We start from the raw sequence: 57,671 nt of genomic DNA on the forward strand, positions 1-57,671 counted from the left end.
CAGAGAAGTCTAATTCTAGTTCAATGAGGGATGCAAAGTTTAAAAGCTCTTGACGCAGCTGTGCTATTTCATTAGAGAAGCCTCCTCGCATTTGTTGCATGGCAATTTGATGAGAAGCTTCGTTATCACTTGCAATTAGATCTGCAACAGCTTCTGCTTGACTCAAGTCCATTTTACCATTAATAAATGAACGTAGCGTAAATTCTCCTGCCTGCGCAGCACGACAGCCTGACCTTATTAGTAACTGTATGATTTCTTGCTGAATATAATTAGATCCGTGGCAAGAAATTTCGACGGTAGGCTCGCCAGTGTATGAGTTTGTGCCTTTAAATAATGAGACTAGAACTTCATCTATAGTGCGCTCACCATCCATAATATGTCCTAAGTGAATGGTATGTGTTTTTTGCTCTGATAACACTTTACTACTTACAGATTTAAAAATAGGGGAGGTTATTTCTAGGGCTTGAGCTCCAGAAACGCGTATTACAGCAATTGCGCCAGCGCCTGCTGGACTTGCTAAAGCTACTATAGTATCTTGTACATTCATCTTTACAAAATTACGTAAACGTGTAACATTTTCGCGTAAGCATATACATATATAGTATCAATCAATAATCAATCATATGGAAATCGTACAACAAACCACTTTTGCGCGTGAAGATAGAACGCTGCTAGCACTTACTCATCTATCCCAACTTCTAGACTATATAACTGGTTTTGGAGGTTTTATAGTACCACTTATACTGTGGCTTTCTAATAAAGACCGAGTAAATAACATGGATGAGCATGGGAAGTCTATTGCAAATTTTCAGATAAGTCTGTTCATTTATTGCATACTGAGCATCCCTGCAATACTAGTATTTGGGTTAGGTCTCGTTACTTTATTAATACTTGCGGTGTTAGGCTTTATTTTGCCTATAATTAATGCAATACGAGCTAGTAATGGGGAAGAGCCTAACTATTATATCAGTATAAAATTCTTTAAGTAGACTGGAGATATTTTTTATCCATCCAAAAAGTACCAAATGGAATAATAGAGCATAAAAGGACGATTCCTACTGTTTTATTGTTCCATTTCATATATGATTTCATCATAATTGCCATTACTACATAGGCAAGAAATAGAAATCCATGAGCCATACCAATAACTTTATTAGGTGCTCCATTATCAAATATATACTTTAATGGCATGGTGATAAAAAGGATTAATAAGAATGATATTCCTTCTAATACACTGAGAATTCTAAAGGTCTTAAGCATCGTATATTTTTCAACAAAAATAAGGGCAAACTAGTAATAAGCCTACTCATCAAAGAGTAACTTTCACTTAATTTCAAATAGGATTATCTGACTAAGTTGTTTTCCAAAGGAGTTAAAATTATTATCAGAGATAACGACTAGTGATCTATTTCCATTTTCAAAATTAGGACCAAAAGTCATTCCTTCAATATTATCTACAATGCCATCTGTGAGTTTACTACGCACAGTACTCAAATCTAATAACAGCTTCTTATTCGCAGGGATGTAAGAGGAATTAGAAAGACTGTTTAAGTCATTTATATCTGTTGCATTTTTTAAAGAAACTTGGTAAATCTTAACGTCATTTCCACCGTCATCATGACCCGAAGCATAAGATCGCTCAAGAACTAGAAAAGAGTGTTCGTCATATGACAAAATTTCAGTCACACCGTTTACTTCAAGCTTACCATTTCTAGCCACTTTATCTAGCATGTAAGCATACTCTCTAGTAAAAGTGTTGCGCTCATGATCTATGTATGCAATACGCACAGGAGAGTTTGCTTCACTAGCAGTTGGCACTATGCCATCTTGTTTAAGTGGTAATTCTGTAGTAACCCAGAAACCATTGTTATCGTAATTTCTAGTAAGCGCTTCAAAAACTCCATTATTATGCGGCCCACTAGCGACGTCGTTATGAACAAGGTATCTAGAAGGAATCACAATAGCACTTTTAAACGCTCCGTCTATACTTGATATTCTTATAAACGGATTAATACCCTTGCTTATATTTCCTTCACTTGACCATATAATGTCTTTAGATGGAGTAACCCGGAGGGATTCTGGATCAGCCAGACCACTCTTAAAAGCAATACCTAAGGTTTCCTTGAGGTTCACCATAGATGTGAAAACTGGTGATTGTAACTTGCCATTTTCAATCTTGATATCTGCAATATAAAATCGCGGATTTTTTCTGTCGTCACTTATAATATACCACTTGCCATCCACGTAATCAATACTAGATAAACCACCCACAGCTACTCCGTCATACATAGCGTCGGCAGGAATAATCACTTCATTTACAAAGTTAAGCTGCTGTATTTCTTGCGTGTTCTCTGGAAGTAGGCTAGTAGATTTACAGGATAGTAAAATGGTTATAACAAGAAGCGAATAGATATATTTAATAGACATTTGAGAACAGATTAAGTTGTTTGCAAAGGTGTCACTTTTTTAGATTTAGTTTAAGAAAATTTCTTGTTAGCTTTCGCGAAAGCGTGATTATCTTTATAAAAAACACGTAATCATGGAATCATTAAAAGATAAAGTCGCATTAATAACTGGTGGAACTAAAGGTATAGGACGCGGTATAGCCGAAGCCTTGTTGCATCAAGGGATGAAGGTTGCAATCACGGGAAGAGATGAGAAAGGTGCTCAAGAAGCAGCTCATGAACTAACTGAAAATGATAATTACATTCTCGGTATTGCTGCAGATGTAAGGAACTATGAAAGCCAGCAAAATGCGGTAAAAGCAGTACTAGATAAATTTGGAAAAATTGATGTACTCATTGCAAATGCAGGTTTAGGGCATTTTGAGAGTATTGCAGATATGTCTATAAAACAATGGGATGAGACCATAGATACCAATCTTACAGGAGTTTTCTACTCAGTAAAAGCGTCACTTGAAGCACTTAAAAAAACAGAAGGATATATTTTTACAATTTCTAGTCTTGCGGGAACAAATTTCTTTGAAAAAGGAACAGCTTATAACGCGAGCAAATTTGGCTTAACAGGATTCTCACAAGCGCTTATGTTAGACTTAAGACAAGATAATGTAAAAGTGACTACCATTATGCCAGGTTCTGTAAGTAGCCATTTTGGAGGTAGATCACCAGAGGAAGGTACTGACTGGCGCATACAACCAGAGGATCTTGGTCAGATTACCGTTGATCTTCTCAAAATGCATCCAAGGACATTACCTAGTAAAATAGAAGTGCGTCCATCTAAACCACCTACTAAATAACCGTAAATTATTTTCAACGAAGCCTTCAATTAGTTATAATTGAAGGCTTCGTTGGTTTATGATCCATTTACAAAAAATGCGCAATTTATTATTGCGATATTAATAACCGTAATTACTTACGAGTATGAAATATTATTTCAGTAAGAGTCTCTTTATTAGTTAGTTATTAATTGCGTGTTATGATTTTTCATAATTAGCTAGGGTGTATTATAGAAGTAAGTGAGCTGTATTTGAAAAATTCACAATTATCTATATATTTTTTACGAAATTGCAGTAAAACTTCCCCTTATGTCAACAATACATTATATCAGTAATGATATTCTCAATTTACAGACTATTTCAGAAATAATATCTGAGCACAAAATCCTTGAGCTTAGTGAAGAAAGTATTCATAACATTAGTGCTTCTAGAAGTTATCTAGATAAAAAGATAGCGTCTAGTAAAGTGCCTGTATACGGTGTAAATACAGGCTTTGGAAGTCTTTGTAATGTCGCAATAAGCGATGAAAACTTAACGCACCTCCAAGAAAATCTTGTGCGATCTCACGCTTGCGGTACTGGAGATTACGTGCCTAAGGATATCGTAAAATTAATGATCTTACTTAAGATTCAATCTCTAAGTTATGGTCATAGTGGTGTACATATTAATACAGTGTTACGATTATTAGATTTCTATAATAATGATATCCTACCAGTAATATATGAGCAAGGTTCGCTAGGTGCTAGTGGTGATCTAGCGCCACTTGCGCATCTTGCATTACCGTTAATAGGCGAGGGGCTTGTTTGGAACGGCGAGCATGTAGAATCGTCTAGTATAATAATGTCTAAATATGGTTTTGAACCTATAACGCTTCACTCAAAAGAAGGACTTGCTCTTTTAAACGGAACACAGTTTATGGGTGCATACGGAGTATACGCTCTTTTAAAATGTCATAAGCTTTCTTACATGGCAGATCTCATAGGAGCAATATCTATTGATGCATTTAATTGTAATCTATCACCTTTTGATCCATTAGTGCACTTTGTAAGACCGCATAGAGGACAGATTAAAACAGCAGAGCGGATCCTCGAATTACTAGATGGAAGCACCATTGCTGAGACGGAAAAGAATAACGTACAAGACCCGTATTCTTTTAGATGTATTCCGCAAGTGCACGGTGCATCTAAGGATGCTATTCAATTTGCAACTAAAACATTAAAAACTGAAATCAATAGCGTTACAGATAACCCAAATATCTTTCCCGAAGATGATAAAATTATAAGTGGAGGAAATTTTCACGGTCAACCACTAGCGCTAGCTTTAGATTTTTTGTGCATTGCAATGGCAGAGTTAGGGAGTATTAGTGAACGCCGCGTATTTCAATTAATAGGTGGACTCAGAGGGTTACCTCCATTTCTCGTAGATAGTCCAGGACTTCATAGTGGTATGATGATCACCCAATATTCTGCGGCGAGTATCGTGAGCCAGAATAAGCAATTATGTACACCTGCAAGTGTAGACTCAATTGTTTCTTCAAATGGTCAAGAAGATCATGTAAGCATGGGAGCAAATGCTGCGACAAAACTATTACGTGTTGTTGATAATATAGAAACCTTATTATCTATCGAGCTCCTTAATGCTGTACAAGCATTACACTATAGAGCACCCTTAAAAACCTCTGATTTTCTAGAGGCTTTTGTAAAGAGTTATCGAGAAGTTGTTCCTTTTGCTGCAAAAGATCGCATCTTCTCTGAAGATATTTTTAAAGGGAAGGAGTTTTTAAACAGTCTTAATATAGACCCTCATGATCTTTACTAGTGACTATGTAACTAGCAGCTGAGATAACCAATTCTTTGCGTCATCTACAGTATTGAAAGACTCAAAGGGTTGGTTAAAAAATTGCTTTTCTAATAATACATTGGATTTAATAAGCGGATTATCAAAAACCACAGCGATGGCTTTAAGACCACGATGATTACCTGCATCCATATATACCGTAGGGTCTACTGAATATGAATTGAGTCTATACGAAATGTAACCAAATGGTCTATCATTAAAATAATCATTGCAAAATGATAGTAGTAATTGGTTAGACTCTCGATCTACATGAGAGCCTTCTTTCATAATACCAATAACAAAATTGTCTTCAATTTGGATTTTTCCAAATTCAAATTCTTTAATATTTTTCAAGAGTTGTAGGGGGAATTAATTTGTGCGCAAAACTCTTTCTTTTTTAAATAAGATAAAAGTATTTACCACAAAAAAATCATTGTTTACCAGAGAGCAATTCTTCCTTATAGACTAAGGCCTCATCTAGCGTTTGATAAACAGCAAAAGGCTTTTCAAAAAATAATTTTTCAATTCTAAAAGATTCAATAAGACTCTTGTTTGGGCAAACGGCTATAAAACCTTTTAAGTTTTTAATTTTTGAAGTTTCTATGTAAACAATAGGGTCAATGGAGTAGGAGTTAATTCTGTGAGTTATATAGACAAATTCTCTATCGCTATAATAGATTTCGGCTACAGCAAGGAGAATATCGTTCAGATTTGGTGATACTGTTATGCCTTCGTTCATAACAGTGTAAACATAATCGTTATAGACAGTTATCTCTCCGAATGATAAACTTAAGTGGTGTTCTATTGGTTGTGTCATAGGTACATGGGGGACTTAGACATTTAAGATAATAATAATACCTAATATAATAATCTATTTATCAATACATTAACTATGTGCGCATAGTACTTTTAATAAAAAAATCCCCAAAAAGTCAATTAGACCTTTCGGGGATTTTTATAAATATGTGGCTTTAACTACGACTCTGTCGGTGCTGCCTTTTTTATATCAATTACTAGTTCTTCTTTCTTCTCATCAAAATCCATGAAGATACTGTCACCTTCTTTTAGTTGAGAATTTATAATCTCCTCAGCTAGTGCATCTTCAATATATTTTTGAATAGCTCTCTTAAGCGGTCTTGCTCCATACTCTTTATCAAATCCTTTATCACTTATGTAATCTTTAGCTTTTTCGCTAAGAGATAAGTCATATCCTAAGTCTTTGATTCTAGTAAATAGTTTTGCAAGTTCAATATCAATGATTTTATGAATATCCTCACGCTCTAGTGCATTAAATACTACAACATCATCCACACGATTTAAAAACTCAGGTGCAAAGGCCTTTTTAAGTGCATTCTGGATAATACTTCTAGCATTATCGTCTACTTGAGTTTTACGAGTAGCGGTACCAAAACCAACTCCCTGACCAAAGTCTTTGAGTTTTCTTGCACCTATATTAGATGTCATAATGATGATTGTATTTCTAAAATCGATTTTACGACCTAAAGAATCTGTTAAGAAACCATCGTCTAGTACTTGCAATAGCATATTAAACACATCTGGATGCGCTTTTTCTATTTCATCAAGAAGTACTACTGCATAAGGCTTACGACGCACTTTTTCTGTAAGTTGTCCACCTTCTTCATAACCTACGTATCCAGGAGGCGCTCCTACTAATCTAGATATTGAGAATTTCTCCATGTACTCACTCATATCAATACGTATGAGTGCATCTTGATTATCAAATAGTTCCTTTGCAAGGACTTTTGCTAGTTGCGTTTTACCTACACCAGTTTGTCCTAAGAAAATAAATGAACCTATAGGCTTATTAGGATCTTTTAATCCTGCTCTGTTACGTTGTATAGCCTTAGCTACTTTAGCAACTGCTTCGTCCTGACCTATTACATTTTTCTTAATGATAGCAGGTAGTTCGGCAAGTTTGTTACTTTCTGTTTGTGCAATACGATTAACAGGGATTCCCGTCATCATACTCACTACATCTGCAACATTATCTTCAGATACCTCTTCTTTATGAAGCTTCGCATCTTCCTCCCAGCGCTCTTGAGCGATTGCAAGTTCCTTTTCTAAGGTTTTCTCGTCATCTCTTAACTTCGCAGCCTCTTCATACTTCTGCTTTTTAACAACAGATGTTTTGAGTTCTCTTACCTCTTCAAGTTTATTTTCTAGTTCTAGAATTTTCTTTGGGACATCTATATTAGTAATATGCACACGAGATCCAGCCTCATCCAGCGCATCAATAGCCTTGTCTGGTAGAAATCTGTCTGTCATATACCTATTAGTGAGCTTTACACAAGCTTCAATAGCCTCATCCGTATATGTTACGTTATGATGCTCTTCGTATTTTCCTTTAATGTTTTGTAGGATTTCAATAGTTTCTTCAACTGTTGTAGGCTCTACGATTACTTTTTGGAAACGACGCTCTAGGGCTCCATCTTTTTCTATATGCTGACGGAATTCATCTAACGTAGTAGCTCCAACACATTGTATTTCGCCTCGAGCTAAAGCTGGTTTAAACATATTTGATGCATCAAGAGATCCTGTTGCTCCACCTGCACCTACAATCGTGTGAATTTCATCAATAAAAAGAATAATATCATCATTCTTCTCAAGCTCATTCATCACAGCTTTCATGCGTTCTTCAAACTGTCCTCTATACTTTGTTCCAGCCACAAGGCTAGCAAGATCAAGAGTAACTACACGCTTGTCAAAAAGTATACGAGATACCTTGCGTTGTACAATGCGTAAAGCAAGTCCTTCTGCAATAGCAGATTTACCTACTCCAGGTTCTCCTATTAAAAGAGGGTTATTCTTTTTACGTCTGCTCAAAATCTGAGAGACACGTTCTATTTCTTTCTCGCGTCCTACTACTGGATCAAGTTTACCCTCGTCTGCCATTGCAGTAAGGTCTCTACCAAAGTTATCTAGAACAGGTGTTTTACTTTTCTTTCCTCCTTTAGGCGTAGTAGGGCTGTTAAAAGGATTTTCTTTTGATCCTTCATCACTATTATCGGCATCATCACTAAAAGATTCTGACTTAATAGGCTCTATATATTCATCGCTTTCGTTTGCCATCATTAGTTTAAATTGGTCTTTTACACTGTCATAATCTACTTTAAGTCGATTGAGCAGTTTTGTGGTAGGATCATTTTCATTACGCAATACACATAATAATAAGTGAGCCGTATTTATTGATGAACTTTGAAAAAGCTTTGCTTCTAAGAATGTGGTCTTAAGTGCACGCTCTGCCTGGCGAGTAAGGTGTAAGTTTTTCTTATCGTTACTCTGTAAGTTCAAGTTGGGGTTTGCCGGACTTAGTATCTCAACCTTACGCCTTAAGTGCTCTAAGTCTATATTTAAAGCTCCTAAAATATCGATTGCTTTACCGCTTCCGTCTCTTAATAAGCCAAGTAGTAAGTGCTCCGTACCTATAAAGTCATGACCTAATCTCAAGGCCTCTTCCTTACTATAAGCAATCACATCTTTTACTCTTGGTGAAAAATTATCGTCCATATCTATCTTCTCTTTCTAAGGTAAATTTAAGCAAACTGGTTCAAAAATCATTCCGCTTAAAGTCATTAGTCCAAATTACCAAAAATACCTGACAATTTGCCTTCAAGGGCTTTAGGTAGTTATTAAAAGACTTTGTTAAAATTTGTTGATAAATAGTACGCTTTCGCGAAAGCGTGAACCCTTAAAAAACCTTCAAAATGCTTAAATTGCTAGCTAGTAAAATTTTGACATAAAATCTAATCAATTTATATATGGCTGCAGGAGAAAAGCTGATCTCGATTAATATTGAAGATGAAATGAAATCTGCTTACATCGATTACTCGATGTCGGTTATCGTGTCACGTGCATTACCCGATGTACGCGATGGTCTTAAACCAGTACACCGTCGTGTTCTTTTTGGGATGCACGAGTTAGGAATACGAGCAAGCGGTGCTCATAAAAAAAGTGCTAGAATAGTAGGAGAAGTATTAGGTAAGTATCACCCACACGGAGATACCTCTGTATATGACGCTATGGTGCGTATGGCTCAAGAATGGAGCTTACGTTACATGCTCGTAGATGGTCAAGGTAACTTTGGGTCTGTGGATGGTGATAGCCCAGCAGCAATGCGTTATACGGAGGCTAGAATGCAAAAGATATCTGAAGATATGCTTGCAGATATTGATAAGGACACTGTAGATCATCAACTTAACTTTGATGATACTCTTAAGGAGCCTACGGTGCTTCCTACAAGAGTGCCAGGCTTACTTATTAATGGTGCTTCTGGTATTGCAGTGGGTATGGCTACAAATATGCCTCCACACAACCTTTCTGAGGTTGTAGACGGTATACATGCTTACATAGATAATAATGACGTTACTATAGATCAATTAATGGAGCATGTAAAAGCTCCAGATTTTCCTACTGGTGGTACCATTTATGGTTATGACGGAGTAAGAGAAGCTTTTAAAACTGGTCGTGGGCGTGTTGTAATGCGTGCAAAGGCAGAGTTTGAAGAAGTTAAAGGTCGTGAGTGTATCATCGTTACGGAGATACCATATCAAGTCAATAAGGCAGATATGATCAAGAAAACGGCAGATATGATTAACGATAAGAAGATCGAAGGGATCTCTGCTATTCGTGATGAATCTGACCGTAATGGAATGCGTATCGTTTATGTAATTAAACGTGATGGTATTCCTAATATCGTTCTTAATAAATTATATAAATATACTGCACTACAATCTTCTTTTAGTGTTAATAATATTGCCTTAGTTAATGGACGTCCTGAGATGCTTAATCTTAAGGACATGATTCATCATTTTGTAGAGCACCGTCACGTAGTGGTAGTACGACGAACAGAATACTTGCTTAAAAAAGCTGAAGATCGTGCTCACATTCTTGAGGGACTTATCATAGCATCTGATAATATAGACGAAGTAATTGCAATTATACGTGCAAGTGCAAACGGTGATGAAGCTCGTAACAACTTAATTGAACGCTTTAAGCTTTCTGAAATTCAAGCAAAGGCGATTGTAGAGATGCGTTTACGTCAACTTACAGGTCTGGAACAAGACAAGTTGCGTACAGAGTATGACGAAATCATGAAAACTATTGATGATTTAAAAGATATTCTTGCTCATAAAGAACGTCGTATGACGATCATTAGAGAAGAGCTTCAAGAAATCAAAGATAAATATGGTGATGAGCGTCGTTCTGTTATTGAGTATGCTGGAGGAGATGTGAGTATCACAGATCTTATTCCAGATGAGAAAGTGGTAATTACCATATCAAATGCTGGATATATTAAGAGAACTTCACTTACAGAATATAAAACACAAAATAGAGGAGGAGTAGGTACAAAAGCATCTACTACTCGTAATGAGGATTTCCTAGAGCACTTATTTGTGGGTACAAACCACCAGTACATGTTATTCTTCACTCAAAAAGGAAAATGTTTCTGGATGCGTGTATTTGAAATTCCAGAAGGTAGTAAAACTTCAAAAGGTCGTGCGATTCAAAATCTTATCAATATAGAACAAGATGATGAAGTAAAAGCATTTGTATGTACTGGTGATTTAAAAGATGAGGAATACATCAATAATCACTTTATCATTATGGCTACTAAAAAAGGACAAGTAAAGAAGACGGCTTTAGAGCAATATTCTCGTCCTCGTACTAATGGTATTAATGCAATTACTATTAAGGATGATGATGAATTACTATCTGCAAAACTTACTACAGGAGAAAGTCAAGTAATGCTTGCACTCAAGTCTGGTAAGGCGATACGCTTTGAAGAAAGCAAGACAAGACCTATGGGAAGAAACGCTTCTGGCGTTCGTGGCATAACTCTTGCAAATGATCAAGACGAGGTCATAGGTATGGTTTCTGTAAATGACGTAGAAAGCAATATTCTAGTTGTTTCAGAAAAAGGATATGGTAAGCGTAGTAGTCTTGAAGATTACAGAATTACTAACCGTGGAGGAAAAGGTGTAAAAACTATTTCTGTAACAGAGAAAACCGGTGAACTTGTAGCTATTAAAAATGTAACAGATGAGGATGATCTTATGATTATCAATAAATCTGGTATTGCCATAAGAATGGAAGTAGCTTCTCTTAGAGTTATGGGTAGAGCAACACAAGGTGTTAGACTTATAAATCTTAAAGGAAATGATTCTATTGCAGCTGTTGCCAAAGTAAAAAGCGACGATGATGCAATAGATGAAGAAGATCTAGAAGGAGTGGTAGGTGAAACTACTGAGAACCCTACTGGAGAGTCAACTGCCCAAGAACAAAACTCATCTGATGAAGAGGAGTAGCGATAATCAAGGGTTGATAAAAAAGTAGTAATTTTGAAACCCTTATATTAATTAAACCATTACAATGAAAAGTAAACTAATTTTAGCAATAGCACTTGCCGCAACATCAATGGCATTTGCACAGAAAAAGGAAGTAAAAGCTATAGAGAAGGCTATTAAGTCTGGAAGCTATACTGAAGCAAAAACGCTACTAGGAGCTGCCGAAGCTCTTACAGCTAATATGGATGAGAAAACAAAAGAGAAGTTCATGCTTCTTAAAGCTCAGGCATATTTAGGAGTAGATAATCAAAATCCAGCCGATCTTGAAAAAGCTGCGACTGCCTTTGCAGATCTTAAAGACACAAAATATGCTAGTGAAGCAGAAGCAGGTCTTGCAAATGTTACAAATGCTTACATCAACGGTGCAGTAGCAGATCAAAATGGTCAAGATTATGCAAGTGCAGCAACAAAACTTGAAAAAGCATATAACTTAAGTAAGAAGGATACTGTATACTTATACTTTGCAGCATCAAACGCAATCAATGGAAAAGATTACGATACTGCATTAGGTTATTATGAGCAGCTTAAAGACTTAGGTTTTAAAGGAAGAGAAGTTTCTTACGTAGCAACTAATGTTGAGACAAGCGAAGTTGAAAATTTCGCAAGTAAACAAGAAAGAGATCTTCAAGTACTTGCTAAAACTCACGTAAAACCAGAAGAGCAGTTAGGAGATTCTAAAAGTGCGGAGATTGCAAAAAACATCGCTCTTATTTACATCTCTAAGGATGAAAATGAAAAGGCGCTTGCTGCAATGGCAGATGCTCGTAAAGAGAATCCAGATGATATCTTATTATTACGTTCTGAGGCAGATATCTACCTTAAGATGAAGAAAATGGATAAGTACCAGGAAGTAATTGCAAAAGTTCTTGAGAAAGACCCTAACAATCCAGAGTTATTATATAACCTAGGTGTAAGTTCTGATCAGCAAGGAAACAAGGAAAAGGCAAAGGAATATTACATGAAGGCTGTTGAGCTTGATCCTACGTATGCTGCAGCTTATAATAACATTGCTGTTCTTATCTTATCTGATGAGCGTGCAATTGTAGATGAGATGAACAGTTTAGGGACTTCAAAAGCAGACTATGACAAGTATGATGCTTTAAAAGTTAAACGTCAGGATGTTTACAAGAATGCTGTTCCTTACTTAGAAAAAGCGCTAGCAGCAAAGCCTGATTACCTTGATGTAGCAAGATCTCTTTACGGAATCTATGAGCAACTAGGTGAAACATCTAAGGCAGATGCAATGAAAGCAAACATTGAAAAACTAGAAGGAGGAAACTAATCTTCTATCTTCTATAAATTAAAATAGCCACTCATTTGAGTGGCTATTTTTTTGTGAGATATTTTAAATCTAAACTATATAATTTTCTTAATCACTCTTAATTTATGAGTGTGTACACCCTTATGTACATTATAAATACCAGAATGATCTAAGCGATCAATTCTCACTTCGCCATGAGCGTGTATGATATAATTATCTTCCATAATAATACCTACGTGTGTAATTAATCCCTCTGTATTGTCAAAAAATGCTAGATCACCAGGTTCACTTTCCTCTATAAAACTTAATGCTTCACCTTGTGTTGCTTGTTGTGAAGCATCCCTTTTAAGTTCAAAGCCATTAAGTCGATACACCATTTGAGTAAAACCACTACAATCTATACCAAAGGTTGTCCTTCCGCCCCATAAATATGGAGTTTTCAGATAGAGTAGTGCTGTTTCCACAAGCTGCGTTCTGGATGTTTTTCCAGTGTGACTATTGCCATCGTAAGAATCTTTAAGAAGCGCAATATTTTCAACAGAAGAACCTAGCACTACCGTAAGTAGTTGGTTATGTTCTGTTGTGATAAATTGTACAGGATCTGTGGTGAGTGTGGTTTGTTGCGCTTTCGCGAAAGCGTACTCCTCCTCACTAATCTCTACGTATTGCTTATTATCAATCCATCCCTCATATTTATCATGAGAAAGTTTAATACGGCTCCATTGCTTGCGTTGCTCCACAACCTTAAAATGTTCACCATATAGAACTTGATTTACAAGTTCGCTAGGATCCGAAGGTTCGGCGCGCATAGGGACTATACTAAGCTGGCAAATACCGTATCGCATAGGGTATAACTATTCTTATTTGTGATTTTCTATTACCATGGCAGAAGCACCTCCACCACCATTACAAATCGCGGCAGCACCTAGTGTTGCATCATTTTGCTTCAATACATTCATGAGTGTAATAAGAATACGCACTCCACTACATCCTAATGGATGTCCTAAAGAAACAGCTCCTCCATTTACATTTACGTTTTCGTCTGTTAAGCCTAATATTTTCATATTTGCTAGACCTACTACAGAGAATGCTTCATTAAACTCAAAAAACTCAATATCGCTTTGAGCTACACCTGCCTTTGCAAGAGCCTTAGGTAATGCTTTTGAAGGTGCAGTAGTAAACCACTCTGGCTCATGTGCAGCATCTGCATAACTTTTTATAGTACAAAGTGGAGTAAGGTTAAGCTCTTTTGCTCTTTCTTCACTCATTACGATTACAGCACCAGCGCCATCGTTAATTGTAGATGCATTTGCAGCAGTTACTGTTCCGTCTTTTGAGAATGCAGGACGTAAAGCAGGAATTTTTTCCATTTTTACATTTGTAAATTCTTCATCGCGAGATACGATAACATCATCTCCACGTCTTTGTGGTACCGGAACTGGTACTACTTCATTATCAAACTTTCCAGCTTCCCAAGCAGCAGCACTACGCTTATAAGATTGGATAGCATAAGCATCTTGATCTTCACGTGAGAATTTATATTCAGTTGCACATGCATCTGCACATACACCCATCGCGTTACCATCATAAGCATCTACAAGACCGTCTTTTTGCATACCGTCTACCATAGTCTGCGGTCCAAATTTATGTCCATTACGTAACTGAACATAATGAGGAATAAGACTCATGTTTTCCATTCCACCAGCAACAATAATATCTGCATCTCCTAGAGCAATAGCTTGTGTAGCCATCATCACAGCTTTCATTCCTGAAGCACATACTTTATTTACAGTAGTACAAGGCACAGTATCTGGAATTCCAGCTCCTAGTGCAGCTTGTCTAGCAGGTGCTTGGCCTACACCAGCTTGTACCACGTTACCCATATATACTTCACTTACAAGTGAGGGGTCAAGGTTAATTTTATCTAAAGCGCCTTTTATAGCGATTGATCCAAGTTTACTAGCAGTAACAGAGGATAAAGCTCCCATGAAACTCCCTATCGGTGTGCGTGCAGCCGCAACTATAACAACGTTCTTACTCATATATTTGTGTGTTTGAAGTACTAAATTTTTCTCTTGCGAATGTAAGGAAAATTTGAAGATTTTAGAATCTATAGCGACGCTCTAAGTGGTATATCAAGCGATAATAATTTAGTACTTTAGCTTCATACTAGACAACCCTATGAGCAGCACTGCACAAAAGTTTTATAAACATCAAGATCTCATCTACAAGCTCTTGCTTGTCTTTATTTGTGCAGGATTTATTGTTTATTTTTTTCCGAAAAGCGGAAAATTTCAATATGAGATTCAAAAGGGATTTCCATGGCAGTATGAAAATCTTTATGCAGATGAGGATTTTGCTATTTTAAAGAGTACTACAGAACTTGAAGAAGAACGTAGTCAGGTAAAGTCTCAATCTGCAGTGTACTTTAATTATAATCAAGGCATTGTAGATAACATCATAGCATCTTATGATGAGAATTTTGATAAGGTATTTCCAGATAGTATTGATTATCAATTTCCAAAACCAGAATTGAGAAGGTATGGAAGTAATTTGCTAAAAGGAGTTTACAAAACTGGTGTTATAAAAAACAAACCTGTCTATGATTCTGGCCGACTAATCTTCATAAAAAAAGGAAATGAAGTATATGAAATGAGGTTAAACCAAATTTCAGTGCTTAATAATGTAACAGATGATCTTACATCTGTCATTGAGAATGGTGCTTATGCAGCATATTCTAATAAATATCTTCAGCTTTATTTTGATGGACTAGAAGCAAATGTTTCGTTAGATGAAGTTCTTACAAAGGAGACACTTGATATAGAGCTTGGTCAGATTTCAGAAACACGCAATATAGTGCCTAAGGGAAGTATTGTGATAGCAAGAGGAGAGCTCGTAGAAGGTGATAATCTGCAAAAATTACTATCTCTAAAAGCCAAATACGAGTCGCAAAACATAAGTGATTCGCGTTATAATTGGGTGCTCTTTGGATACATCTTATTAGTGCTGTTAGCACTAGTAATGTTGCTTCTTTTTATACGTACATATAGGCTATCCGTATTTTTAAATAATACTAAAGTAACCTTTATATTTTTTAATGTTCTAGTGATGGTGCTTCTTACAACGATAGTTGTAAAGTGGAGTCCTCAGTATGTATATGCTGTACCTATGTGTATACTACCACTCATTATCAAAGCATTTTTTGATGCTCGATTGGGACTTTTTACACATGTAATTGCAATACTATTATTAGGATTTATAGTGCCAGATAGTTTTGAATATTTTTTCTTACAAGTCATTGCGGGTATCGTAACTATTTTAACAATACCAGAATTATATAAAAGAGCAAATCTCTTTATCTCCATAGGTCAAATTACACTAATTTATATTCTAGCATATTTTGCATTTAATATTATAAGTGAAGGTGGAATGGAGGGGCTGCAGTGGGAAGACTTCGGTATGTTTTTACTCGCTGGTCTAGCAACACTATTTGTACAGCCGCTCATCTATATTTATGAAAAGGTTTTTGGTTTGGTGAGTGATGTTTCACTATTAGAATTATCAGATACTAACTCAAAGCTTCTCAAGCGCCTCGCAGATGAAGCTCCTGGTACTTTTCACCACAGTCTCAATGTGGCAAACTTATCTGAAGCAGCAGCAAATGAAATAGGTGCAAACGCCATGCTTGTTAGGGTAGGAGCTCTTTATCATGATATTGGTAAAATAGAAAACCCCACAGATTTTACAGAAAACCAAGCTACAGGTATTAATAGTCACGATGATTTATCGCCAAAAGAAAGTGCGCGTATAATAATAGATCACGTGATTAATGGAATTGAACTCGCACGCAAATACAATTTACCAGATCGTGTAATCGATTTTATACGCACGCATCACGGTACCAGTACTGTTCAATATTTTTATTTTAAGGAAAAGGAAATTAATGAAGACACACTAATCACAGATTTTCAATATCCAGGACCGTTACCTTTTAGTAAAGAAACTGCGATACTAATGATGGCAGATAGTGTAGAGGCTGCTTCCAAGAGTCTTAAAAATCCAACTTCAACACTTATAGATGCTTTTGTAGAAAAGATAATCAAGAAGCAAATGGATGAAGGGCAGTTTCTAAATGCAAATATTACGTTCAAAGAAATTCAGCAGATTAAGAAAGTACTTAAAAAGAAGCTTAATAACATTTATCACCTTAGGATTGAATATCCAGAATAGGAGCTAGATTAAAAGTATATTCTAACGGAGTAATATTAGTTAGTAACGCTTTCGCGAAAGCGCAGGAAAAAGTCAACTATGTCAGAAGTCTATTATTTCTTAATTCTTATTATAGGTAGCTTAGTCTTATTTTTTGTGATAATTCAAGTCACTAAATTTTATGACAAACCAATAGTAAAAGATTTAGATACATATAAATATCCAGAGCAAATATCTGGTTTAAAAGAAAACTTTCTAAAGTCCATTGAAAAGAAGCAGGATGGAAGTTTTGTGATTTTGGATTTCGAAAACTACTACCTACAGTATCTTCTACTTACAAACTCTGGTGAAATATGGTGTGAGGCTGTATCTAATGAATTTTTAAAAGTAAAAGATACACTATCGAACATACAAATTGAGCGACTTCTAAATGAAGGATTTATAAAGCCTTACGAAAATGATAAGCACGGCAATCAAATGGCTAATTATAGAAAACTCTATAAAGCGACTTCCACAAATGATTTCATAATGATTATTGATGAGGGTATTCGGATAATTGAAGAAATTTATGAGTTACCGAGGCAAAAGGATATAGTATTACACTACGAGAGTAATCAAGTATAAACGATGTTCTCTTATGGTTTGAACTCATTACGCTTTCGCGAAAGCGTAAAAAAAAACGAGATACAAATTAATGTATCTCGTTTTATATTTAGACTAAGTTTCTTATCTCAAAGTAGGAAAACTAGAAGGATTAACTTCGTTCATCATACTGTATATTTTCTCAAATATATCATCTGCCGAAGGTTTAGAGAAGTAATCTCCATCTGTACCATACGCTGGTCTATGTGCTTTAGCGGTCATCGTTTCTGGCTTGCTATCTAGATATTTGTAAGCATCTTGCTCATTTAATACCGCATTAAGTAAGTAAGCACTAGCTCCACCTGGCATATCTTCATCTATAACGATAAAACGATTTGTCTTTTTTATACTCTCAACAACATCGTGATTAAGGTCAAATGGTAATAAAGATTGTGCATCAATTACTTCGATGTTGATACCTACAGTTAGAAGTTCTTTTGCAACTTCCATAACGATACGCAGTGTACTTCCGTAAGAAAGGACTGTGATATCTGTCCCTTCTTTTACAGTTTCGACAACACCTATTGGAGTTTTAAATTCTCCTATGTTAGTTGGCAAGTTTTCTTTTAATCGGTAACCGTTTAAGCATTCTACAACTAGTGCAGGCTCATCACTTTCTAATAGTGTGTTATAAAAACCAGCAGCTTTCACCATGTTACGAGGAGTAAGAATGTACATACCTCTAAGAAGATGTACGATGGCTCCCATTTGTGATCCACTGTGCCATATTCCCTCTAGTCTGTGACCTCGAGTTCTTACGATAAGTGGTGCTTTTTGTTTACCATGAGTTCTATAGCGCAATGTCGCTAGATCATCACTCATAATCTGGATTGCATATAGAATATAATCAAGGTATTGAATTTCGGCAATAGGGCGTAAGCCTCTCATCGCCATTCCTATTCCTTGACCAAGTATCGTTGCTTCACGTATTCCTACATCGGCAACTCTATGCTCTCCGTATTTCTCTTGCATTCCTTCTAGCCCTTGGTTTACATCACCAATGGCTCCAGCATCTTCTCCAAAAACTAGTGTATTAGGATATTTGCTAAAGATAGCATCAAAGTTATCTCTTAAGATAACGCGACCATCTACAAGGTTTTCTTCTCCATAAGTAGGGGCAACAGCCTCTATTGAAGTCGCACCATTACCATTTTCATTGTATAAGTGTGCGCTGTACTGTGGTTGAATTGTTGCAATATAGTTATCAATCCATGCTGCGAGTTCTTTGTGAGTATCAGATTCCTCACCTATAGTAAGACGTAAAGCCTTACGCGCTGTACTAAGTAAATCACATTTAAGAGATTCCTTATTTTCTACAAGTTTTTCAAAAAGTGGCTTTATAAAACTTCCGTTACTTGAGCTCTTGATAAGTGCTTCAAGGATTGTTGTGATTTTTTCTTTTTCGGTTTTAATAGGTCTTAAAAATGCTTCCCAAGCAGCTTTCTTGCCATCTCGCACTTTCTTTTTAAGATCTTTATCTATAACAGTAAGTTCCTCGTCTGTAGCTAGACCTTGATCAATAAGCCAGCTTCTGAACTGTACATTACAGTCATTCTCACGTTCCCATTGTAATCTATCTTGATCTTTATAGCGTTCATGAGATCCAGAAGTAGAGTGCCCTTGAGGCTGTGTAAGCTCAACAACATGGACTAAAACTGGTACATGCTCCTCACGAGCTATTTTTCCAGCACGTTCATATGCATCTACTAGTGCAGGATAATCCCATCCGTTTACTTTGATAATCTCGTATCCGTTATCCTCTTCGTCTCTCTGGAAACCAGCAAGAATTTTAGAGATACTCTCTTTTGTAGTTTGGTGTCTAGCGTGAACAGAAATTCCGTATTCATCATCCCAAACACTTATTACCATAGGTACTTGAAGTACACCTGCAGCATTTATAGTTTCAAAGAATAAACCTTCACTTGTACTAGCATTACCTATCGTTCCCCAAGCAACTTCATCACCATTATGTGAGAAGTTTTCTTTCTGAGTTTCGGCAACGTTTCTGTATACTTTTGAAGCTTGCGCAAGTCCTAAAAGTCTAGGCATTTGTCCAGCAGTAGGAGAGATGTCTGAGCTTGAATTCTTTTGAGCTAGTAAGTTTTTCCAGTTACCGTCATTATCAAGACTGTGTGTTGCAAAGTGACCACCCATTTGCTTTCCAGCACTCATAGGGTCAAATGCTATATCTGTATGTGCATATAAACCAGCAAAAAATTCTTCTATAGATAAATGGTCTATGGCCATCATGAACGTTTGATCTCTATAATATCCAGATCTAAAGTCACCATTTTTAAAAGCGCGTGCCCATGCTAACTGTGGAAGCTCTTTTCCATCACCAAAAATTCCAAATTTTGCCTTTCCTGTAAGGACTTCTCTACGTCCTAAAAGACTACATTCTCTACTAGTAACAGCGATTCGATAATCTTCAAGAACAGATTCTTTAAAGTCATCATAAGATAATGCTGCTTTGGTATTAGAAGTAATTGCCATAAGTTTAAAAGATTTGATTGTAAAAATAGCCAAAACATATCCACAATGCAATATGTAGCTGCGTTAAATACTTATAATTTTCGCATTAGAAGTGCTTTTTACGCAGTCCATTTTCAACAAAAATCAAGATTTTTTGATTTTATTAAGAATATGACAACTTAAACGGTCCTTTTTGAGAATCTTTAGTACCACTTTCGTGAAAAAAGTCTTATCACCGTATCAAAACTTATTTGTAGTTGGAACCTAATCTTCTGGTCATAGTTAGGTTGGCCTATTTCCCAGCCTAAATTAGAGTACAAAGGAAAATATAGTTCGAAGTAGTCATCAAGTAGACTTACTTGAATCCCAGAGTCATACACAAGTCTTCCGTTTGCTTTCTTATTTTTAACTACCCCAACATCGCCATAAGCATAAAAATACTTCCAGAGGGTGGTACTTGCATTTGCTGTAAACATCCAGTCATTTGCAAATACAGGGGCTACATCATCAAGCTGTGATTTAAAACCACCCTCGGCAATGATAATTTGTTGAGAGAATAAACCGCTATCTTCAGATCGCCCGTAGTAGTTGTAATCAAATAAATAATCTGTTGGTCGATCTAGCGCAAAGCTAAAAAAGTTGCCATCTGCCTGTGTATTGTTGTAGGTAAATACACCGCCAAATAAGCGCACATTTAATTGTCTATTATTAAGGAAGAGTCTTCTATAAAATATATTACCAGATACTTTCCCGAAGTTTTTTGCAAACTGTAAATCTCCTGTAACGTTTAGTGTATGAATAATTCCCGGATTTGATCTTGTGTATCTTAAGTTAAGTACATCATAATTAGGAGTAGGTAATGCGACTAGGGGGTCTTCTTGTCGTTGTACACTTACAAATCGTGCAGATGCACTCTGGCGCTTATTTGACCTAAGGTTTGAAGTTCTAAAAGACATATTTACAAACGGTGTAACTCTTGTAAATAATAAATCTGGTGCATAAGAAAAACGATTTCCAGAAATCCCATATCTCAATGCGTACAGTCCTTGATTTTGATAGTCATGTCTATACGATATAGAAGCGCTACCTATAAGCTTTTTAGACTTTAAACCTATTTGAGGTTCTATTTTGTAATTAAGAGCTTTTGTTAAAAGTGTTTTATTGTAGAGCTTCACGCCAGGAATAAAACCATCATATATATTAAACTGAGCAACGGGCATTACAAACAACTGATTCTTTGCAGGGTTTTCAAAATCTTGCAAGAATTTCAGTTGTATGGGTTTATCCACGCTCAAAAAAGCATTGGGTTTCTCGTAGTTGTTTCTCAGGTTATTTTCAGGAATGATATTCTCATAATTTAAAACAAACCTATCTGCTTCTTCTTTTGAGTATGCAAGTGTTTCTATTTTCTGAGTGCCAGAAACCCAGCGCTTACTTGTAAGGCTATCATTCTTAAAGCTATATATAGAAATAGGAGAGGAGCGTCGCTCTTTCTTTTTTACATCAACATAAATAGAATCGCCTTTAACCTTAGAATTTTTTAAAGCGTAATCTATTCGTTTATTAGAAGTTATGTAATCTTTAAAAAACCAATCTACATCCTTGTTAATTTGAGCATTGACTTCTTTTTCAAACTGTGATGATGTGAGTGGTTGAGACTTATATTTTTGATAAAAATTCTTAATAATCTCATCAAGTTTATTATCTCCTATGTAATCATTGAGGTAATTAAGTCCTACGCCACTTTTGTACGACGTGCCTATATTCTTGTTGTATTTAATTAGCTCGTCGTAGGGTGTATCTAGCGGTTGGTCAAGATTTAATCTAGAAATATGAGTAGATAAAATATTAAACTGATCGTTAAATTCAAGTTCTGAAGCATAGAACTGTCGCACAAGCCAGTATTTTTCTAAAGAGCCTACTACCTTGAGATCAGGGTAATAAGTGTCCATATAATTTTGTAACATGTAAACTTTAATGCCATCTATAAGCCATCTATCGGTTCTTGGGTTTACTAGAAGTGTGTTGTTTACATAATTATTTATTGTAGTCTTGAGAAGCTTAATTTCATATTGAAAACCATCTGGAAACGGACTTATAAAACTAGGTAGCTGATTAAGCCCATACACTGGTTGTTCTTTATAGTCAAGATCTGTAACAAGAATTTTATCAAAGGGATACTGGCCTAAATTTTTATGTAAATGACCTGCAATGCGGTCAGATATTAAAGCTCTTAAGGGTGAAGGGATTCTGTAGTCATGCAGATTAGATACAATGGTTACATAATCTGTTTGAACCTCTTCATAGTTTGAGTTTTTAAGTAAAAAGATCTTAGCATCTGTGCGACTTTTACCTGTAAGCACAGTAAGTCTCTCACCTTGAATATGTGAACTGCTAATGTCATTTTGCTCAAGGTCTGTTACTAGCTGATATCCTCTTGGAATAGAAAATTGTAAGCGTATATCCGTTTGGGGAAAATAACGATCGTTAAGATTCTTGTTGCTATAATACTCCCAGCCATTGTTATATACGGCAGGTGTTACAAACCAATATCTCAAGTTATAATCACCATTTTTAGTAATCCCGTAGTCTGTAAATTTTACATCTGGAAGTACTACAGTATAATCAAGGGTCATTCTTACAGAAGCCCCTGGTATTAGCGGTTCATGTAACAAAACCTTTATGATATCAGGGTGCTTTTTTGGTCTTGTGTATTGAAGTATAGTTCCCTGACCCGCAATAGAAGTCATTTTAGTAAAACCACGATCACTATCAGGTGCAAGATGAAATTTCTTATCAAAAGACTCAGAAAATCTCTTTGCTAGTGGTGTGGTTTTACTAGAAAAACTATGTGCCCAGTCTGTTAAGTATATATCTGTCCACACATCACTAGACGTATTTGTAAAAGTGATTGTATGATTGAGATGTATAGCCCGTTCATCTGGAATTAATTGTGCATTAATTTCCATGGTATGTTGACTCGTGGCTACTACACTTAAGAGAAGCAATGAGATAAAAGCATACAGAGATTTTAGGGTGTGTCTCAACTAGAAAGGGAATGTGTTAATTTGTAATAGAAAAAACTGTTTTTGTTTTACTGTTATATGTAGTTTTCACGCTTTCGCGAAAGCGTAACACCTTTAGAAATTAGGACTCAATTGGTATTCATCATAGAAGTTATTAAGCACCTCAATTACCTCATCTGAAGTATCTACAAGGTGTATAAGATCCATATCTCCAGCGCTTATGTTCTGGAAACTATCAAGCAAAGTTGTCTTTACCCAATCCATAAGTCCTCCCCAAAATTCTGTACCAACAAGAATAATAGGAAACTTCTGAATTTTATGTGTTTGAATAAGTGTGATTGCCTCAAAAAGTTCATCAAGAGTACCAAAACCTCCTGGCATTACTACAAATCCCTGTGAGTACTTTACAAACATCACTTTACGCACGAAGAAGTAGTCAAAGTCTAAACTCTTATCACTATCGATATATGGATTGTCGTGTTGCTCAAAAGGAAGTTCAATGTTAAGTCCTACAGATGTTCCGCCAGCAAGGTGTGCTCCACGGTTACCTGCTTCCATGATACCTGGACCACCACCAGTAATTACACCATAACCGTTATCTGCAATTTTTTCGGCAACTTCGGTAGCTAGTTTGTAATACTTATTATCTGGCTTTGTTCTCGCACTTCCAAAAATGGATACACATGGACCTATACGGCTCATTTTTTCAAATCCATTTACAAATTCTCCCATTATCTTAAAGATAGCCCAAGAATCATTTGTTTTTTTCTCGTTCCAGCCTTTAGGTCTATTTTCGTTGCTCATAATTATATTTAGTGTTGTTAGTTTAAAACCATATTGTAAATATAGTTTTATGCCATTTCCTTCTTTAGGAACTGGGCTGTGTATCCTTTGTTTTTTTTAATTATTTGTTCTGGAGTACCAATGGCAACTACCTCGCCTCCACCTTTTCCTCCTTCATATCCTATATCTATGATGTGATCTGCCGTTTTTACAACATCGAGATTATGCTCAATAATGAGGATGGTATTTCCTTTATCTACAAGACGGTTGAGTACATCCATTAGTACCCTAATATCCTCAAAATGAAGTCCTGTGGTAGGCTCATCTAGTATGTAAAAAGTATTCCCAGTATCTCTCTTGCTCAGCTCAGACGCAAGTTTAATACGCTGCGCTTCACCGCCAGATAAGGTTGTGCTCTGTTGTCCTAGCGTAATATAGCCTAATCCTACATCTTTTATTGTTTTAAGCTTGCGATATATTTTTGGAATAGGTTCAAAAAAGTCTGCTGCCTCGGTCATAGTCATCTCAAGAACATCAGAAATTGATTTTCCTTTATAACGAATTTCTAAGGTTTCTCTATTAAAACGTTTTCCTTGACAGGTCTCGCACTCTACATAAACGTCTGGTAAGAAGTTCATCTCAATCACCCTTAAACCTCCACCTTTACACGTCTCACAGCGACCACCAGTAACGTTAAAACTAAAACGTCCAGGTTTGTAACCTCGTATAAGCGCCTCAGGAGTTTTTGCAAAGAGACTTCTTATTTCATCAAAGGCTTTAGTGTACGTTGCAGGATTAGATCTAGGTGTACGCCCTATAGGTGTTTGATTTATATCTATTACTTTATCACATTCGTCAAGTCCCTTGATGCTCTTGTAAGGCATAGGTACTTTTACACCATTAAAATAATGAGCATTCATGATAGGGTAGAGCGTCTCATTAATTAACGTAGACTTACCACTACCGGATACTCCTGTCACAGCAATCATTTTACCTAAAGGAATTTTAATAGAAACATTTTTAAGATTGTTTCCTGTCGCTCCTTTAAGCTCTATAAACTTACCATTTCCTTTTCGGCGTTGTTTTGGGATGGTAATTTCTTTCTCACCATTCAAGTATTGTGCTGTTAATGTATGGTGCTTAAGCAAATCTTCTGGAGTCCCTTCGCTTATAATTTCTCCTCCGAAACGTCCTGCTCTTGGCCCTATATCAATCACGTGATCTGCACGCTCAATCATATCTTTATCATGCTCTACAACGATGACAGAGTTACCTATATCACGCAAAGAGATAAGCGAATTAATAAGCTTTTCATTATCACGTTGATGTAGCCCGATACTAGGTTCATCTAGTATGTATAACACGCCTACAAGTTGCGATCCTATCTGTGTAGCGAGCCTGATACGCTGCGCCTCTCCTCCAGATAATGACTTAGAGCTTCTATTTAAGTTGAGATATGTAAGTCCTACATCTACAAGGAATTGTATTCTTGAATTTATTTCTTTAATTATCTCAGATGCAATCTGTAATTGCTTGCTAGTTAGTCGATTTTCTACTGTCTTAAACCACTCTTGTAGTTCAAGAATATCCATAGAAGCAAGGTCTGCAATACTGCGATCATCAACCTTAAAGTAGAGTGATTCTTTGCGCAATCTTGATCCTTCACATACAGGACAGGCTACCTTATCCATGTATCCTTTTGCCCAACGTACAAGCGAAGTAGACTCGCTATCATTAAAGGTATTTTCAATAAAATTTGCTACCCCTTCAAAATCAATTTTATAATCTCTAGTAACGCCTAATTGCTTTGAGGAAACAGAAAACTTTTCATTTCCACCATAGAATATAAAATCCATGGCCTCTTTAGAGATTTTTTCTATTGGGTCTGTGAGTTTAAAGTCAAATCTCTCTGCAATAAGTTGAAGTTGTTTAAAGATCCAGTTATTCTTCTTAGGTCCATGAGGATCTAGTCCGCCAGCGTTAATAGACTGCTTTGGGTCTGGAACTATCTTTTTAGGGTTTACTTTGTATAGTTCTCCTATACCATTACAATTAGGGCAAGCGCCCTTAGGGGAGTTAAAGGAGAAGTTATTTGGTTCTGGATTAGGATATGAGATTCCTGTAGAAGGACACATCAAGTTTCGGCTGAAATAACGTACTTCCTGCGTGTCTTGGTCAAGCACCATCAACACATCATCACCGTGATACATTGCAGTATTTATGCTTTCGCGCAAGCGTTTATCATCGTCATCACCTTTCTTTACAAGCATGCGATCTACTACAATCTCAATATCGTGTACTTTGTATCGATCTACTTTTAACCCTTTTACAATATCCTTAACCTCACCATCTACACGAACCTTAACAAAACCCTGTTTTGCAATCTGTTCAAATAACTCTCTATAATGCCCTTTACGCGAGCGTATCGTAGGAGCGAGGATGTTAATCCTTTTACCTTCAAAACTCTCTGTAATGAGCTTCTGTATTTGTTCATCATTGTAACTTACCATCTTTTCGCCTGTATTATAAGAGTAGGCATCTGCCGCTCTCGCATAAAGTAGACGTAAAAAATCGTAAATTTCTGTAATGGTTCCCACGGTAGATCGCGGACTTTTACTAGTAGTTTTTTGCTCGATAGCAATTACTGGAGAAAGGCCTAGAATTTGGTCTACATCTGGACGTTCTAATCCTCCTAGAAACTGTCGTGCATATGCAGAAAACGTTTCTATGTAACGACGTTGTCCCTCTGCATAGATGGTATCAAAAGCTAGCGAACTCTTTCCACTTCCAGATAATCCTGTAATTACAACGAGTTTTTCTCTCGGTATCATTACATCTATATTCTTCAGGTTGTGGGCGCGAGCACCATAAACTTCAATACGTTCTTCGTGATCTATCATACATTTTTACAAAGCAACAAATTTACCGCTTTGCGCCCTAAATAGAAAGTGAGTAGCACTATAAGAGATTGTTAATATTAACGGTATTGGTAGTTGTTGTTGTTACGCTTTCGCGAAAGCGTAAATAACCCACAAAATCATTCTCAAACCACTTGTCATATTAGAATATGTATGGCAATATTCTCCATGTGCGAGCCTTGTATACTGAATAAGACTGACCAAATTTTTCCTCCAAGAAAGCTTCTTCCTTATATATCTTGAGAATAAGGACGATAAATAATAATACATAGCAAATCCAGAGAAACGGATGGTCACCTCTTATAACCACAGGCACAAAAACTAATAGGATTCCCGTGTACATGGGGTTTCTTAAAATGTTAAAAATTCCCTTAGTTACAAGAACCTTGGACTTTACCTCTGGCTGAATATTGAAATTTCCTATTCGGATATTGTAAATGCCCCAAAGAGCTATAAATATGCCTAGTAATTGTACACTTAAAGAGGGTAGATCCCAATGTACGGACTTCGCGTTCCATATGATGAGGAAGATTAAGCTAAACTGAGATATTACAAGTGCTAGTGAGTATAGAGACATAAACGGATAGAGTTTTTTGATAGAAACTGCTCTAATCAAAAAAGGTTGCGCATTGCGCAACCTTTTTTAATGTTATAAATCGTAAATGTCATTATAGAGATGAATATAGTTCTCTCTAATAATCTTACGTTTAAGTTTCATAGTAGGAGTGAGGTGTCCACCTTCTACTGTCCAAGCGTCATGCGTAAGACGGAAAGCTTTAATTTTCTCCCACTTAGCAAATGTCTCATTTGCCTCGTTTACTTCCTGCTGGTAGCGATCTTGAACACGATCTGATGCAAGAAGCTCATCTAAGTTAGAATAGCTTATGTTTTTCATCTTTGCCCATTCTTCTAAAAATTCAAAGTTAGGCTGGATTAAAGCAGCTGGCATTTTTTGGCCTTCTCCTATAACCATGATTTGTTCTATAAATCGTGATTGTTTAAATCTATTTTCTAGAAGTTGAGGAGCGACGTATTTTCCTCCAGATGTTTTGAACATCTCTTTTTTACGATCTGTAATCTTTAAGAAACCATCTTCATCTATGTGACCTATATCACCAGTATGGAAATAGCCATTCTTTAATACCTCTTCTGTTTTTTCTTGATCCTTGTAGTAACCTATCATTACATTAGGTCCTTTTACTAAGATCTCACCATCTTCTGCGATTTTAACTTCAACACCTGGCAACAATTTACCTACAGTGCCTATTCTAAATCCTCCATCGCGCATATCATTTACAGAACATACAGGAGAAGTCTCCGTAAGTCCGTAACCTTCCATGATGCCCATCTCTGCAGCGTTAAATATTCTAGCAAGTCGTGGTTGTAATGCAGCACTTCCAGAAGCTATAAGATCAAGATTACCACCTAAACCCTCTTTCCACTTCGAGAATATGAGTTTGCGAGCAAGTGCAAGCTGTTTTTCATACCACCAGCCATTTTGACCATATGGTTCATATTTAAGACCTAAATCTACAGCCCAGAAAAATAATTTTTTCTTTACTCCAGTAAGTGCAGCTCCTTTTGCAATAATCTTGTCATATACTTTTTCAAGTAAACGCGGCACCGCAGTCATAACTTGAGGCTTCACCTCTTTTAAGTTATCACTTATAGTCTCCAGCGATTCTGCAAAGAAAATTGATACACCTTTATATTGATATAAATACATCAACATACGTTCATAAATATGACAAACTGGTAAAAAGCTTAATGCTCTCATTCCTGTTTCGGCAAGAGGAAGGCGGTGTGCACTAGCAAGTGCGTTACTCACAATATTCTCATGAGAAAGCATTACCCCTTTAGGACGTCCAGTAGTACCAGATGTATATATGAGCGTAGCAAGATCCTTAGTGGTTACTGCAGCCTTAAGCGCATCTACTTCTGATTGATTAGAAGTGTCTGCTCCTAATTCTAGCACCTCAGACCAGTTTTTACAATCATTAATTTCTTCAAAAGAGTATACTTCAATAAGAGAAGGTACTTTATCTTTTATAGCCATTACCTTATCACGTACTTCATTACATGATACAAATACATACTTAGACTCAGAGTGATTAAGTACATAAGCGTAGTCTTCTTCAGAAATGGTAGGATAAATAGGTACATTTTGAGCTCCTAATTGTAAAATCCCTATATCGCAAATATTCCACTCTGTGCGATTAGTCATAGAGATAACGGCAACTTTATCATTAGGTTTAACACCTAATCTTAATAGACCACGACTTATAGCATTTGCTTGATCGATATATTCTTGAGTAGACGTAGCAACCCAAACACCATTTTTCTTAGTATTGAGTGCGTCTGAGAGATTAAATTTTTCCAATTGATAATAAGGAAAATCAAAAAGTCTGGTAATTTCCATAGATTGCTTTTTATATAGTGTTACAAAATAGGAAAAATTGCACGGTTTTTATTGAGATATTCATAAAATGAGAAAGGATTTTTAATCAAAGTGCGATATACCTTTGATTTTCTTTAAGATGCGTTTTAACTTATTTTTTAACAATTTTAAAAATAGTGCTCGTTTTTGTGTTTTCTACCTTCAAAAAATACATTCCCGTAGGCAAAACACTGTAGTCTACGGTTGAGTTTCCGCTTTGTTGGAGGGAGGTAATCACTTCTTGACCTAATACATTATATACACTAGTCGTATATGAAGCTAGTGATGTGCGTATATTGAGATGATTCGAAACTGGGTTTGGAAATATCTCAAAAGCTTTTGAAAATTGTTCACTATCTACGTGTAATTGCTCACCAGAGATTATAGAGAATGATAAGTCGTCAACATAAAAACCATCACGTGTTACCGCGCCATCTGTGCGCAAACTAAACCTTGCCTTAATAGTTTCTCCTAGATAATCACTTAAATTAATTTCTTCTAGTATCCAATCATCTTGAACACCGTCGTATAGAGGTTCTCCTAGAGGTTGAATATTTGTACCAGTACTTGTGTAATTACCGCACTGCGGCTCCCAGGTGGCTCCGTTATCTTTAGAAATCTCAAATTGTACATAATCCCAAGTATCTTCTATGTTCCATCTTGCATGGTAGCTTACCGTAGCCGTAGTTGCTTCTGTGAGATCTAAAAACTGTGTGAGTTCTATGGTACTATTAATATTGTCACTATAATTACCAGAAGGCGAATCGGTTATTGAAGAGGAAGGAGATACAAAGCTTGCACTCGTGGTTCCCCAGCTTGTAGATTCAAAATCTGTGAGCGAATTTCCATCTGTATAAAATATCTGTGTTGTACTACCGTATATTTTACTAATGCGAACTTCTCTTTCAAAAAGACCATTGTCTATTATTAAATTAAATTCAATAGCGTCGCCCACTTCAACGTTTGTAGATAGGGAATAAGCAATACTTCCTGATTGAGTTTCTAATGGTGTTAAATTTGATAATGTAACTGGCGCTCCCTGGTCAATAATATTAGAAGATATGGGAGAAAAAGTGATAGTAAAGTCTCCTGTACTTTCTACAGAAAACCTTTTTACATCAAAAGAAGTTGATAGAGTAGTAGACTCCCCAATAAATGAAGGTGAGGTCTCTTCTAGTACGCCGTAGTTACCTGCCATTTGTGCAGCCGTAATATTAAGGAACATCATATTTTGTGAAGTACTTACTATTGTACTTGCAGGCGGCCAGAATGAGGTTCCTATTTCTGGGGTGAAAGCAAAAATTTTATCATGAGTTCCCACGGTCCCATACATGAAATCGTCACTGTCTCCAGCAAAAGGAAAATCATTAAGTGCGTTGTAACCATTCATTGAGGTAAGTGCTCCTCCAATTCCTTGAAACAAATCATCATCAGGAGTGTCCACATCTGCATAGCCAAAAGGATAATATACTAACTCGCCAAAAGAATGATTATTAAGAGCAATCACAAAATCATGCTGCTCAACAAACCATTTTACTGCTTGCGTCTCTACTTCAGAAAATGGACCCGAACCATGATAAGTCTCGTTATTTGTATTTGATGAAGACCCAGGACCGCCCCAACTACCATCGTTAGGATTACCATTAATATGGTAGTCATAGTTGCGATTATTATCGACTCCATGTCCATTCTTTCTATTTTTACGCCATAGTCCGCCACCCTCGGGATCTGTTAGCTCATTATATAAGTAACCATCTGGGTTTATAACTGGTATAAAATAGAGTTCTGTGTTATTTACAATGGCTCGTACCTCATCATTAGTATCGTAATTTTCAAGTAAATACCACATATAGTACACCAGCTGTATGAGGGACATAGGCTCCCTAGCGTGATGTATAGATGTATAGAGTACTTCTGGCTCAGCTTCATCATTGTTAGGATTGTCGCTTATTTTTAACCAGTAAATAGGATTTCCTCCTATGGACGGCGTGACACCATCATCTGTTAGGCCTTCCGTAAGAAAGTTACTTATAGGAGCTCTCGCAGTTATTAAGTCTGGATATTGTCCAGCCATGTCATCAAGTTCATCGAGTAGTTCTTGATACGTCAAGTAGCCACCCATAGATCCTAGATTAAAGTTTGCAGGAGTTTCATAAGCAACAGCATCACTAGAGCTACAAGCTACATTGCGAGTGGCAATGGTGGATCGTGTTGATTGTTCTTTATAGGTTTTCTGTATATCTCCTTCAATTGTTTCGAATTGAAAACCTGCATTTCTAATTTTTTCTAGCTCTTGTAATGAAAAGTCTGAGATGATAAAAGTCCCATCTTTATGTATTCCGTGGTCTGCGGCAACACCAGTTTGGTTTAATAGTGCAAGCGTTTTTGTTTGATTTAAAAATACTTTTACACGTTTATATTGTGGCGTCTCTTGTTGCGCTTTCGCGAAAGCGTAACAGAAAAATATACAAACAATAATTAGTAGTTTTTTAAAGAGCATAAAAGTGTCTTACTTGGTTGAATACGTGCAACTAAAGATAAAACAAGCTGCAATCAAATTATCCTACCTAGTCGGTAATATATAAATAGTATTACAAATTATATACTCGTTGAGAGTATTATGTAACTCAATTACAATATTTTATAAAAAAAATGCCTCACTTAGTGATAAGTGAGGCATTCTGTAATTAGAAGTATATAATATTATGAGTTTTTCTCAACCCAATTTCTTGCGTTTACAAAGGCTTCAACCCAAGGAGTCACCTCGTCGTTGCTTCCAGCAGGGTAGTGCGCCCAGTTCCATGGGAATGTAGATCGCTCGATATGCGGCATCGTTGCAAGGTGACGACCTGTAGTATCACAAATCATCGCTGTATTAAAGTCTGATCCGTTAGGATTTGCAGGATATCCTTCATAACCATAGGTCGCTACGATATCATAAGCACTTGCTCCCATAGGTAAATCAAATCTACCTTCACCATGAGAAATCCATACGCCTAAAGTAGTTCCAGCGAGCGTAGATAGCATCACACTGTTATTTTCTTCAATCTTTACAGAAGTAAAGTTGCTCTCGTGCTTGCGGCTATTATTGTGTTTTAATTTAGCTAATTTCTCGTGATCTGGATTTATAAGATCAAGTTCTAAGAAAAGTTGGGCACCATTACAGATACCAACAGAGAGTGTGTCTTCACGTGCAAAAAAGTTTTTAATCGCTTTATTTGCTTTCTCATTATATTTTATGGCTCCAGCCCATCCTTTGGCAGAACCTAATACATCACTGTTAGAAAATCCTCCTACAGCTCCAAGAAACTGAATATCTTCTAGTGTTTCACGTCCAGAGATTAAATCTGTCATATGTACATCCTTTACATCAAAACCTGCGAGGTACATCGCATTTGCCATCTCACGCTCAGAGTTACTTCCTTTTTCACGTAAGATTGCAGCTTTAGGTCTAGCTTTGCTAGTGTCTAATACTGGTTTTTTTCCTGTAAAGTTTACAGGGAACGTATATTGTAATGGTTGTACTTTATAATTGTCAAAACGATCTTTTGCAAGACCATTTGCCGTTTGTTTATTATCTAGTAAATAAGAAGTCTTAAACCAAGTATCGCGCAGCGATGCAATGTTAAGACCTAATTCTACGCCACTATTTTTGATTGTAAGCTCTGCAGTGGTGGTTACCGTTCCTATTTTAAAGAAAGTAACGCCGTTTTCAGTAAGTGTTTTTTCAACAGATGCATCTGCTTGGAAAACTAATCCTGCATTTTCAGAAAAAAGTAACTTGATAAGATCTTGTTCTCCAAGTGCAGTCAGGTCTAGGTTTGCACCTAAGTTTACATCTGCAAAACAAAGTTCAAGTAGGGTAGTGATAAGTCCGCCACTAGCGATATCATGACCAGCTTGAATTTTATCATCTTTAATAAGTTGTTGTATGGTGTTAAACGCTTTCGCGAAAGCGCTATCACTCACAACACTTGGCGCTTCATTACCAATAGCGTGACACACTTGTGCAAAACTAGATCCTCCTAGTTTATGAGTATCTCCAGACATATTAATGTAATAAATAGCACCACCGTCTTTTTGAAGAACAGGCTCTACTACTTTATTTATGTCATTACAATTTCCAGCTGCCGAAATAACGACAGTCCCAGGAGCAATTACATCTCCATCTGGATATTTTTGTTTCATTGAGAGACTATCCTTACCGGTAGGAACATTAATCCCAAGATTGATTGCCATTGCAGATATTGCCTCTACAGCTTTATAAAGTCTAGCATCTTCTCCTTCATTTTTACAAGGCCACATCCAGTTTGCCGAAAGGCTTACAGACTGTAAACCATCTTTAAGAGGTGCCCATACTATGTTTGTAAGTGCTTCTGCAATACTGTTTTTACTTCCTGCTACAGGATCAATAAGACCAGAAACTGGAGAATGTCCTATAGAAGTAGCAATCCCTTCTGTACTCTTATAATCAAGTGCCATCACACCCACATTGTTAAGTGGTATTTGTAACGGTCCGACACATTGTTGTTTTGCAACACGACCACCTACACAGCGATCTACTTTGTTAGTAAGCCAGTCTTTACAAGCCACAGCTTCTAGTTGCAATACTTGCTCTAGATAATCGTGGAAATGCTCAAGTTGATATTCTGGGTTTTTATAATTACGAACAACTGTTTTGTCTGTCATTATAGTTTTTGGAGAGCTCCCAAACATATCGTCTAGGTGCAAGTCCATAGGACTCAAACCTGTCGTTTTACTTTTAAAAGTAAAACGGTGATCATTTGTAACATCTCCTACTTGATACATAGGTGAGCGTTCACGATCTGCAATGCGTTGTAGCATATCGATATCTTTCTCTCCTATCACAAGTCCCATACGTTCTTGCGACTCGTTTCCTATAATTTCCTTTGCAGATAGGGTAGGGTCACCTACAGGTAATTTATCAAGATCGATAAGACCTCCAGTATCTTCTACAAGTTCAGAAAGACAATTAAGATGCCCTCCAGCACCGTGATCGTGTATAGATACGATTGGGTTTAAATCACTCTCAACCATACCACGTACTGCATTTGCAGCACGTTTTTGCATTTCTGGGTTAGAACGTTGTACCGCATTAAGCTCGATTCCAGAGTCAAAAGCTCCAGTATCTGCACTTGAAACTGCAGCACCACCCATTCCTATTCTATAATTCTCTCCTCCTAAGATCACAATTTTGTCACCTTCTTGTGGAGTATCTTTAAGTGCTTGCTCACGTTTACCGTAACCAATACCACCAGCTTGCATAATTACTTTGTCATACCCAAGACGCTGACCGTCTTCTTGATGCTCAAAAGTAAGAACCGATCCTACGATTAAAGGCTGTCCAAATTTGTTTCCAAAGTCTGAAGCACCATTTGAAGCTTTAATTAGAAGGTCTATCGGGTTTTGATAAAGCCATTTGCGAGCATCCATTCCATGCTCCCAAGGACGTTCTTCTTCAAGTCTAGAATAAGGAGTCATATACACAGCTGTTCCAGCAAGTGGAAGTGATCCCTTACCACCAGCAAGTCTATCACGTATTTCTCCCCCAGAACCAGTAGCAGCTCCGTTAAAAGGCTCTACGGTAGTTGGGAAGTTGTGTGTTTCTGCTTTTAAAGAAATAACAGAGTCAAAGTCCTTTTCTGTATAGAAATCTGGCTTATCTGCAGTGTCTGGTGCAAACTGTGTTACTCTAGGTCCTTCTATAAAAGCAACATTATCTTTATATGCAGAAACTATTGTTCCTGGAGTTGCTTTTGAGGTTTCCTTTATTAATTTGAATAGGGAAGAAGGCATCTCTTCTCCATCTATAACAAAAGTTCCATTAAAGATTTTGTGACGACAGTGCTCCGAGTTGACTTGGCTAAAACCAAAAACCTCAGAGTCTGTAAGTGGTCTGCCTATTTTGGCAGCAACACCATCAAGGTAAGCAACCTCTTCATCGCTTAACGATAAACCTTCTTGCTCATTATATGCGGCAATGTCTTCTATAGATAAAATAGGTTCTGGAGTAACGTTAACCGTAAAAATATCTTGATTTAAAGCTGCGTACTCTTGAGAGATCATAGGATCATAATCAGGAGTGTTTTCTGTAACCACGCCTGTAGCATCTTCTATAGATGGAAAAGGATTCGTGTTAACTTGTTGTGATGAAGAGTCCGCTTTCGCGAAAGCGTGAAACTCCTCTATCCTTATAATATTTGAAATTCCCATATTCTGGGTAATCTCAACAGCATTAGTACTCCACGGAGTAATCATAGCGGCTCGTGGTCCAATAAAAAAAGCGTCAATATGAGACGCTTCAATTTTATGAGAGTTGCCGAAAAGCCATACCAGCTTTGCGGTATCATCTTGTGTAAATGCTTGTGTACTTTGTACTGCGTAAACAGTGCCTTGAGGGTTTCCAAAGAAGTGGATCATCCGATTGGTTTTGTTGCGTTGTTTAAGGAAGTAAATTTACTACAATATTTATTGATATTATAGGTAGGATAATATCTCTTTGTCTTGTTCTTATAATGAGTTATTAACTATTGTAAATAACTAGCAATACACTATCTTTAATGAAAACCCTAGATTATGAAGAACAAACTACTTATTCTTTTACTAATTACATTTTCTACTTATCTAACTGCGCAGGAGTTATTACCTCCTACAGAAATTAGTAAAGGAAATTTTATTGGTAAAACAGCAGCTTTAAGAGATATACCAGTGATTGCTGCAAATAGATCCCAAGGAGTTTCAGAGATTACTATTGTTCCTAATAATCTACGAGGAAATCAGAAGGTTAATGATCAAGCGTTACCGCTGGGTGCAGATCCTATTGCGCAGTTTACAACTGGACAATTTATGATGCTAGAGACTGAAGCCAACTTTGGTGGAGGAAACTCTTCACAATCTAATGCTACACCACCAGATCCTTCTGGAGCGGTGGGGCCTAATCATTACGTACAAGGAGTAAATAGTGTCATTAATATATATGATAAGCAAGGAACACTACTTGCAGGACCTACAGCATTAGGGAATTTTCTAGGAAACGGGCAAAATGAAGGAGATCCGATTGTTATGTATGACCAACTAGCAGATCGCTTTTTTGTTAGTCAGTTTCAAACCTCTAATGTTGCTAGTTTAAATAATATTCTTGTAATAGGTGTTTCAGAAACTCCAGACCCTACAGGTGCTTACTTCTTATATCAATTTCAGTTAGATGCCTTTCCAGACTATCCACATTATGCAGTGTGGCCAGACGCATATTACTTAACGGCAAATAAAAATCAAGGAAATACAACCTATGCATTAGATAGAGCAGCAATGCTCGCTGGAGAAGAAAACCCAACTTTAGTTGGTTTTAATCTTCCAGGAATTACCCGTAATCCGGGAACTGTTTTTAGTCCAGAGCCAGCAAACCTTACGGGATTCTCATTTCCTGAAGATGCTCCAGGTTATATTGTTTATTTACAAGACGACGGCTGGGGTGGAGCTATTACAGAAGATCACTTGAAAGTATGGGAGCTAGATGTAAATTTTGACGAACCTAGTAGTTCAACAGTATCAATGCCTTTAGAAATTCCTGTTGCTCCATTTGATTCTGTGTTTGCAGAGTTTGGAGAGGGAGATCTGGCACAGCCTGGTTCTTCTCGAAAAATAGATATGATAGGAGGTGTTATTTCTTATGCTGCAAACTATAGAAGTTTTGAAGATCATAATTCATGGCTTATCACATTTAATGTAGATGTAGACGGAAATGATAGATCAGGAATACGCTGGACAGAGTTGCGTAACAGTGATACAGAACCATGGAGTGTTTTCCAGCAAGGAACTTATGCTCCTGAGGATGGAAAAAGTCGTTTTATGGGAAGTGGTGCAATGGATGCTCAAGGGAACATAGGACTAGCCTTTAATATAGGAAGCGCTAGTGATTTTATCGGAATCAGTTATACAGGGCGTTTTGATGGTGATACTGCTGGTGAGATGACACTGGGTGAAGCTATCATTATACAAGGTTCTGGAATACAAACTTTTACTAATCGTTTTGGAGATTACTCACATTTAACAATGGATCCAAATGACTTTTCTTTTTGGCATACGGCAGAATATTTCTCGGCAACCAATTTTTGGGATACGCAAATAGCTTCTTTTAGGTTATCTGATGGATTTACTAGTGACGTAGGTGTAATTGCTATCGACTCACCAGTAGATGGAATCCTAACAAGTACAGAAACGGTTCAAGTTACCGTAAGGAACTTTGGAACAGACCCACAAGTAGCTATTCCAATTTCTTTATCCCTGGATGGAGTGGTGATAGCAAATGAGGTAATTGCAGGACCAATTGCTCCAAACTCTAACAGCTCTTATGAATTTATAGCCACAGCAGATTTGTCCATACAAGGACAATCTTATGTAATAGCTGCGGAGACTAGTCTCGTAACAGATCAAGCTCCAGTAAATAATGATGCTGTAAAAACAGTAACGCACTTATATGAAAATGATCTTGGAGTATTAAGTATCACGGCTCCAGAGTCGGCTGGAGGTTTATCTCAAGAAACAGTGATTATACGTATAAAGAATTTTGGCGCCATAGCGCAGTCAGATTTTGAAGTACAGTACAGTACAAACGGAGGAACTCCCGTAGTAGAAACATTTACTGGCGCCATCGCTCCTGGAGCGATTGAGGAATTCTCATTTACAGGACAAGCAGATATCTCAGCATTTACTACGTATCAGTTAGAAGCTAGAACTAATAGCGTGGGTGATCAAGATCCTACAAATGATATTGCAACTACAGAAGTAGTCAACTCTTGTATGCCTAGAGCGACAGAGCCTAATGGTAATGGATGCCAGGCAGACGGAATTAAGCAATTTATATTAAACACCATCAATGTAGATGATGGTGGTGATGGGTGTAATACAGAGCCTTCAAACGGGCCTCAAGGTTATGCAGATCGTACAGATCTTGAGACGACACTAAGTAATGTAGCTGGTCAAAATGAATACGTACTTCAAGCGCGTCATAATTATGATGCAGGAGCAGGTATCGAAGTGCTCTCGGTATGGATTGATTTTAATGATAATTTCATTTTTGAAGAGTCAGAACAATTGATTCAAGGCGTTCCTTTCCCAGGAGCAAATACGCTAGATAGTTTTGATCTGATAATTCCACTAGATGCACCTTTGGGAAGTCATATATTACGAGCAAAGGCCATCGATGGAGGAGAGCCCGGTGATATTAATAATCCTTGTTCAGATTTCCGTTTTGGGGAAGTGCAGGATTATACGGTTACTATAGATGATACATTAAACATTGATGATTTCCTAGAAGGGACTACAGACTTAGTCATTACATCAGTAGGAGAGAATCAATTTGATGTGCAATTGCCAACAGATTATGATGGTAAAGTGTATGTAGGTGTTTCTAATCTTCTAGGGCAGCAATTAACATATAAAGCAATAGCTAGAGGTAATGATGGTTTTAGAGTATTATTGAACTTAGCTAACCTCTCTTCAGGAGTATATATAGTAACAGTAAATGATCAAACGGGCAGATTTACTAAAACTAAGAAGATTATAGTGCAGTAGATTTTAATTCTTAGATTAGATTTATTCACATAAAAAAAGCCTTATTATCAATCGATAATAAGGCTTTTTCATTAAGTATAATCTCAGAACTCTTCTTTGATAAATAAGAGTAGTGTTGAGGTGTTTTTTATTGCTTTCGCGAAAGCAATGCCATGTAAAATCCGTCGTAACCAGTTTTTGCAGGGCTTACTGTTTCTTCTTTATCAAGTTGAAACTTCTGACCTTGTTCTGTGGCTAGGAAGGCCTGCACTTGCTCTTGATTCTCTCTAGGTAAGATAGAACAAGTAGCATAAAGCATTTTTCCATCTTCCTTAACGATTTTACTATAGCTTTCTAGTAATTCTGCTTGTCTTTGTACAACCTTATCTATAAATTCTGGCTGTAATTTCCATTTTAGATCAGGATTACGTTTAATAGTTCCTAGGCCTGTACATGGCGCATCGATCAATACGCGGTCTGCCGTATTATATAGTTTCTTAAAAATCTTTGTTGAGGTGATTTCTCTAGTCTCAATATTATGCGCTCCAGCACGCTTAGATCTTCTTTTAAGTTCCTTAAGTTTACCTTCATAGATATCCATGGCGATAATCTGCCCTTTGTTTTCCATCAAGGCTGCTAGGTGTAGTGTTTTTCCTCCAGCACCTGCGCAAGTATCTACTACGCGCATTCCTGGTTTTACATCAAGCATACGTGCCACTTTTTGAGATGAGGCATCTTGCACTTCAAAGAAACCGTTCTTGAAAGCTTCTGTGGTAAATACATTCTTACGCTCTACAAGCTCTACGGCATCTGGATACCCATCTAATAATCGAGTATCTATATCTTGATCTGCAAGGGTATTTCTTAAATCTTTTGGAGTAGTTTTTAGCGTATTTGCTCTAAGTACAACTTGTGCTTGTGTATTTAAAGCTGCAAGTTCTAAAGCCCATTTTTTACCAAGTGCTTTCTCTCCCATCTCATCCATCCAGTCCGGAATAGACTCCTTGTACTTTCTGATTTTTGAAAGTTCGTCAAAACGTCCTTTTATTCTACGCGTAGGTATAGGTTCCATTTGTTTCCAGTCTGGAACTTCAATACCTCTTAATGTAGCCCAAACAGCAAATAACCTAAATAAATTAGGTCTACTATATGGTGCTTTTACTTCTGCAATTTCTGAGTATAATCGTTGCCAGCGCACGATATCGTAAACTGTCTCTGCAATGAAACCGCGATCACGGGATCCCCATCTTTTGTCAAATTTGAGAACCTTTCTTAAAACCTTATCAGCTTGTTCTCCGTCATTAAATATCATCCCTAGTGCATCAACTGCGGCAAAGACTAAATTTCTGTGTAATTTCATACTTTATTTTGAGGGTGTAAAGGTATTGGTTCTTTAGGTAATAGTGCTATTTTTACTAAAATTTTGACAATGCGTTTTCTATCTACTTTTTTCATTTTATTTCTTCTTATTACATCTTGTAAGGATGTAAAAACCAATGACCAATCTCCTGCTGTTGAGGATGCTCAAGTTTTCACGAAAGTGGATATCGAATTTTTACATCAGGACAGTACAAGCATACGTGCTCTAGAAGTAGCTCACGATGCAGTGATGTATGCAGGTAGCGACGGTCACTATGGTATTTATGAGATGAATCTTGATAAAACCAAGTCTACAGATGCTGCGATGGCTTCACAGTTTAAGGAAACTAATAAAGGTAGAATAGACTTTTTGGGTAAAAACCCAGCTTTTAGAAGTATAGCTAGTACGAGCAAGGCTTTTTACATACTCTCTATTGAAAACCCAGCATTGTTATATCGTTATGATAGAACAAGCAAAGAGGTTTCATTAGTATATACAGAGCAACAAGATGGTGTTTTTTATGATGCTATGACTTTCTGGAATGAGGAAGAGGGAATCGCGATAGGGGATTCTGTAAACGGTTGTTTATCTATTATTGTTACAAGGGATGGTGGTGCTACTTGGGGAAAGCTAGATTGTGGATCATTGCCTAATCAACTAGAAAAAGAAGGAGCTTTTGCTGCTAGTAATACTAATATTAAAACCATAGGTGACGAGACATGGATTATTACCGGTGGCGGTACGTCTAGAATATACTACTCTGCAAATAAAGGGTTTTCTTGGAGTATTTATAACGTTCCAGTAGCTCAAGGAAAAGATACTCAAGGTGCTTATACCATGGATTTTTATGACAATAAAACAGGTATTATATACGGAGGTGATTATACTACACCAGAAGATAATATTGACAATATAGCCATGACAAGCGACGGTGGTAAGTCATGGATAGTTACAGCTTCTGGTAAAAATGATGGCTATAAAAGTTGTGTTCAGTATGTTCCTAACTCTAATGGAAAAGAAATCATTGCAGCTGGATTTACAGGTATCTCATATTCTAGCGACTCAGGTGCTTCATGGAAACAATTATCTGACGCGCCTTTCTTGACTGTAAGATTTGCAAATGATTCTACAGCTTATGCGGGAGGAAAAAACGCCCTAGCAAGGCTTAATTTTAAAAGGTAAGAGAGTTATTATGGTTCTCTGTGATCGCGCTTTCCATCTTTATCACCACGAAGTTTGTGTAATAAATCACGTCTAAAATCTCCTTCGGCTTTGAGAAGGATAAGTGTCTTTTTATAAGAGAGCTTATTTTTTAAACTCACAAACAATGCTTTTCTAGCATCAAGTTTTTGTTGCTCAAAAGACTGAATGTTGTCAAGCGTGTTTTTTGCACTGCTTTCATCCATAGTATCAAACTGATCTCTGGTTTCCTTAAGTACTTTACGTTCTCTGCTATAAATCTCAGACATGCGCTCACCATAGGTATTGTAAATAGGCCAAAACACTTGTGCTTGGTCTGGAGTAAGCGATAGCTTTTCTGTTATATAAGCAACCTTAAGTGCTTGTATTCTTTCTTTTTTTGAATTTCTATCTTCCTCTTGACCTACTGCAGTCGCAGTGATCATGATGGTAACTATAAATGTTATAAGTAGTCTCATAATTTAATCTAAGTAAAAGTGGTAGCTATCTGTGCGATCATCTAGATAGTCTATAATAACTGATTCGTCTAAGGCAATATCGTTGTGAAGCGCATCAATGTCATCATCAGATAACCAATCTGCAAATTCTATTTGTTCAAGATCACCTGCTTCGCCATCAAGATATTCTGCAATAGCAATACTCTCGATTCCCGCCGTTGTGTCTAATTGTGACCAAACAATACTTACTAAGAGTAGGAGGGCAGCCGCAACTCCCGCAATGGAATAGTAATAGCTTTTAAGAGATATTACTTTAGTAGCAGTTTTTTGAGCTGGTGTGCTTTCTTCTTCTAGCTTTCGCGAAAGCGTAGCAAGCATTTCATTTTTAGAGTTCTCAAAATATCCATCAGGGATATCATAGCGCTCATTACTTGAGCTAGATAATGATACTTCTAAAGTGATATTATCAAGAATTACTTCTCGACTAGTGTCGAAATAATCTTGAGGAACTTTAAAACCTCTTTTAGACGGTATGTTGTTTGTTGTTTTCACGGTTCTATAAATAAGACTCTTAAAAAGTCAAAAGGTTTAATCTGCTTGTAATATGGCGGTTACTTTTTTTGTAGCGATATGGTAAGAGCTTTTGAGAGCTCCTACAGAAGTGCCGAGTATTTCACTCATATCTTCATACTTCATATCTTGATGGTACTTCATCTGGAAGACTAGCTGTTGCTTTTCTGGTAATTGCGCTATTGCTTTTTCTAACGCTAGCTGTATATCGTCACCATTAAAATAGACATCACTCTCTAGGTTCTCTACAATACGCGTTTGAAGCTCTTCATTTGAAATTTGTAAATGTCGAGCACGTTTCTTTAAAAACGTTAGCGATTCATTAGTAGCAATTCTGTATAACCAGGTATAGAGCTTACTATCTTCTTTGAAGTTTTTAATACCCTTATATACTTTAATAAAGACATTCTGCAGCACATCATCTGCGTCTTCATGATTTTTTACAATCCCTCGTATATGCCAATACAATGGCTTTTGATATTTATCAAGTAACATAGCAAATGATCCATTATTGGGATCTTGCTGTAATGCGAGTATGAGGTCTTGCTCTTCTATGAGATACGTTTTAACTAACTATAAGACTTCTAATGTACTCAAAGGTTTAATCCAGATGACAATCTGTAGTCTTAATTGGCAGATATTAACATGTAGATACTATAAATATCGATAAAATGCATTTAATTACGATTAAATACACAAATAGCTTGTGGGATTGAATTAAGGGTTTTATATTTGAATCATCATTAAAAGATGGTCAATTAGAATCCCCAATTCATAAGTTGATTTTACAATAGTTTTTAGTGTCTAGGCCCCAAAGCTAGCATTAATATCTAACCTACTTAACCTAAAAAAGCCCGTAAAAACGGGCTTTTTTTATGTTGTAATGTAGTTAAGGAGATTACCCTAAGTACTTCATTAAGATTTTACTTTTAGAAGTGTGACGCAATCTCTTGATAGCTTTCTCTCTAATCTGGCGTACACGCTCACGGCTTAGATCAAAAATATCTCCTATCTCTTGAAGCGTCATAGCTGGTTGATTACCTAAACCGTAGTTTAAACGTACAACCTCTGCTTCTTTCTCTGTAAGTGTGTCTAGTGCTCTGTTGATCTCAATACTTAAAGACTCCTGCATAAGCTCTCTATCTGGACGAGGTGACTCGCTAGAACTTAAAACGTCATATAAGTTGTTATCATTTTCACCTTCGGCAAAAGGAGCATCCATACTTAAACTACGACTTACGTTTTTAAGTGAGATTTTTACTTTTTCTTCAGATATGTCAAGATACTTTGCAATTTCTCCAGAGGTAGGCTTACGCTCGTGTACCTGCTGTAAGTAAACCATTGCTTTGTTAATCTTACTTATCTCACCAATTTTATTGAGAGGAAGACGTACCGTACGTGCATGCTCTGCAATAGCTTGTAAGATAGATTGTCTAATCCACCATACGGCATATGAGATAAATTTGAAACCTCTAGTTTCATCAAAACGTTTTGCTGCTTTTACAAGCCCAACATTTCCTTCGTTAATTAAATCAGAAAGGGATAAACCTTGATTTTGATATTGTTTTGCAACAGATATTACAAAACGAAGATTTGCTCTTGTAAGAGCGTCTAGTGCTCTCTCATCTCCTTTTTGAATACGTTGTGCTAACTCAACCTCTTCTTCGGCAGTAATTAAATCAATCTTGCTCACATCCTGAAGGTAGTTGTTCAGGGATTTCGTCTCTCTATTAGTAACCTGCTTGGTGATTTTGAGTTGTCTCATGTATTGTCTTTGTATTAAGTGAGTATTACCCCATTATAACCTAAATGATTCATAAAAGCAAGTATTTAACTAAAACTGTTAAAAAATATGCGCTAAACCCAGTAAAACCGAGACTAGTAAAAATTACGTTATGATAATTTTAAGATATGATAAAGTTATAATAAAGAATAAACTCTATTATTGAGTATATATAACGTACAAAGGTAAGATTTGTTACATTTAACTCATAATTATAGCGCATGAAAATACAACAGCAACTCATTATTCTTTTCATTTTCAGCATTTTCATAAATTCTTGCGATCAAAAGGAATCTACTGTGGGTACTGCTGCGATCAAGAATAATGTCATTATCTCAACAGATAGCGAGACAGCGTTTAATGAAAATTATGCCCATATCGTGTATTTTTGGTTTAAAGACCCTACCAACGAGGAGGATAAGCAACTTTTTGAAAAGTCCCTGCGCACTTTCTTGGATAGTTCGTTGTATGCAAAAACACAGTTTATAGGTACAGCCCCTAGAGCAACAAGGGAAGTTGTAGATGATAGTTTTACTTATAATCTAGTGCTGAGTTTTGCATCAGCTGAGGATCAGCAGGCGTATCAAGATGAGGCTGCACATAAAAAGTTTATTAAAGAATGCGCTCATCTTTGGGAAAAAGTAATAGTGTATGACGCCACGAGCATAAGATAATTACCCCATAGTTACAGCTTTCAAATATAATGACGGTGGTGAGTTACGCTTTCGCGAAAGCGCAATTATAACTAGTTTTGTGCTATGTCAAAAGAACAAAATAAAAAGAGTAAAGTAACTATAACATCTGCATTTAAAACCATTATCTGGCCACGACGAAAGCTAGTATTTATTGGACTCATTCTTATCGTAATAGGTCGTCTAGCGAGTCTCGTGTTGCCATGGAAATCAAAAGCTCTACTAGATGACATTATCCCTAATAAGGACATGGCTGCACTATACGATTTATTGTGGCTCGTGGGGGTTGCGCTTCTTATACAAGCCATCACATCATTCTTACTTACACGTATATTGAGTGTGCAAGCACAGTATCTCATCTCAGAACTTAGAGCTCAGGTACAGAAAAAAGTATTGTCATTACCTATTAGTTTTTTTGATAACACAAAATCTGGAGCCCTCGTATCACGCATCATGAGTGATGTAGAAGGTGTGCGTAATCTTATAGGTACAGGATTAGTACAGCTGGTGGGAGGGACCATTACTGCCGTTATATCCTTAGTGCTATTGATACGTATTAATGCGTTAATGACGTTGTTTGTGTTCTTACCAGTAGCCATTTTTGGGTATGTTGCCTTACGTGCTTTCAAGTATATCCGTCCAATTTTTAGAAATAGAGGTAAAATCAATGCCGAAGTAAAAGGAAGACTCACCGAGACACTATCAGGTGTACGAGTAATTAAGGGTTTTGGAGCAGAGGAACAAGAAAATAAATCTTTTGAAGAAGGTGTTGATAGATTATTCCAAAACGTTAAGAAAAGTCTTACTGCCACTGCAGTGATGTCTAGTAGTTCTACATTTTTACTTGGTTTAGCATCTGTGGGAATTATGGGTATAGGTGGCTATTTTATGATACAAGGAGAGATGACTACGGGAGAATTTCTGTTTTTTACACTCTTGCTAGGTTTTATGATTGCACCTATCGTACAAATGAGTAATATAGGGAGCCAACTTACAGAGGCGCTAGCAGGATTAGACCGTACGGAAGAATTAATGAATATGACACCTGAGGATGAAATAGGCAATCGTGACATAGAACTAGAAAATTTTAAAGGAGATATAAAATTTGAAAATGTATCCTTCTCTTATGAAAAAGGAAAAGAAGTGATACATAATATTTCCTTTGAAGCAAAAGCAGGAACGACGGTAGCACTTGTAGGTAGCTCTGGTTCTGGAAAGTCTACTATTGCAGGATTATCTGCTACATTCTTAAATCCTCAACAAGGAGTGGTGTCTGTAGATGGTCAAGATTTATCAAGAGTAAAGTTACCTAGTTTTAGAAAGCATTTAGGAGTTGTATTGCAAGATGAATTTCTATTTGAGGGAACCATAAGGGACAATATAATGTTCCCTAGACCTGATGCCTCAGAAGAGCGATTACAGGAAGCGGTAAAGGCTGGTTATGTAAATGAGTTTACAGACCGTTTTGAAGACGGACTTGATACACTTATAGGTGAGCGAGGTGTAAAACTATCTGGCGGGCAGCGACAGCGTATTACCATTGCTAGAGCAATACTTGCTGCTCCTAAAGTGATTATACTAGATGAGGCAACCTCAAATCTAGACACCGAAAGCGAAGCGCTTATTCAAAAGTCGTTATCACAACTTGTAAAGGATAGAACGACTATTGTTATTGCTCACAGGCTTAGTACTATAAAAAAGGCTGACCAAATCTTAGTGATAGAAGATGGCCGCATCGCAGAGCAGGGAACTCATGATGAACTTATAGATAAAGAAGGAAGGTATTTTGACTTATACACGTATCAAGCTAAGATTTAGTGATTTTTTAAATAGCTAGTAATAAAACAATGCACTATACTATGTTTACAGTCTAAGTACTACGAGAAAACTACCCATTCTTAATCGTAGGCATATTTTTTAAGCATATCAATAGTAGTATACTCTAGTGCTTTTTGATCTGTGGCAGCCAACTTTACCAGTGGCGCTACCCCAGCTTTTTCTGCTTCTAGCCATCTTAAAATACACAAACACCATCCATCGCCAGGTTTAAGTCCAGGGAAATTCCACTGAGGAATAGGAGTAGAGAGATCATTTCCTTTTGACTTTGTATACGTGAGAAACTGCTCTGTCATAATAGCACAAACTACATGAGTACCTTGATCTATGCCAGCAGTCCTACAGTATCCATCTCTAAAATACCCTGTCATAGGATCACTGCAACAACCTATCAATGATGAGCCTAATATATTTAATGCGGGTGTGCTGTTGTCATTCATGATTTTGCTTATATTTTGTTAAGTAAAGGTCTTAAATCTTAATCTCTTGGTAAATTTCATGATAGAAATTAATATTTATTGTGAAATGAAGCCTTTACATATCTTAAAATCTTAATTTTAAATAAAAAAAACACATGGAATATTTATCGATTGTTTTAAAATGTATTGTTGGTTTAAGCATTCTTAATGTTTGGCTATTGCGTAAAGGACAATCTTCACCTTGGAGAGGAGGAAATGCAAACTCTTTAAAAGAAGAATTTGCTCATTATGGATTATCAGAAACAGCGATGAAAGCGGTAGGAACCATTAAGTGTTTACTTGCTGTGGGGCTTCTAGTTTCTATTTTTGTACCAGTTTTAGAATTTTATAGTGCTTTAGGTATTGCGGTGATGATGGTAGGAGCAATTGCAATGCACTTGAAAGTAGGGGATGCTTTAAAAAAGTCTTTTCCTGCATTTCTGTTTTTAGCACTTTCAGTATTGATTATTCTTATCTAAGGAAAATCAGATAATAAGCTAGATAAGCATTGAGCACAAAGAATACAAAGGATGGCAAAGCGGCTATAAAGGTATCTTTTATCTTAAGGCGAACACCCCATCCTAATAACATTAGTAGTGAAATCCCCATCAGGGCTGCAATTTGTAACGGCTTGTAGAAGTATCCTATTAAGACCCCTAGTCCACCTATAATTTGCGCGACGCCAGTAATTTTTCGTTGTAGTTTAGATAGTCCAAAACGCTCAAATTCGGCGGTCATAAAATTGGAAGACAAACAACTCACACCGTAATAAAGGAATGAAAAGCCTATTAACCCTATAAGTACTGTATGTGCTATTGTCATTTAATAAAGATATACTAATTGTAAAGTTAACTTCCAGATAAACAAAAAGCGACCGTTTGGTCGCTTTTTATCATTTATTGTAAATGGTTACTTTATATACTGATCACTTTGCTCTTCAAGATTCTCTTTTGATTCTCCACCTTGACTATATAACATGTTTTCCTCGTCTTTAATTCGGTTTGTTGTGTTCTTGCTAGCGGCACTACGTCCTGGTACATCTAGATCTTTTCCAGAAAAATCAACTTTTTCTACTCTATTAGTTAACGCAACATCATCTCCACCATCTTGACGAATATTGCTTTCGATATCTTGTCCTAATACTTTAAGATCTTCACTCGTAATATCAGAGTTGTATGATGTATCCTTTTGGTCTTCCTTTAACTTATTATTGGTATTTGCTTGTGCTTTCATATCTTTTGTTTTTTATAAAGTTAAGAAGATATCATAGTTATAAAATGGGCTTTAACCCATTGATAAGAAAAGGATAACAAATGGTGTTAAATACAAGTCATAGTGGGGTGTGTACATAATTACGCTTTCGCGAAAGCTAAAAAATCACATTATTTTTTGTATCTTTACAATTATTCACGAATACCTTATCAAAAGGTAGGTTACACAGTTCAAAAATCTTTTACAGACTTAATTGTTTTTAAACTGCGTAAACGTGAGCGTTACGGGATATTCTTGTAACGACTTCATTTAATACGAGAAAAGAGTTAATGGCTAGACCACAAGAAACCTTTGGTAAAAAAGAACGAGAAAAGAAAAGGCTTAAGAAAGCTGAAGATAAGCGCAAGAAAAAAGCAGCGCGAAAAGAAAGCGGAGAAAAAGCAAATGAGTTTGTATACGTAAACCACTTAGGACAATTAGTAGATACTCCACCAGATCCAGCTTTGAAGGAAGAGGTAGATGTAGAAGATATTGTTTTAGGGATTCCTAAGAAAGTTGAAGGTGATGAGCCAGATCCTATTAGAACTGGTTTTGTAGAATTTTTTGACTCTTCAAAAGGTTTTGGATTTATCAAAGATGCCGATACACCAGAAAAGTACTTTGTACACATTTCTGAAGTACGCGATGGTGAACTTAAAGAAGGCAATAAAGTGTCTTACGAAATAGAAAGAGGACAAAAAGGAATGAACGCAGTACGCGTGAGTAAAGTTGCTTAAAGCAACTCCTTTACCTCAATAACTTGTCTAGGCTCCAGACCCATTAGGGTTTGTGAGCCTATTCTTATTCTTACAAGTCTCAGTGTAGGGAATCCTACAGCACTCGTCATCTTACGTACTTGTCTAAATTTCCCCTCTGTAATAGTTACAGATATCCATGGTGTAGGACCATGACGAGCATCTCTTATTTTCTTAGAACGTTCTGGCAGCGTAGGAACCTCAATTAATCGTCTTACTTTACATGGTTTTGTTTGATATTTCTTACCGTCAAAGCCAATCTCGACTCCAGAGGCCATTTGTTCAATAGCATCGTCCGTAATCATACCATCTACTTGAACATAATATTCCTTTTCAATACCTGATCGATTAATGGTATCTGAGAGTTTACCATCTGTTGTCATGAGTAGTAATCCCTCAGATTTTTCATCAAGACGCCCTATAGCCATTGTGCCTTCAGGAAAATCATATAACTCGCTCAAAAACTTCTTCTTTCTAGCCTGACGCGCATCATTACTAAGCAGCTGACTAATAAAACCATAAGGTTTGAATAATTTGAAGTGAGTATGGCTCATATCTAATTAAAGGAAGAGTAAAATAAATAAAGTTGGTTGTTAAGAAGCGTATTGTTTTTTACTACTCTTTAAATCTCCATGCTAAAAATCTTGATTTCTTATTACCTTGAGACATATCTACTGTTTTATGTTCAGCATTAAGCTTTTCAAGTTGCTTTTTGATTTTAGGAAGGTGTTCGCTTTTTGAAACTAAAGTTGTAAACCAACCTACTTGTGATTTAAAGCTTACACTTTCCTTCACCATGCGCTTAATAAATAGTGCTTCTCCACCATTACACCAAAGCTCGTTAGATTGTCCAGCAAAGTTACGTTCAACTTCTTTGAGTTTAAGCCCTTTTGATTTCTCTTTAGTTGCTTTAAAAGCATCCTTTTCAGAGCTGTAGAAAGGAGGGTTACACATTGTAAAATCGTAATGCTCCCCAGGTAAAATCGCTCCTGTAAAAATATTAGCACGATCTTGTTGATAGGTAGCTGTTAAGAATCCTTTGAGATGCGTATTTTTCTCAAGGATTGTATTTGCATTTCTAATAGCCTTTGCATCGATATCAACTCCTTTCATTTTCCAATTAAAAACAGATCCTGCTAGAAGTGGGTATACAAAGTTTGCACCAGTACCTATATCAAGGCCGTGAGCATCTTCTTTTCCTATAAAATCATTCAGATAATGTAGATAATCTACGCGCCCTGGGATTGCTGGGCACAAATATCCTTCAGGAATTTCATACCAGTTTAGAGAATAATCGCTTAATAAAATAGCACGATTGAGTTCTAAAACCGCTTTAGGATTTGTAAAATCTATTGTTTGAATTCCGCGGTCTGTTTCTAGAACATAAGGAGCAAGCTCTTTATTTGCTTTTCTAAGCTGTTTAAAAAGATAAGGACCTATATTTTTATTATTTGGATGCATAGCTAGATAATTAGTAACGCCCTGATTATATGTTATCACGGCAGTTTATTAGCCACTTTATACCTAATTAATATATAAAGTGATTAACGGTGCAAAATTACCAATTATACTTTCCTTAGTAAGAGAAGCAAGCCTTTTTCTTTGGGTAGGAAAAAGTATCTGTTTACACTAACTTTCCTCTATATGCTAGTGAGATCATATTATGTGATAAAAGTAAGTTCTTGTCCTTCACGTAAGATGAGAGATAAGATATGACCAGTTTTCTTTGATCTGTTGTAAGATGCTTATATGCTGGCTTAGCAATCTGAGTATCCCACTTTGTACCTATTACATTATCTAGCGCAATGCGTAGATAGCAATGATTTTGAAAATTAAGATCTGGATAATGACTTACTAATAGTTCAGGTATTTCAAGGTAATAGGTTTTAAAATCTAAGGCTGTGTCCATAATTAAGCAGAAATAGCAAGTGATACAATATGCGGATTTTTATGTCTACGTAAATAACTTCTCAATATAATGTCTGTATGATACGTACTTTTTTTAGGTAATAAATGTGAGGCTACTTCATCAAAATGACTCACTTGCTCTGTCTCAGGTACAAAGCCAAAACCTTTATAAACACCTTTGTCTATGTATATGAACGCTGTTTCATCTTCGGTGCGACCGTCTTCCTTTATAATGTAACTCTCATTTTCTGCATCAAAGGATTGCAATGCCTCACGAACGCGGAGATTATAATCAGACACAGATTCATTATCACTACAGATACCTTTACAATTTTTTAAACTGTAATGTGAGCACTCATCAAAGGTTGCTTGAAGTCCGCAAAAACGTGGGCATAATTCATGCATCTCACAAAGCTCCATGAGCCGCTCTGTGGCTTTGGCTCTAGTAAATACTTTTTGAGTAGCTGTGTGTCTATATTTTGTCTTGGCTACCGCGAGCTGTATGATACCTTTTCTATTCTCATAAGATATAATAGAGTAGGTGCTTGTGGGTATTTTTTGAGCTCTATTGAACTTTGGGAAATATTGCTGGATATATTCAGATTCTAGTAATAGTGCGCAAAGTTCATTTCCAGTAACTTCATAATCTATTTGATAGGTTTCTTGACCTAATAAATATTCCTTATTCTTTTTATCGTAAAAATGTGAGAGGACTCTCTTTTTTATATTAATTGCCTTGCCCACATAAATCACTTTACCCGCGCGATCTTTAAATAAGTATATCCCAGCAGTTTCTGGTAATTCTTGAATAATGCGTGATGGTAAATGTGGTGGGAGCGTGGCTTCTTTAGAGCGAACGTTGAGAAAGGAACTCATTACTTTGCCATCCTCATCGAGGGTGAGTAATCGCTTAAAGAGAATTACAGTAGCATCTGTATCTCCTTCGGCTCTGTGGCGATTATTAAGAGGAATTCCTATAGAGGCGCAAAGATTACCCAACGAGTAGCTGAATAGACTAGGTATAAGCTTTCGCGAAAGCCTAACCGTACAAAGTTTCTTTCGAGTAAATGAGTGACCGAGTCGCTTGAACTCGCTACGTAACACATTAAAATCAAAAGTGACATTATGTGCTACAAATATGGCCCCTGAGGATATCTCAATAATTCGATCTGCGATTTCATTAAACAGTGGTGCATCTGCCACCATGGCGTCATCTATACCCGTAAGATTGGTAATAAATGGCGGAATGTATTGTTCAGGATTTACTAGTGAAGTAAATTTATCTACTACCTCACCATCTTTAAGGCGTACCGCACATATTTCTGTGATACGATTGCCATTAATTCCTTTTCCCGTAGTTTCTACGTCTATAACACAATGATATGTAGGCTCTGTCTCATTCATAAATGAGTTACAAAGTTACTCTTTATTTTGAGATATTAGGAATAATTCCTAAAAAATGGAAAATATTATGAATGCTATTTTAAAAAAGTGAATCCTATTGGTAAGAAATTAGTGTTTGATCTCGTCAAGTGCCTTTTTAAACTCTTCCCAGCTCACACTATCATTACCATCCTTACTATATCCGTCTATTAATGCAGAGGCAACCATAGACCTTATAAAACCACTTATTTCTGCTTTTTTCAATAGTTCTTTAATTTCATCCTTTGATAAAGTACCATTACCATCTTCGTCAAAAAAAGCAAAAGCCTGCTCCGGACTATCAAATTCTTGTGTAATTAAGATTTGAAGTTTCTTGAGAATCATATCTTTAGTAGCCATACAAATTTTCTTTTATAATGATGTGAGTAAGGTTTTATACTCGCTTTAAGAGATAAAAGTACAACTTCACTTACTTGCATCAAAAAGATAGTTGGTTATGATGTCAATTTTTCACGAAAGTGAAAACCTTATGATAATGAAAACATTGTTTTAACAGCGCATTAACCGCAATGGGCGAGAGCATGGACTAATTTTGCAAAAAAAAAGTCGCATGGAAAATTATAAAGAACTCTTAAGCCCGTTAAACACTGAGCATTTTAAATTAAAAAATAAGGTGGTAATGGCGCCTCTTACGAGGTCTAGATCTACTGCGGGACATATCCCGACAGATATAATGATTCAATATTATGGTGAGCGTGCCGGTGCAGGACTTATAATAACAGAAGGAACGTCGCCGTCACTTAATGGTGTTGGATATCCTCGTATACCGGGTATTTATAGTCGTGAGCAAGTAAAGGCTTGGACGCCAGTTGCTACTGCTGTACACAAAAATGGTGGAAAAATTTTTATGCAACTTATGCATTCTGGTCGTATATCACATCCAGATAACATGTCTGATGATGCGATAGTATTTGCTCCATCTGCTATTAGACCAGAAAAAACGAAGATGTATGTAGATGGAAAAGGTGAATTACCTATTCCAGAACCTACAGCGATGAGCGTTGAGGATATAGAGTATACCATAGAGGAGTACGTTACTGCTGCAAAAAATGCTATTGAAGCTGGTTTTGACGGGGTAGAAGTTCATAGCGCAAATGGTTATTTATTAGATCAGTTTTTAAATACAGGAACAAATAAGAGAGATGATAACTACGGTGGTTCTGTAGAGAATAGATGTCGCTTTACACTTGAGGTTACAGAACGAGTTGTAGCAGCATTAGGTAAGGAAAAGGTTGGAATTCGTTTATCACCTAATGGAGCAATGAATGATTTAGGACCTTTTGACAGTCAGAAAGAGACATTTGATTACCTATCTGCAAAATTAGAAGAGATTGCACCAGTTTATATACATCTCGTAAACCATGAATCTATGGGAGCACCAGGCTTACCAGCAGATATTAAGAAGAATATACGTGACCGTTTTAGTGGTTTACTTATTCTTAGTGGTGGTTATGATGCTGCCAAAGCAAATGAAGATTTGATAGATAAGAAAGGAGATTTAGTCGCTTTTGGACGTAATTTTATAGCAAACCCAGATTTAGTTAAGCGTTTTGAAAAAAATGCTTCTCTCAATGAGCCTAATCCAGATACGTTTTATACTCCTGGAAAAGAAGGTTACATTGATTACCCAACGCTCCAAGAGCAAAAAGATAACTCATAACGTTTAAACCCTTGCAAAAGGGTTTTTTTATGGAAAAAACAGATAATTATATGACGGCAGACCAAGGTAGGCGTTCTTTTAAAATAAAGGATGTGCCTCGCCTTATGGTTGACACTTATAAAAAATGGATGGCATCAGACCCATTTAAGTTAAGTGCTATCGTTGCCTATTATGCCATCTTATCACTGCCTGCACTTGTTGTTATTATTTTAAACGTTGTAGGAGCTGTGTGGGGTAGAGATATCGTTCAAGGAGAACTACTTGCTGAAATTACTAAAGTCTTAGGACAAGAAACAGCAGAGTCCATAAGACTCATGATGGTAGACCGAGGAGATGAAGAAACAGGTTTTTTTACAGCTACAGTGGGTATTTTAGTGCTATTATACGGTGCAACGGGTGTTTTTTTTCAATTACAGCAGGCGCTAGACACGATATGGGGAGTTAATCTCAATGAGCAAGATGGGATTCTTAATATTATAAAAAGTAGGGCGAAGGGATTTGGATTTATTTTAATTATTGGGTTCCTACTTCTCATCAGTTTTATAGCCACTTCACTACTTAGTGCATTTTCAAATAGACTAGCAGAATTTTTACCAGCCTCTTTAATAAAGTTTATTTTTGTAATAGATATTGCAGTCTCATTTATGGTGATATATACGCTATTTGCTGCATTATTTAAGTTCTTACCCAGCGTTTATGTGCGCTGGAAAGCAGTACGAGTAGGCGCCGGTCTTACAACCATCTTATTTATATTAGGAGAAGTTGCGATGGCATACTATTTTAATACTATGGAGCCTGGTTCTACATATGGAGCAGCAGGATCTATAATCCTCATCATGCTCTGGGTTTCTTATAGCAGCCTGATTTTATTCTTTGGAGCAAATTTTACGAGAGTATATGCAGACGCATATTATAATGAAGCGCGCCAGTTAAAGACAGGAATAGGTTTCAAAAGATTTCAACATTTTAAAAAGAAAGAAGAATAGTTACGCTTTCGCGAAAACTACCAATTAATAATAAACTAAATAACCAAATATGACAGAAGTAAAAGCATATGGCGCTCAAGATAAAGACGCCGACTTAAAAGAAATGACAATAAAACGTCGTGATACACTTGCTACAGATGTAAAAATTAAAATTACATACTGTGGAGTTTGTCACAGTGATATACATACGGTAAGAAGTGATTGGGGACCAGCAATGTACCCAGTAGTTCCGGGACATGAAATTGTAGGAGAAGTAATAGAAGTAGGATCTGATGTCACAGGATTTAAAAAAGGAGACGTAGTAGGAGTAGGGTGTCTAGTAGATTCTTGTCAAGAATGTTCATCATGTAAAAGTGACCTTGAGCAATTCTGTAAAGAAGGAGCGACATGGACTTACAACAGTAAAGACAAGCATACAGATGGGCACACCTTTGGAGGGTATTCTCAAGAAGTAACTGTAGATCAAAATTTTGTACTTAACATACCAAGTAATTTAGATATTAAAGCCGTTGCACCTTTATTATGTGCAGGTATTACTACATTCTCACCGTTGCACCACTGGGGTATCAAGGAAGGAATGAAAGTAGGAATTGTAGGTCTAGGTGGTCTTGGTCATATGGGAATTAAGTTTTCTCATGCTATGGGAGCAGAGACAGTAATGATTACAACTTCAAAAGGAAAAGCCGATGATGCAAAACGCCTAGGCGCAGATAGCGTTCTAATCTCTAAGGATGAAGATGCTATGACAGAGCAACATGGAACTTTTGATTTTATATTAAATACAGTACCTGTAAGTCACGACATCAATCCATATTTAGCATTGTTAGGCGTAGATGGAACTATGTGTATGGTAGGAGCGATAGAGCCGTTACCAGATGTTCATGGTGGTAATCTTATTATGGGACGTAAAAGTGTTGCAGGTTCTCTTATAGGAGGTATAAAAGAGACACAGGAGATGCTCGATTTCTGTGGTAAGCACAACATTGTAAGCGATATAGAAATGATTGATATGAAAAATATTAATGAAGCTTATGAGCGTGTACAAAATAACGATGTAAAATATCGTTTTGTAATTGATATGGATACCCTACAATAGGTGTCTTATTTATTAAAAAGTTGTAAAAAGCGAGCTATAATGGCTCGCTTTTTATGTTTTTAACGTCTTTTAGTCCATTTTTAACGATTACTTAGCGGTCATTCTTTTGTGTCCTGTTGATATTTGTAAAAAAAAGAATTATTATGTTTTTCAACAAAACGATACTGTTAGGAGGTTGCATTGCTGCATTCGTTACGCTATCATCTTGTGATCATAAACAACGAGGTCAAGAAATACGCGAGGAAGCACAACGCGAGATTCTCCAAAAGAAACTATCAGAAAAAGCTCTTAAAGAACAGATCATCATTGAAGATAATAAGGTTCATGGCTTAGTTTCTAAAATTAACAATACCGAGGAGCTTTCAGAATTTGAATCTCAAATTAAGGAACTAGAAATAGATGAATGTTTAGTAAATCAAGGGTCTTTTACTGTGTTTGCCCCAAATAATGAGGCATTTGACAATAAAAATTTAAGAGTTTTAAATAAGAAATCTAGTGATTATAATAAGGTTGAGGCAAAAAGCGCACTTAAGTATCACGTAGTTCAAAATAAGTGGACTACAGAAAAACTTGAATCAGAAATTAAAAAAAGTGGAGGCTCATTAGAGTTGACTACCCAGAATGGAGCTAGCATCCATGCGACATTAAATAAAACAAACATCATCCTTAATGATGAAAGTGGTCATACTGCTAGAATACTCACTTCAGATATGAGTGCCTCAAATGGCTCTTTATATATTATAGATAGCGTTTTAATGGCTGACTAGCCTACCAATTTCTCCTTTACTTATCTCCATCTCATAGATCATTTCGTTCTGTATTTAGGTAGTGGTTACTATTTATGTTGCCTACAAAATTTACATTCCGCAGCTCAAAAACTTCTAAAAAACTCTTGCTTGGTTATGGTTTCTATCACGCTTTCGCGAAAGCGTAACACACAACAATGTTAAAATTTTAATAGTAGGTTGATACTATTTAACAGAAGATTACGTCGTCAAATTATGTTAAAAGCGATTATCGGCGTTAATTTGTTAAAGCTTATCAAATCCTCTATTTTCATTGTCAGAAGAACAACAGTCTATCCCAAAAAAGCCTAAGAGAAAGTATCGATGGCTTCGCATTATTGGTCGAATCTTACTGATCATACTTTTCATATTATTCTTAATTATTTTATTCATACGAAGTGAGTGGGGACAGAATATTATAGTTTCTAAAGCAGTTACCTATTTATCTGAGAGGACAAATACCAAAGTTGAACTAGAAAGGGTGTTTATCACCTTTGATGGTGATATTGCGGTAGAAGGACTTTATATAGAAGATAAGAAGGGTGATACACTGGTTTACAGCAGATCATTAGAGGCAAATATCCCGTTTCTTCCCATAATACAGGGTTCTGGAATAGGAATTGAAGATGCACAGTGGGAAGGCGTCCGTGCAAATATCATAAGAAAAGATAGTATCTCTGGATTTAACTTTGAC

Annotated in this window: 47 protein-coding genes (2 of these 47 only partly in view); 18 read left to right on the forward strand and 29 right to left on the reverse strand. The window is 36.6% G+C overall.

Annotation, left to right across the window (positions count from 1 at the left end; translation table 11 throughout):
• Window positions 1-547, reverse strand: partial view of a tRNA uridine-5-carboxymethylaminomethyl(34) synthesis GTPase MnmE gene (gene mnmE, locus ACJJVW_RS14375; protein WP_405252757.1) — the start only. Its footprint begins 842 nt before the window's first position; only the first 547 of its 1,389 coding nucleotides appear in the window; it begins with the start codon at window positions 545-547; the stop codon falls past the left edge of the window.
• A gap of 76 nt (window positions 548-623) precedes the next feature.
• Between mnmE and ACJJVW_RS14380 the strand changes: the two genes are divergently transcribed.
• Window positions 624-989, forward strand: coding sequence for a DUF4870 domain-containing protein (locus tag ACJJVW_RS14380; protein ID WP_339844600.1), 366 nt, complete (start codon window positions 624-626; stop codon window positions 987-989).
• On the opposite strand, the gene ACJJVW_RS14385 is transcribed toward ACJJVW_RS14380, so the two are convergent.
• Window positions 982-1,260 carry a DUF3817 domain-containing protein gene (locus tag ACJJVW_RS14385; RefSeq protein WP_013752231.1) on the reverse strand — a complete coding sequence of 93 codons (279 nt, stop codon included), beginning with the start codon at window positions 1,258-1,260 and terminating at the stop codon, window positions 982-984. The two genes, ACJJVW_RS14380 and ACJJVW_RS14385, sit on opposite strands and share 8 nt — an antisense overlap.
• 63 nt (window positions 1,261-1,323) lie before the next feature.
• Window positions 1,324-2,427 carry an esterase-like activity of phytase family protein gene (locus tag ACJJVW_RS14390; RefSeq protein WP_405252760.1) on the reverse strand — a complete coding sequence of 368 codons (1,104 nt, stop codon included), beginning with the start codon at window positions 2,425-2,427 and terminating at the stop codon, window positions 1,324-1,326.
• A 112-nt stretch (window positions 2,428-2,539) separates the two neighbouring features.
• Here ACJJVW_RS14390 and ACJJVW_RS14395 point away from each other — a divergent pair, with 112 nt between their 5' ends.
• Together ACJJVW_RS14395 and hutH are read left to right on the forward strand one after the other, a co-directional pair.
• Entirely contained in the window at window positions 2,540-3,256 is a 717-nt protein-coding gene (locus ACJJVW_RS14395) for an SDR family oxidoreductase (RefSeq protein ID WP_108878766.1), read from the forward strand.
• Window positions 3,257-3,544: 288 nt separating this feature from the next.
• Window positions 3,545-5,053 (forward strand): histidine ammonia-lyase, encoded by a 1,509-nt coding sequence (gene hutH / locus ACJJVW_RS14400; RefSeq protein WP_405252762.1) that lies wholly within the window; start codon window positions 3,545-3,547, stop codon window positions 5,051-5,053.
• Window positions 5,054-5,056: 3 nt separating this feature from the next.
• Here the strand turns inward: hutH and ACJJVW_RS14405 are convergent, their stop codons facing one another.
• From ACJJVW_RS14405 to ACJJVW_RS14415, 3 genes are all read right to left on the reverse strand, one after another.
• On the reverse strand, window positions 5,057-5,425 hold the full coding sequence (locus ACJJVW_RS14405) for a hypothetical protein (RefSeq protein ID WP_298324893.1): 369 nt from the start codon (window positions 5,423-5,425) through the stop codon (window positions 5,057-5,059).
• A 76-nt stretch (window positions 5,426-5,501) separates the two neighbouring features.
• The gene (locus tag ACJJVW_RS14410) at window positions 5,502-5,888 is read right to left on the reverse strand and encodes a hypothetical protein (RefSeq protein WP_298324896.1); all 387 of its coding nucleotides are present in this window, start codon (window positions 5,886-5,888) and stop codon (window positions 5,502-5,504) included.
• A 158-nt stretch (window positions 5,889-6,046) separates the two neighbouring features.
• A complete protein-coding gene (locus ACJJVW_RS14415; protein ID WP_339844589.1) occupies window positions 6,047-8,599 on the reverse strand; it encodes an ATP-dependent Clp protease ATP-binding subunit in 2,553 nt (850 codons plus the stop codon).
• Window positions 8,600-8,850: 251 nt separating this feature from the next.
• Here ACJJVW_RS14415 and gyrA point away from each other — a divergent pair, with 251 nt between their 5' ends.
• Window positions 8,851-11,397, forward strand: coding sequence for a DNA gyrase subunit A (gyrA, locus tag ACJJVW_RS14420; RefSeq protein ID WP_405252765.1), 2,547 nt, complete (start codon window positions 8,851-8,853; stop codon window positions 11,395-11,397).
• A gap of 64 nt (window positions 11,398-11,461) precedes the next feature.
• Window positions 11,462-12,718 (forward strand): tetratricopeptide repeat protein, encoded by a 1,257-nt coding sequence (locus ACJJVW_RS14425; protein ID WP_405252767.1) that lies wholly within the window; start codon window positions 11,462-11,464, stop codon window positions 12,716-12,718.
• Between the two features lie 74 nt (window positions 12,719-12,792).
• Here ACJJVW_RS14425 and ACJJVW_RS14430 read toward each other — a convergent pair whose 3' ends face one another.
• Complete coding sequence (locus ACJJVW_RS14430; protein WP_405252769.1) at window positions 12,793-13,542, reverse strand: NlpC/P60 family protein; 750 nt, start codon at window positions 13,540-13,542, stop codon at window positions 12,793-12,795.
• Between the two features lie 15 nt (window positions 13,543-13,557).
• Window positions 13,558-14,739, reverse strand: a complete 1,182-nt coding sequence (locus ACJJVW_RS14435) for an acetyl-CoA C-acyltransferase (protein ID WP_405252771.1) — start codon at window positions 14,737-14,739, stop codon at window positions 13,558-13,560.
• Between the two features lie 139 nt (window positions 14,740-14,878).
• On the opposite strand from ACJJVW_RS14435, the gene ACJJVW_RS14440 reads away from it, so the two are divergent.
• A complete protein-coding gene (locus ACJJVW_RS14440; RefSeq protein WP_405252773.1) occupies window positions 14,879-16,927 on the forward strand; it encodes an HD family phosphohydrolase in 2,049 nt (682 codons plus the stop codon).
• 78 nt (window positions 16,928-17,005) lie between these two features.
• Window positions 17,006-17,530, forward strand: coding sequence for a hypothetical protein (locus tag ACJJVW_RS14445; protein ID WP_298324920.1), 525 nt, complete (start codon window positions 17,006-17,008; stop codon window positions 17,528-17,530).
• 102 nt (window positions 17,531-17,632) lie between these two features.
• Here the strand turns inward: ACJJVW_RS14445 and ACJJVW_RS14450 are convergent, their stop codons facing one another.
• The 8 genes from ACJJVW_RS14450 to purL form a co-directional block, all read right to left on the reverse strand.
• Window positions 17,633-20,041 carry a thiamine pyrophosphate-dependent enzyme gene (locus ACJJVW_RS14450; RefSeq protein ID WP_405252775.1) on the reverse strand — a complete coding sequence of 803 codons (2,409 nt, stop codon included), beginning with the start codon at window positions 20,039-20,041 and terminating at the stop codon, window positions 17,633-17,635.
• Between the two features lie 182 nt (window positions 20,042-20,223).
• Window positions 20,224-23,067, reverse strand: a complete 2,844-nt coding sequence (locus tag ACJJVW_RS14455) for a metalloprotease (RefSeq protein WP_405252777.1) — start codon at window positions 23,065-23,067, stop codon at window positions 20,224-20,226.
• A 93-nt stretch (window positions 23,068-23,160) separates the two neighbouring features.
• Complete coding sequence (locus tag ACJJVW_RS14460) at window positions 23,161-23,850, reverse strand: TIGR00730 family Rossman fold protein (RefSeq protein WP_035337030.1); 690 nt, start codon at window positions 23,848-23,850, stop codon at window positions 23,161-23,163.
• Between the two features lie 47 nt (window positions 23,851-23,897).
• Window positions 23,898-26,729, reverse strand: a complete 2,832-nt coding sequence (uvrA, locus tag ACJJVW_RS14465; protein ID WP_405252779.1) for an excinuclease ABC subunit UvrA — start codon at window positions 26,727-26,729, stop codon at window positions 23,898-23,900.
• A gap of 160 nt (window positions 26,730-26,889) precedes the next feature.
• The gene (locus tag ACJJVW_RS14470) at window positions 26,890-27,324 is read right to left on the reverse strand and encodes a methyltransferase family protein (RefSeq protein ID WP_405252781.1); all 435 of its coding nucleotides are present in this window, start codon (window positions 27,322-27,324) and stop codon (window positions 26,890-26,892) included.
• 72 nt (window positions 27,325-27,396) lie between these two features.
• Complete coding sequence (locus ACJJVW_RS14475) at window positions 27,397-29,166, reverse strand: AMP-dependent synthetase/ligase (RefSeq protein ID WP_405252783.1); 1,770 nt, start codon at window positions 29,164-29,166, stop codon at window positions 27,397-27,399.
• A gap of 130 nt (window positions 29,167-29,296) precedes the next feature.
• Window positions 29,297-31,684: a M14 family zinc carboxypeptidase gene (locus ACJJVW_RS14480; protein ID WP_405252785.1), complete on the reverse strand. Its 2,388-nt coding sequence runs from the start codon at window positions 31,682-31,684 to the stop codon at window positions 29,297-29,299.
• 203 nt (window positions 31,685-31,887) lie between these two features.
• Window positions 31,888-35,625 carry a phosphoribosylformylglycinamidine synthase gene (purL, locus tag ACJJVW_RS14485; protein ID WP_405252787.1) on the reverse strand — a complete coding sequence of 1,246 codons (3,738 nt, stop codon included), beginning with the start codon at window positions 35,623-35,625 and terminating at the stop codon, window positions 31,888-31,890.
• 156 nt (window positions 35,626-35,781) lie between these two features.
• Here purL and ACJJVW_RS14490 point away from each other — a divergent pair, with 156 nt between their 5' ends.
• On the forward strand, window positions 35,782-38,778 hold the full coding sequence (locus ACJJVW_RS14490; RefSeq protein ID WP_405252789.1) for a GEVED domain-containing protein: 2,997 nt from the start codon (window positions 35,782-35,784) through the stop codon (window positions 38,776-38,778).
• Window positions 38,779-38,905: 127 nt separating this feature from the next.
• Here ACJJVW_RS14490 and ACJJVW_RS14495 read toward each other — a convergent pair whose 3' ends face one another.
• The gene (locus ACJJVW_RS14495) at window positions 38,906-40,117 is read right to left on the reverse strand and encodes an RsmB/NOP family class I SAM-dependent RNA methyltransferase (RefSeq protein WP_298324947.1); all 1,212 of its coding nucleotides are present in this window, start codon (window positions 40,115-40,117) and stop codon (window positions 38,906-38,908) included.
• A 69-nt stretch (window positions 40,118-40,186) separates the two neighbouring features.
• Between ACJJVW_RS14495 and ACJJVW_RS14500 the strand changes: the two genes are divergently transcribed.
• Window positions 40,187-41,299 carry a WD40/YVTN/BNR-like repeat-containing protein gene (locus ACJJVW_RS14500; protein ID WP_405252791.1) on the forward strand — a complete coding sequence of 371 codons (1,113 nt, stop codon included), beginning with the start codon at window positions 40,187-40,189 and terminating at the stop codon, window positions 41,297-41,299.
• An 8-nt stretch (window positions 41,300-41,307) separates the two neighbouring features.
• Here the strand turns inward: ACJJVW_RS14500 and ACJJVW_RS14505 are convergent, their stop codons facing one another.
• The 4 genes from ACJJVW_RS14505 to ACJJVW_RS14520 form a co-directional block, all read right to left on the reverse strand.
• Window positions 41,308-41,775: a hypothetical protein gene (locus tag ACJJVW_RS14505; protein ID WP_339844551.1), complete on the reverse strand. Its 468-nt coding sequence runs from the start codon at window positions 41,773-41,775 to the stop codon at window positions 41,308-41,310.
• A gap of 3 nt (window positions 41,776-41,778) precedes the next feature.
• Window positions 41,779-42,306 (reverse strand): hypothetical protein, encoded by a 528-nt coding sequence (locus tag ACJJVW_RS14510; protein ID WP_405252793.1) that lies wholly within the window; start codon window positions 42,304-42,306, stop codon window positions 41,779-41,781.
• A gap of 36 nt (window positions 42,307-42,342) precedes the next feature.
• Window positions 42,343-42,819 (reverse strand): RNA polymerase sigma factor, encoded by a 477-nt coding sequence (locus ACJJVW_RS14515; RefSeq protein WP_298324956.1) that lies wholly within the window; start codon window positions 42,817-42,819, stop codon window positions 42,343-42,345.
• A gap of 403 nt (window positions 42,820-43,222) precedes the next feature.
• Window positions 43,223-44,089 (reverse strand): RNA polymerase sigma factor RpoD/SigA, encoded by an 867-nt coding sequence (locus tag ACJJVW_RS14520; RefSeq protein ID WP_013752207.1) that lies wholly within the window; start codon window positions 44,087-44,089, stop codon window positions 43,223-43,225.
• Window positions 44,090-44,328: 239 nt separating this feature from the next.
• On the opposite strand from ACJJVW_RS14520, the gene ACJJVW_RS14525 reads away from it, so the two are divergent.
• A complete protein-coding gene (locus ACJJVW_RS14525; RefSeq protein WP_405252795.1) occupies window positions 44,329-44,781 on the forward strand; it encodes a Dabb family protein in 453 nt (150 codons plus the stop codon).
• A gap of 84 nt (window positions 44,782-44,865) precedes the next feature.
• Entirely contained in the window at window positions 44,866-46,617 is a 1,752-nt protein-coding gene (locus ACJJVW_RS14530; RefSeq protein WP_405252797.1) for an ABC transporter ATP-binding protein, read from the forward strand.
• Between the two features lie 80 nt (window positions 46,618-46,697).
• Here ACJJVW_RS14530 and ACJJVW_RS14535 read toward each other — a convergent pair whose 3' ends face one another.
• Window positions 46,698-47,075, reverse strand: a complete 378-nt coding sequence (locus ACJJVW_RS14535) for a DUF2237 family protein (RefSeq protein ID WP_405252799.1) — start codon at window positions 47,073-47,075, stop codon at window positions 46,698-46,700.
• A gap of 134 nt (window positions 47,076-47,209) precedes the next feature.
• On the opposite strand from ACJJVW_RS14535, the gene ACJJVW_RS14540 reads away from it, so the two are divergent.
• Window positions 47,210-47,572: a DoxX family protein gene (locus tag ACJJVW_RS14540; RefSeq protein WP_013752203.1), complete on the forward strand. Its 363-nt coding sequence runs from the start codon at window positions 47,210-47,212 to the stop codon at window positions 47,570-47,572.
• On the opposite strand, the gene ACJJVW_RS14545 is transcribed toward ACJJVW_RS14540, so the two are convergent.
• Both ACJJVW_RS14545 and ACJJVW_RS14550 read right to left on the reverse strand, forming a co-directional pair.
• Window positions 47,565-47,915, reverse strand: coding sequence for a DoxX family protein (locus tag ACJJVW_RS14545; protein ID WP_108878793.1), 351 nt, complete (start codon window positions 47,913-47,915; stop codon window positions 47,565-47,567). The genes ACJJVW_RS14540 and ACJJVW_RS14545 overlap by 8 nt on opposite strands.
• Window positions 47,916-48,002: 87 nt before the next feature.
• The gene (locus ACJJVW_RS14550) at window positions 48,003-48,326 is read right to left on the reverse strand and encodes a hypothetical protein (protein WP_405224798.1); all 324 of its coding nucleotides are present in this window, start codon (window positions 48,324-48,326) and stop codon (window positions 48,003-48,005) included.
• Between the two features lie 308 nt (window positions 48,327-48,634).
• Here ACJJVW_RS14550 and ACJJVW_RS14555 point away from each other — a divergent pair, with 308 nt between their 5' ends.
• Complete coding sequence (locus tag ACJJVW_RS14555; RefSeq protein WP_013752200.1) at window positions 48,635-49,081, forward strand: cold-shock protein; 447 nt, start codon at window positions 48,635-48,637, stop codon at window positions 49,079-49,081.
• Here the strand turns inward: ACJJVW_RS14555 and ACJJVW_RS14560 are convergent.
• The 5 genes from ACJJVW_RS14560 to ACJJVW_RS14580 form a co-directional block, all read right to left on the reverse strand.
• Window positions 49,078-49,653: a pseudouridine synthase gene (locus ACJJVW_RS14560; protein WP_405252802.1), complete on the reverse strand. Its 576-nt coding sequence runs from the start codon at window positions 49,651-49,653 to the stop codon at window positions 49,078-49,080. The two genes, ACJJVW_RS14555 and ACJJVW_RS14560, sit on opposite strands and share 4 nt — an antisense overlap.
• A 61-nt stretch (window positions 49,654-49,714) precedes the next feature.
• On the reverse strand, window positions 49,715-50,599 hold the full coding sequence (gene rlmF / locus ACJJVW_RS14565) for a 23S rRNA (adenine(1618)-N(6))-methyltransferase RlmF (protein ID WP_405252804.1): 885 nt from the start codon (window positions 50,597-50,599) through the stop codon (window positions 49,715-49,717).
• A gap of 124 nt (window positions 50,600-50,723) precedes the next feature.
• Window positions 50,724-51,008 carry a hypothetical protein gene (locus ACJJVW_RS14570; protein ID WP_013752197.1) on the reverse strand — a complete coding sequence of 95 codons (285 nt, stop codon included), beginning with the start codon at window positions 51,006-51,008 and terminating at the stop codon, window positions 50,724-50,726.
• Window positions 51,009-51,010: 2 nt separating this feature from the next.
• Window positions 51,011-52,411, reverse strand: coding sequence for an exonuclease domain-containing protein (locus ACJJVW_RS14575; protein ID WP_405252806.1), 1,401 nt, complete (start codon window positions 52,409-52,411; stop codon window positions 51,011-51,013).
• 108 nt (window positions 52,412-52,519) lie between these two features.
• Window positions 52,520-52,789, reverse strand: a complete 270-nt coding sequence (locus ACJJVW_RS14580; RefSeq protein WP_298324987.1) for an EF-hand domain-containing protein — start codon at window positions 52,787-52,789, stop codon at window positions 52,520-52,522.
• Between the two features lie 211 nt (window positions 52,790-53,000).
• Between ACJJVW_RS14580 and ACJJVW_RS14585 the strand changes: the two genes are divergently transcribed.
• From ACJJVW_RS14585 to ACJJVW_RS14605, 5 genes are all read left to right on the forward strand, one after another.
• The gene (locus tag ACJJVW_RS14585) at window positions 53,001-54,110 is read left to right on the forward strand and encodes an alkene reductase (protein ID WP_405252808.1); all 1,110 of its coding nucleotides are present in this window, start codon (window positions 53,001-53,003) and stop codon (window positions 54,108-54,110) included.
• 29 nt (window positions 54,111-54,139) lie between these two features.
• On the forward strand, window positions 54,140-55,096 hold the full coding sequence (locus ACJJVW_RS14590; RefSeq protein ID WP_405252810.1) for a YihY/virulence factor BrkB family protein: 957 nt from the start codon (window positions 54,140-54,142) through the stop codon (window positions 55,094-55,096).
• 49 nt (window positions 55,097-55,145) lie between these two features.
• A complete protein-coding gene (locus ACJJVW_RS14595; protein WP_405252812.1) occupies window positions 55,146-56,192 on the forward strand; it encodes an NAD(P)-dependent alcohol dehydrogenase in 1,047 nt (348 codons plus the stop codon).
• A gap of 143 nt (window positions 56,193-56,335) precedes the next feature.
• On the forward strand, window positions 56,336-56,959 hold the full coding sequence (locus ACJJVW_RS14600; RefSeq protein WP_405252814.1) for a fasciclin domain-containing protein: 624 nt from the start codon (window positions 56,336-56,338) through the stop codon (window positions 56,957-56,959).
• A 292-nt stretch (window positions 56,960-57,251) separates the two neighbouring features.
• Window positions 57,252-57,671: the 5' end (the start) of a translocation/assembly module TamB domain-containing protein gene (locus ACJJVW_RS14605; RefSeq protein WP_405252816.1), read on the forward strand. It continues 4,620 nt past the right edge of the window; only the first 420 of its 5,040 coding nucleotides appear in the window; the start codon lies at window positions 57,252-57,254; its stop codon lies beyond the right edge, outside the window.

It is taken from the genome of Dokdonia sp. Asnod3-C12, assembly GCF_045063975.1.
GTDB lineage: Bacteria > Bacteroidota > Bacteroidia > Flavobacteriales > Flavobacteriaceae > Dokdonia.

What these genes read in the sequence shown, in the direction of transcription:
- ACJJVW_RS14380 (WP_339844600.1), top strand. Translation starts at nt 624, where the DNA reads ATGGAAATCGTACAACAAACCACTTTTGCGCGTGAAGATAGAACGCTG.
- ACJJVW_RS14385 (WP_013752231.1), bottom strand. Translation starts at nt 1,260, where the DNA reads ATGCTTAAGACCTTTAGAATTCTCAGTGTATTAGAAGGAATATCATTC.
- ACJJVW_RS14390 (WP_405252760.1), bottom strand. Translation starts at nt 2,427, where the DNA reads ATGTCTATTAAATATATCTATTCGCTTCTTGTTATAACCATTTTACTA.
- ACJJVW_RS14395 (WP_108878766.1), top strand. Translation starts at nt 2,540, where the DNA reads ATGGAATCATTAAAAGATAAAGTCGCATTAATAACTGGTGGAACTAAA.
- hutH (WP_405252762.1), top strand. Translation starts at nt 3,545, where the DNA reads ATGTCAACAATACATTATATCAGTAATGATATTCTCAATTTACAGACT.
- ACJJVW_RS14410 (WP_298324896.1), bottom strand. Translation starts at nt 5,888, where the DNA reads ATGACACAACCAATAGAACACCACTTAAGTTTATCATTCGGAGAGATA.
- ACJJVW_RS14415 (WP_339844589.1), bottom strand. Translation starts at nt 8,599, where the DNA reads ATGGACGATAATTTTTCACCAAGAGTAAAAGATGTGATTGCTTATAGT.
- gyrA (WP_405252765.1), top strand. Translation starts at nt 8,851, where the DNA reads ATGGCTGCAGGAGAAAAGCTGATCTCGATTAATATTGAAGATGAAATG.
- ACJJVW_RS14425 (WP_405252767.1), top strand. Translation starts at nt 11,462, where the DNA reads ATGAAAAGTAAACTAATTTTAGCAATAGCACTTGCCGCAACATCAATG.
- ACJJVW_RS14430 (WP_405252769.1), bottom strand. Translation starts at nt 13,542, where the DNA reads ATGCGATACGGTATTTGCCAGCTTAGTATAGTCCCTATGCGCGCCGAA.
- ACJJVW_RS14435 (WP_405252771.1), bottom strand. Translation starts at nt 14,739, where the DNA reads ATGAGTAAGAACGTTGTTATAGTTGCGGCTGCACGCACACCGATAGGG.
- ACJJVW_RS14440 (WP_405252773.1), top strand. Translation starts at nt 14,879, where the DNA reads ATGAGCAGCACTGCACAAAAGTTTTATAAACATCAAGATCTCATCTAC.
- ACJJVW_RS14445 (WP_298324920.1), top strand. Translation starts at nt 17,006, where the DNA reads ATGTCAGAAGTCTATTATTTCTTAATTCTTATTATAGGTAGCTTAGTC.
- ACJJVW_RS14450 (WP_405252775.1), bottom strand. Translation starts at nt 20,041, where the DNA reads ATGGCAATTACTTCTAATACCAAAGCAGCATTATCTTATGATGACTTT.
- ACJJVW_RS14460 (WP_035337030.1), bottom strand. Translation starts at nt 23,850, where the DNA reads ATGAGCAACGAAAATAGACCTAAAGGCTGGAACGAGAAAAAAACAAAT.
- uvrA (WP_405252779.1), bottom strand. Translation starts at nt 26,729, where the DNA reads ATGATAGATCACGAAGAACGTATTGAAGTTTATGGTGCTCGCGCCCAC.
- ACJJVW_RS14470 (WP_405252781.1), bottom strand. Translation starts at nt 27,324, where the DNA reads ATGTCTCTATACTCACTAGCACTTGTAATATCTCAGTTTAGCTTAATC.
- ACJJVW_RS14475 (WP_405252783.1), bottom strand. Translation starts at nt 29,166, where the DNA reads ATGGAAATTACCAGACTTTTTGATTTTCCTTATTATCAATTGGAAAAA.
- ACJJVW_RS14480 (WP_405252785.1), bottom strand. Translation starts at nt 31,684, where the DNA reads ATGCTCTTTAAAAAACTACTAATTATTGTTTGTATATTTTTCTGTTAC.
- purL (WP_405252787.1), bottom strand. Translation starts at nt 35,625, where the DNA reads ATGATCCACTTCTTTGGAAACCCTCAAGGCACTGTTTACGCAGTACAA.
- ACJJVW_RS14490 (WP_405252789.1), top strand. Translation starts at nt 35,782, where the DNA reads ATGAAGAACAAACTACTTATTCTTTTACTAATTACATTTTCTACTTAT.
- ACJJVW_RS14495 (WP_298324947.1), bottom strand. Translation starts at nt 40,117, where the DNA reads ATGAAATTACACAGAAATTTAGTCTTTGCCGCAGTTGATGCACTAGGG.
- ACJJVW_RS14500 (WP_405252791.1), top strand. Translation starts at nt 40,187, where the DNA reads ATGCGTTTTCTATCTACTTTTTTCATTTTATTTCTTCTTATTACATCT.
- ACJJVW_RS14505 (WP_339844551.1), bottom strand. Translation starts at nt 41,775, where the DNA reads ATGAGACTACTTATAACATTTATAGTTACCATCATGATCACTGCGACT.
- ACJJVW_RS14515 (WP_298324956.1), bottom strand. Translation starts at nt 42,819, where the DNA reads ATGTTACTTGATAAATATCAAAAGCCATTGTATTGGCATATACGAGGG.
- ACJJVW_RS14520 (WP_013752207.1), bottom strand. Translation starts at nt 44,089, where the DNA reads ATGAGACAACTCAAAATCACCAAGCAGGTTACTAATAGAGAGACGAAA.
- ACJJVW_RS14525 (WP_405252795.1), top strand. Translation starts at nt 44,329, where the DNA reads ATGAAAATACAACAGCAACTCATTATTCTTTTCATTTTCAGCATTTTC.
- ACJJVW_RS14530 (WP_405252797.1), top strand. Translation starts at nt 44,866, where the DNA reads ATGTCAAAAGAACAAAATAAAAAGAGTAAAGTAACTATAACATCTGCA.
- ACJJVW_RS14535 (WP_405252799.1), bottom strand. Translation starts at nt 47,075, where the DNA reads ATGAATGACAACAGCACACCCGCATTAAATATATTAGGCTCATCATTG.
- ACJJVW_RS14540 (WP_013752203.1), top strand. Translation starts at nt 47,210, where the DNA reads ATGGAATATTTATCGATTGTTTTAAAATGTATTGTTGGTTTAAGCATT.
- ACJJVW_RS14545 (WP_108878793.1), bottom strand. Translation starts at nt 47,915, where the DNA reads ATGACAATAGCACATACAGTACTTATAGGGTTAATAGGCTTTTCATTC.
- ACJJVW_RS14550 (WP_405224798.1), bottom strand. Translation starts at nt 48,326, where the DNA reads ATGAAAGCACAAGCAAATACCAATAATAAGTTAAAGGAAGACCAAAAG.
- ACJJVW_RS14555 (WP_013752200.1), top strand. Translation starts at nt 48,635, where the DNA reads ATGGCTAGACCACAAGAAACCTTTGGTAAAAAAGAACGAGAAAAGAAA.
- ACJJVW_RS14560 (WP_405252802.1), bottom strand. Translation starts at nt 49,653, where the DNA reads ATGAGCCATACTCACTTCAAATTATTCAAACCTTATGGTTTTATTAGT.
- ACJJVW_RS14570 (WP_013752197.1), bottom strand. Translation starts at nt 51,008, where the DNA reads ATGGACACAGCCTTAGATTTTAAAACCTATTACCTTGAAATACCTGAA.
- ACJJVW_RS14575 (WP_405252806.1), bottom strand. Translation starts at nt 52,411, where the DNA reads ATGAATGAGACAGAGCCTACATATCATTGTGTTATAGACGTAGAAACT.
- ACJJVW_RS14580 (WP_298324987.1), bottom strand. Translation starts at nt 52,789, where the DNA reads ATGGCTACTAAAGATATGATTCTCAAGAAACTTCAAATCTTAATTACA.
- ACJJVW_RS14585 (WP_405252808.1), top strand. Translation starts at nt 53,001, where the DNA reads ATGGAAAATTATAAAGAACTCTTAAGCCCGTTAAACACTGAGCATTTT.
- ACJJVW_RS14590 (WP_405252810.1), top strand. Translation starts at nt 54,140, where the DNA reads ATGGAAAAAACAGATAATTATATGACGGCAGACCAAGGTAGGCGTTCT.
- ACJJVW_RS14595 (WP_405252812.1), top strand. Translation starts at nt 55,146, where the DNA reads ATGACAGAAGTAAAAGCATATGGCGCTCAAGATAAAGACGCCGACTTA.
- ACJJVW_RS14600 (WP_405252814.1), top strand. Translation starts at nt 56,336, where the DNA reads ATGTTTTTCAACAAAACGATACTGTTAGGAGGTTGCATTGCTGCATTC.